The organism is Mycobacterium talmoniae, from assembly GCF_001854525.1.
Taxonomy (GTDB): domain Bacteria; phylum Actinomycetota; class Actinomycetes; order Mycobacteriales; family Mycobacteriaceae; genus Mycobacterium; species Mycobacterium talmoniae.
Genome location: NZ_MLQM01000026.1, coordinates 1 through 43,452, shown reverse-complemented (window position 1 = coordinate 43,452; position 43,452 = coordinate 1). Strand labels below are relative to the sequence as shown.

The following is a 43,452-nucleotide window of genomic DNA, read 5'->3' as shown; positions in this document are numbered from 1 at the left end:
CCTCCCGCTCGCTCAGCGCATAAGAGGCCATCGCCTCCCCCGACGCCAACGACGGCAACACCTGCGCCTTAAGCTCCTGCGACCCGGACAAGATCAGGCCCATCGTGCCCAACTTGTTGACCGCCGGAATCAACGACGCCGACGCGTCCACCCGCGCCACCTCTTCGATCACAATGCACGCGGCCACCGAATCCGCGCCCTGACCCCCGTACTCCTCGGGCACATGCACCGCATTAAACCCCGACGCATTCAGCGCCGCTAAAGCTTCCTCGGGGAACCGGGCCCGCTCATCAACCTCCTTGGCATACGGCGCGATCTCCTTCTCCGCCAACGCCCGAATCGCCGCACGCAACTCCACGTGCTCGTCGGGCAGTGCAAACACATCAAACGACGGATTCCCGGGGTGGCTGGTCATCGCGGCTCCTCTGCGAATCATCGATTGCCTGCTCCGGAGACGGGTTGGTCCGCCGTGGCGTACATGGCGTCGATCTGGGCGGCGTAGCCCGTGGCGATTGGTTTGCGTTTAAGCTTGGCCGTCGGCGTCAGGTATGCGCTTCCGGGTTCCCAGGTGTCGGGCAGCACGGTGAATCGCTTGATCTGCTCGACTCGGGACAGCTTGCGGTTGGCGGCGGCGATCCCGGCCTCGATTTCCGCACGCACCATTGGGTCGTTGACTAGCTCCGACGCCGATTCCGAAAGCCCGTGTTTCTGGGCGAATGTCGCGATGGCGTCGGGGTCGAGTGTGATCAGCGCGGTGTTGTAGGGCCGGGCGTCACCGATCACCGCGACCGGCCCGGCCAGCGGGCAATTGGCGGCGATGGCGTTCTCGATGTTGGTCGGCGACATGTTCTTGCCGGCGGCGTTGATGATGAGTTCTTTCTTACGGTCGACGATGCGCAGGTGGCCGTCGGCGTCGATTTCGCCGATATCGCCGGTGTGCAGCCAGCCGTCGGACTCGATGGCCTCGGCGGTCTTCTCCGGGGCTTTGCGGTAACCGCGCATGATGTTCTTGCCGCGCAGCAGGACCTCGCCATCGGGTGCGAGGGTGACCTCGGTTCCCGGGACCGGGGTGCCCACGGTCCCGATCTTGATCCGCTCCGGGCGGTTTACGGTTGCCGCGGCCGTGCATTCGGTCATCCCGTATCCCTCGCACAGCGGGATACCCAGACCGAGAACGAACTCGTGAACCTCCGGCGGGATCGGTGCTGCGCCGGTGACGACGATGCGTAAGTGATCCATGCCCAACCGGGCGCGCACACTCGACAGCACCAGCCGGTCGGCGACCGCGTATTGCAGTTTATCGGCTAGCCCGCGTCCACGCCCCTCCGAAGCCGCGCGGACCTTGGCTTGGCCCACGCTGAACGCCCAGGCGGCAAGGGCTTGCTTGGCGGGTGACTCCGCGGCGAGGGCGGCCTCCAGGCCGGCCTTGGCTTTGATCCAGATCCGCGGCACGCCGATAAACACCGTCGGCCGGACTTCGGTCAACGCACCGAGCACGGCCTTGACGTCGTCGACGGTGGTGATCTGCAAGCCGTAGAGCAGGTTCTGGTAGTGCGTGAACCAGCGGTTCGCGCCATGCGCGTCGGGCAGATACGACACGCTGCGGTCGGCGAACCCGACCCCGCCGAATTCCTCGGTGATCCGGGCGTTTTCGATGAAGTTGGTGTGGGTGAGCTCGACCCCCTTCGGCGGGCCGGTGGTCCCGGAGGTGTAGACGATGGTGAGGACGTCGTCGGGTTGCACCGACCGCCACGACCCCTCGAAGTCGAAGCCGGACGCCGGGGACGCCTCCAGGTGGCCCAGCCCGATGGTGCCGTCGGGTGCGTCGTCGACGCAGACGATGTGCTCGACGCGGCCGCCCTGTGCGATGGCTGCGGAGATCTGTGGCAGGAACTGGCTTTCGCAGATCACCACCCGGTTGTCGGCGTTGTCGAACTGGTAGGACAGCACTTCGGGCGGGTTGGTGTTGTACACCGAAAACGGGGTGGCGCCGGTGTGCAGCACCGCCGTGTCGCACAGGTGGAATTCGGGCCGGTTGGTCATCATCAGCGTCACGGTGTCGCCGCGCCCGACGCCGAGCCCGGCCAGCCCAGCCGCGATCGCCTGCACCCGATCGCGGTACTGCCGCCACGTGATGGTGGTGGTGTCGCCGATCGTGCGCAGCGCAACCAGGTCTGGGAACTTGGCCGCGGTGGCCTGAAACGCCTCACACAGCGTGGCCGGGCGACCGGTGGTCGAACTCCCCATCGCAGACCTCCTAATTAGTCACGCGTGTTGTCTACAATACAGGCGTATTGTAGATGGGGCAAGGCCTGGGCGAACGATGCCGACCCAATGCGCCCACGGTGAGCTTGTCTGGGGTGAATCGAGCTAGGTGATGGGGTCGGCGGAAAGGACCCTTCCTCCCGTGTGCCGACGAACTCGCCGACGGCTACGGGCAACGCGTCACCGTCTCCGACCGCACGAGGTGGGGATGGTGCGCGTCGATCAACCGTCGACGGTGATGTGCAGCCGCGGCTTTGGGTCGTCGACCGAGGCGGCGACGCGCTCCCACACCGCATCGACCATCGGTTGCAACAGCAGCTCACCCATCTGCCGCACCAACACGGCCAGGATCTGGGTGGATTCGGGGCGTTTGGTGGAGGCGAGTCCGGATCCGCGCAGGGTGGCGACTTCGCGGCGGGTCAGGTCGATCAGCACATCGAGGAGGTGCATCCGGTCCTCGGAGGGCTCCAAGAGTGCCCGCCGCACGTAGTTCACTACGGGTGGGTTGTCGCGGAGCATGGCCGCCACGGCCTCGTCGCGTGCCGCCGCGACGCGCCGGGTGCCCCGCTCGGCGGGGACCTCGGCGAGCGCGTGGGCGAAATAGTCCACCACCAACTGGTCCACCGCGTCCCGCAAGCCGGCCTTGGTCTTGAAGTGGTGTTGTACCAGGCCCAGCGTCACCCCGGCTGCAGAAGCAATGTCGCGCAACGAGACTCGATCCTCACCGTATTGCGCATACAGGTCCAGGGCGGCGTTGCGGATTCGTGCTTTGGCGGTCAGGTCCTCATTGGTCGCCCGCGGATTCACCATGTCGCCTCCTCGCCGGCATTCTACTGGACCATAAAGTACCCTGTACGTCTGACCGGGTTGCGATACGGCCCGCATCGTTAGTGAAGGTTGGTGTCGCCACCTCGTCAGGCATCGAGACTGGTAGACCAGGCCGGCGTCACGGTCAAGAACGCAAGCCCGGATGTCCCTTGGCCAGCAACGGGACCAGTAGCCGGTTCGGGGTGAGCCGTCCCAGGACTGCGGCAAGCCGGTTAGCCAAACCTGGTATCACGACGATATGGCCCTTCGCCAGCGCATCGACCGCGGTGCGGGCCACCGTTTGGGGGCTGATCCATAGGAACGCCGGCAGCGCGGACTGGGCGTCTTGCTTCGAAATGCCTGCGGCCTCACCGAAGCCGGTGTCCACCGGCCCGGGGCAAAGCACCGTTGCGGTCACACCGGTGCCGGACAGTTCGCCGCACAGGCCCTGGGTGTATGACAGCACGAAGGCTTTGCAGGCTCCATAGCCCGCCTGGCCAGGTAGCGGTTGGAAGGCGCCGGTGGAGGCGACGTTGAGGACGGCGCCGCGGCCTCGTTCGACCATGCCCGGCAGAAACCGGGTGCACAGGTCTGCCACCGCGATCACATCTACCTCGATCATGTGCATCTCGCCGGCGGGGTCGGCTGCGGCCACAGGCCCAAGCGTCGACAGGCCCGCGTTGTTGACCAGGATATCGGTGGTTAGGCCGAGTGCCGCCACCCGGTTGGGCAGGTCTGCCCGCGCGGCCCGGTTGGACAGGTCCATGGCGATCACGGCCGCTTGTCCCCCCGACCGGGAGATGTCGGCGGCCAACTCCTCCAGCCTGTCGGCGCGACGCGCGACCAGGGTGACGTGGTGCCCGCGGGCAGCGAATTCCCGAGCGAGTTCGTAGCCGATCCCCGACGAGGCGCCGGTGACAACCGCGGTGCGGCCCGGGCCTGGGGCAGGAAGACCCATCGGCGTGCCTTACCCGCAAACGATTCGCTCTATGCGAGCCAGTGTCGCGGCCATATTCCGTCGCGTCGCTGCACGCTGTGGCCGCACCATCCACTTGGTCAGCGCCGACTCCTTTGAGATGTCCCAGGTTTCCTGCACCAGTGTGCCCCCGTCGACGGGTTGGAGTTCATAACGCCAGATCCGACCGCCGACGTATCGGCCCAAGGCCGTTGGGCCGCGGGTCTGCCAGGCAAGGCGGCGGTTCTCTTGGTACTCGATCACGGTGCTGATCATCGCGTACGGCAAGCCCTTGCGCATCGACATCCCGAACCGGCTACCCAGAGTCAGGCGGGTGGTGGGCCCGCGCACCCCGCGAACCGCGCCCGAGCCGTCGAATTCACAGTGTCGGGCCGGATCTGTCAGGAGAGCAAATATTCTGTCCGCGGGTGCCGCGATGATGCGCTCCGCAGACTCCACGTCCGGTGTTCCAGGCACAACGCTATGGCCGCACTTGTGGACTAGCCGCTGCTTCGTCGATCAAGTCGACCACGGCCGTGGGTTGCGAGGCCAACGAGGCGTGGCTGGCGTCGAGTTCGATCACCTTTTGTGGGTTCATTCTCCTGGCCATCCGTCTTTCATTGTCCGGGTTGATCATCCGATCTTGGGTGGACACCTGATACCAGACCGGCTTGGTCTTCCAGGCCGGGGTTGTGATCGCATCACCGAAAGTCGATGCCAGGGGCGCCTTTTGGGTAATCGCCATCACCAAGGCCTCATCGGCGGGCAGATCCTGGCAAAAGCTTTCGTGGTATTTGTCCGCCTTGATCCACAGATAGCCGTCGGAGTCGGGAGCGAGGTTGTCGAACGCCGCTGGCGGCAGATCCTGGCTGATTCCGCCCGGGCTCTCCCCGGCGTCCGGGGCGAACGCGGCGACGTACACCAACCCGACCACGTTGGGCAGGTCGCCCGCCTCGGTGATGACCGCGCCGCCGTAGGAGTGGCCGACCAGCAGCACCGGGCCGTCGATCTGTTGGATCATCTTGCGGGTGCGTGCGGTGTCGTCGGCCAGCGACGTCAGTGGCATCTCCACCGCGTGGAGTTTGTCGTAGCCGCGCTGGTTCAATGCGACGATCACCTTCGCCCAATGCGCGGCACCGCCCCAGAATCCGTGAACCAGAACGATGGCTGGTTTGTCAGACACCGTGCTCTCCTCTCATCGGTTCGCCGGCAGCCGTGTTGTCGGCGTGGTCGGGCTCGTCCAAGCACGCGCGAATGAATCGGACGATGGTGGCGAATGCGGCCTTGCTTTCCGGGAGGAACGGCAACAACGCCGGGAAGGCGTGGAGTTGGTTCGGCCAGATCTTCAGGGTGGCCGGCCGTCCGATCGCCGTCAGGGCGGCGTACATGCGTTCGGCGTCGCAGCGCAGCAGTTCCGACTCGGCCGCGACGATGAGCACGGGCGGCAGCGTTTCGAGCGGGCCGTTGAGCGGCGACAGCTCATCGTTCAACGACGGCGGTGGTCCGACGCAGTCGATGATCGATGCCACCACCGCGGCCCCGACAAATGGATCGCGAGACGCGTTCGCGTGCGCCGTGCGGGCCGCGCCGTCCAGCTCGAGCAGGGGGGAGATGCCGACGACGCCGGCGGGCGCGGGAAGCCCCTCGGCTGCTGCCCTCAGCGCGGTTGCGAACGCCAGGAATCCGCCGGCGGAATCTCCTACGCACACCACCGGCCCGGCGCCCTGGGCGAGCAGCCACCGGTAGGCGGTGACGCAGTCGTCGATCGACTCGGCGATCGTGCAGTCGGGGTGCTGGCGGTAGTCGACATGCACGACCGGACGGTGTGCGCGACGAGCAAGGGTCGCGGCCACATGCAGGTGGGAGTCGAGGCTACCCATGAAGAAGCCGCCACCGTGGAAGTAGAGGATGGCGCCGTCGCGCAGCCGCGCGCTGCAGTCGGCGATCTGCAGGGTCTCGACCGTGACGCCGTCGGCGACGGCGTGGCGGGTGACGGACAATCCGGGAAACGGGCGCCGTCGTTGCAAGCGCGCGAGGGTATTGATCCGCCGCCCCACGGTGGCGCTGCGCACCGAGAATGGCACGTCTTTGTCGGCGGCGATGATGCGCCGCATGAGCGGGGGCAGCATGCAGGTCGCGGCGGCGTACGAGATCCGCGCCCGGATGCTGCTGCGGGTGGTTGGCCATGCCCCCGTCGGCAACGCCATGGCTGTGCCTCCCATCGACGGGCCTACCTGCCGGCCTCGTTGACCTGCCCGAGGGCTTGATCGCCCTGCCGGTATGATCGTATAGTACACGATATTAGCGTACAGCGCATGCATTGATCCAGCGCTCACCTGCACAGATCGTGCTCCGCCTGATGCCATCGCCGCTTTCTGGAGGTCGCGACACTTGACTGCGAACGCGCCCGTCGTGCTGGTGACCGGCGGCAACCGCGGATTGGGATTTGCTACGGTTCGTGCATTAAATGCAGCCGGCGCCCGGGTGATCATCGGTGCGCGCGAGCGGAAGTCGGGTCTGGACGCGGTAGCCCGGCTAGCTGACGACGGGTTGGTGGCAGAGTCGGTCGTTATCGATGTCAGCTCCGACGTCAGTGTTGCCGAGGCCGCGGCCGAGATCGGCAGGACACATGGGTCACTCGACATTCTCGTGAACAATGCGGGTGTTCTGCTCGATCCAGTGGACGACACTGTCGAAGCCATGCTGGATCCAGATGTTCTGCGGGAAACCTTGGAGATCAACACTGTTGGACCGGCGAGGGTGACCAGATACTTGCTTTCGCTGCTGGGCGCGGGTGCCCGCATCTTCAATCTATCGAGTGCGACCGCGTCGTTTGCCACTCTCGATCATTCCAGTGTTGCCGCCGATGAGGTGATGCTGGCCTATCGGATGTCGAAAAGCGCGCTCAACACCTTTACGGTTTTGCTGTCGAAGCTGTTGGCTGACCGCCAGATTGCCGTCAACGCGATCAACCCCGGCTGGTCGCGAACCGACATGAACCCCAGATCCCGCGTCCTGGCTCCACTTTCGCCGGAACAGGCAGGGCGTCACGTCGCGGCACTCATTCTCGCCGCCGAGGTACCCACTGGACAGTGGTTATCCGCTCATGGCATGACTCCGTGGTGACGGATGCAAGAGATTTCTCCGGCGTGTATCTCTGTTGCGCCGATGTAGTCCGTGGCACGCCCAACCAGCGTCAATTCGCCGTCGGCGCTGAGCATGCCGACGTCGGCGGTGTCAAACCATTCACCGAACCCTTGAGCTGGCCGTGCCTTCCAGTAGCCGTCGGGTAGCCGTACCGACAGCCGGAAGCTCGCGTCAAAGCACGGTGTCGGCGAGTCGCTCGAGTTGATCGAGCCGGGCGGTGCTGGGATGAAACAGCAGCCGGTCGAAGCCGAGATCGCCGAAGGCGCGGACGGTGTCGGCGGCGTCGGCGGGGGCGGTCAGCATGTCAGCGACGACGACGTCGGCGAACTGGGGGGTGTCGCCGTAGTAGCTGCGCAAATGTGCGTGTCCGGCCTGGATAGCGTCGGCGTCGCCGAAGGCGAAGTTCACGCACGCCTGTAGCACGGGCGTGCCGTCGCGACTGGCTTCGCGCCACACCGCCCGCACCCGCTCGGCGAAGTCGGACAGGCCCGGATAGTCGCGCACCGCACCCCCCGCCCAGCCGTCGCCCCACTGGGCCGTGCGCCGCAGGGTCGCCGTCGACATGCCACCGAACAGCATCGGGATCCGCACCGGGGTGGCGCACAACGCCCGCTTGCCGGCGGCCACCTCGCCGGACCACTCCCGGCGCAGCAGCGGCACGGTCTGGTCGAAAACCTGGCCTCGCCGACCGAAATCGACGCCGGACGCGGCGAAATCGTCGGCGCGCCCGCCCGCACCCAGACCCACCGTGAGCCGGCCACCGGAAATATCCGCGAGGCTGCCGAGCCGTTTGGCCAACAGTGCCGCCGGGTAGGCCGGCGCCAGCAGGATGTTCGTCACCAAGCCGATCCGTTGCGTGGCGCCCGCGGCGACCGACAGGCTCACGATCGGGTCCTGACAGGGATACACGATCCTGTCGATCGTGGCCAGGTCGGCGAAACCACGCTGCTCGGCGCGGCGCGCCCACTCACCGATGATCGACCCGGGCGCGTGAGCGATGTGGTTAGGCAGACCCACGCCGATTCGCATCACGTTGTCCTCTCGGTTCCTCGTGGATGGTCCTCTGACTCGCCGTTGCTCTCGCGTGAGCACTCAAACCTCTGGCGAGATTCGCGGCTGCGCCGAGCGGGATCCCAATACAATCGCAATATTACCATTGCATGTGTATTGTTTTCAGCCTGAAGTAGACACCTGCGGCATGCCAACGCTGCAGCGGGAACGCCAGACGTCCACGGCGGCCCGGCCCCAAGTGGCCAACGAGGAGAGACCGCGATGACGCGAGCAGTGATGCGGGCCATGCAGGCCCAGCGGGCTAACGCGGCGTTTGGATCCAGTACCGCCCAAGCCGACCTGCTTTCGGGCCTGGCGCCCAACGGCAAGCTGAGCATCCTGGCCAACGACCAAACCCCGTTGCCGGTCGCGACCGACCAACTGGTGTTCGCCCGCCGGCAGCTCGGCGGGTGGTACAGCGGACACGCTGCGGACAGCGAGGACGCCCTGAACTTCGCCGTGCTCAAGGGAATCAGCCCGCTGGTGCAGACCTTCCCGCTTCGCGACGCCGAACGTGCCTTCGCCGAGCGCGTCACGATGCGCGCGGTCCTAACAGCCGAACCGTGACTAGCTCGTGGGCTGCCTCGGGGCTGCTGCGGCTCCAGGGTAGAGGCGAAACCCGTAGTCCTTCGGATAAGGAGTGTGATTCGAGATGGCCGCCGGATCGTTGCCTCAAGGCGCGGCGGGGTTGTTTGCCGACCCCGTTATTGCGTCCGACGACATCACTGTCACCACCGATGACGGCGCGTCGTTGCATGTGCGCTGCTCCGGCTCGCCGGAGGCCCCGCACATTGTGCTGATACACGGTTTCGCGGCCCGCATCGAGTACTGGAATCCGCAGATCAACGCGCTTGCCGAAAAGTACCGGATCATCGCCTACGACCAGCGGCTCAGCGGCCGCAGCGTGCCGGGCAGGCGCGCCACGCGACCCGAGGTGCTGGGCGACGATTTGGCGGCGGTCCTGGCAGCGACGATCCCGACCGGTCGCACCGCCGTTATCGTCGGGCATAGTTTCGGTGGCATCACGGTGATGGCCTGGGCGATGCGGCACCCGGAGCAGGTGCGTCGTTACGCCCGTGCGGTTTTGCTGGCGAACACCGTTGCCGAGCGGTGCGAGTCCTACATCGCGGTCCTCCCGTTTCCGGGACGCTTCCTGGTGGTCCGCCGATTGCTGTGCGGGGCCGTCGTCCTGCTGCCGCCACTGGCCGTTTACCGTCGGCTGTTTCAAGCCGCTGTGTTGTCGCGCGCCGCATCGCGAGAAGCTGTCGCCTTCACCGAGGCGGTGGTGAAGGCCTGCCCGGCGCGGGCTCGCCTCGACTGGTGGCGGGCCCTGGTGCGTCTCGACGTGACCGCAGGGCTGGCGAACCTTTCCGTGCCGACGACGGTGCTCACCGCTGACCGCGATCGGCTGACACCACCCCCGGCATCCGAGCCGATCGTGGCCGCGCTTTGCGCCCGCGGCGCGCTCGATCGGCAGGTGATGCTCAGCGGGGTCGGGCACTGCTCGAACATCGAGGACCCGCGGCGGTTCAATGCCGAGATCGCCCGACTGGTGCAACTGTCGAACGACCGCACGAAGGCCAGCTGACTCCGAAACACCGTTCACGCGGTCCGTGGTGCGGCCGTCGCACGACGGAATGCGGTTGACTTTACATCTGACTCCTGTACGATACATTTGTATCGTCATCGGAATGGGAGATCGTCATGGCGCAGCCGCTCAACGGGGTTTTCGTTGTGTCGCTGGCGATCAATCTGCCGGGTCCGTTGGCTGCCGCGCGGCTCGCCGAACTCGGCGCGCTGGTGACCAAGGTGGAACCGCCCGGCGGCGACCCGCTGGCCGCGGCGGCCCCCGACTGGTACGAGCACCTGGCTGCGCGGCAGCGGATACTGACGCTGGACATCAAGGACGTCGGGGATCGGGCCAAGCTGGACGACTTGTTGTCGGCGGCAGATCTGCTGATCACGTCGATGCGGCCGTCGGCGCTGGCCCGGCTGGGACTGACTGCCCCGCACGAGACGTTCCCGCAGCTCTCGTTGATCGAGATCGTCGGGCACGACGGCGACCGGGCCGAGGTACCCGGTCACGACCTGAACTATCAGGCTGTGCACGGCACCCTGACGCCGCCGCACATGCCGAAGGTGCCGATCGCCGACATGCTGGGCGCCGAACGCGCGGTGTCGGTGGCGCTGGCCGCGCTCATTGCGCGCGAGCGGTTGGGCGGCGGGCAGGCGTACCGGGTGGTGTTGGAGGAGGCCGCCGCCCGCGCCGGCGACGCGGTGCGGTACCGGCTGATGGGGGAGGGCGCGGCGCTGGGGGGCGCCTTCCCGGGCTATGGCATCTATGAATGCGCCGACGGGTATGTCGCCCTGGGGGCGATCGAGCCGCACTTCTTCACGCGCACACTCACGGCGTTCGGTGCCGACGGGACGCACGAAAGCCTGCGCGCGGCGTTCGCCGTCAAGACCACCGCGGAGCTGGAAGACATTGCGCAGCACCTGGATATCCCCCTGAACAAAGTGAGGTAGACATGTCCGAACTATTCCCCGACTACCGCGCGACGTGGGAGACCGACGCCCACCGCGACCTGCGCAAGCACGCCGCGGAGTTCCTGCGTAAGGAGTCCACGCCCAACCAGGAGCGGTGGGCCGCCCAGCACGCCGTCGACCGCGAATTCTGGAACAAGCTCGGCGACGCCGGTCTGCTCGGCCTGGACCTTCCGGAGGAATACGGCGGCGCCGGCGGCGATTTCGGATTCTCCGCGGTGGTCGCCGAAGAACTCGCTTTGGCGCACGACACGTCCACCGGTTGGATCGTGCACTCACCGATCGTCGCGCACTACATCAACACCTACGCCAACGACGAACAGCGGCAACGCTGGCTGCCGGGCATCATCAACGGCGAGAAGGTGCTGGCGATCGCGATGACCGAACCGGGCACCGGGTCGGACCTGCAGGCGGTCAAGACGACCGCAATCCGCGACGGCGACCACTACGTGATCAACGGCTCCAAGACATTCATCTCCAACGGCACCCACTGTGACCTCTTGGTGATCGTGGCCAAGACCGACCCGAGCCAGGGCGCCGCCGGCGTATCGTTGATCGTGGCCGAAACCGACGAGAAACTAAAGGGTTTCGAACGCGGCCGGGTGCTGGAGAAGGTCGGCCAGCACGGCCAGGACACCCGCGAGCTGTTCTTCTCCGACATGCGCGTTCCGGTGGCGAATCTGCTCGGTGCGCAGGAGGGTCTCGGCTTCTATCAGCTGATGGAACAGCTCGCCCGCGAGCGGCTCATCATCGCGTCGCTGTGCGCCGGGCTGGCCGAGTCCGCGGTGCTGGAGGCGATCAAGTACACCAAGGAGCGTGAGGCGTTCGGTCGTCCCTTGATCAAGTTCCAGCACAACAAATTCGAGCTCGCCGAACTCAAGGCCGAGGCACTGTCGATCAAAACCACCGTCGACTACTGCATCCAGTCCTACATCGACGGGAACAACGACCCGGCCACCGCGTCGATGGCCAAGCTCATCGCGGCGGACAAAGCCGTCGACGTCGTGGACCGCTGCGTGCAGTTCTTCGGCGGCTACGGCTACATGATGGAATACCCGATCGCGCGTGCCTACGCCGCCGCCCGGGTGAACAAGATCTACGGCGGCACCAGCGAAATCATGAAAGAAATCATCAGCCGCTCGCTGTGAGGACACGAAAATGACCACTGAGGCATACATTTACGAGGCGATCCGCACACCGCGCGGCAAGGGCAAACCCAGCGGCGCACTGCACAGTGTCAAGCCGATCTTCCTTGTCGTCGGGCTGATCGACGAGCTACGCACCCGGTTTCCCGATCTGGACGAAGATCGGATCTCCGACGTCATCCTGGGCTGTGTCACGCCGGTGGGGGATCAGGGCATGGATATCGCCCGCACGGCGGTGAACCTGGCCGGTATGCCCGACACCGTCGGCGGGGTGCAGCTCAACCGGTTCTGCGGTTCGGGTCTGGAGGCGGTCAACCTGGCAGCCAAGTCGGTGCGCTCGGACTTCGACGATCTGGTCATCGCCGGTGGGGTGGAGTCGATGTCGCGGGTGGCGATGGGCAGCGACCGCGGCGCGATGGCCTACGACCCGGCCACCGCCTACGACAACTACTTCATCCCGCAGGGTGTCGCGTGCGATTTGCTTGCCACCATCGAGGGGTACACCCGCGAGGACGTCGATAGGTATGCCGTGCGGTCGCAGCAGCGGGCGGCCGCGGCGTGGTCGGGTGGCTACTTCGCGAAATCGGTGGTGCCGGTGCGCGACCTCAACGGTGTCACCATCCTCGACCGCGACGAGCACATGCGCCCTGGCGGCACGGTCGACGACCTGGCCAAACTGGCGCCGGCGTTCGCGGGCATCGGCGAATTCGGCGGCTTTGACGCGACCGCGATCCAGAAGTACCCGTTCGTCGAGAAGATCGACCATGTGCACACCGGCGGCAACAGCTCCGGCATCGTCGACGGCGCTGCTTTGGTGCTGGTCGGTAGCGAAGAGGCGGGCACGGCGTCCGGTCTGATCCCACGTGCCCGCGTCATATCGGCGGCCACCAGCGGTGCCAGCCCGGTGCTGATGTTCGAGGGCCCCATCCCCGCGGTGCACAAGGCGCTGGCGATCGCGGGTCTAAGCGTCGACGACATCGATGTGTTCGAGATGAACGAGGCATTCGCCGCGGTGGCGTTGCACGTCCAGCAGCAGTTCGGCATCCCGGATGAGAAGTACAACGTCAACGGCGGCGCGATCGCCATGGGCCACCCGCTCGGTGCCACCGGCGCGATGCTGCTGGGCACCGTGCTCGATGAGCTGGAACGCACCGGTGGCCGCTACGGCCTGATCACGCTGTGTGTCGCCGGCGGCATGGGCGTCGCGACGATCATCGAAAGGGTCTAACACCACATGACGGACAACACGATTCGTTGGGACCGCGACGGCGACGGCATCGTCACCCTGACGCTGGACGAGCCGGGCGTCAGCGCCAACACCATCACCGAGGCGTTCCGCAACTCGCTGGACGCCGCCCTCGACCGGATCGAGGCCGAGCGCGACGACATCACCGGGATCGTGCTCACCTCGGCGAAGAAGACCTTCTTCGCCGGCATGGACCTCGACGTGCTGGTCGATGAGGTGATGCCGCTGCAGCCCGCCGAGATCCTCGACCTCACCACGGAATTGAAGGCGCAGCTGCGTCGGCTGGAGACGATCGGTGTACCGGTCGTCGCCGCGATCAACGGCGCGGCGCTGGGCGGCGGCCTGGAGCTGGCGCTGGCCTGCCATCATCGGATCGCCGCCGACGTGCCCGGCACCCAGATCGGCCTGCCCGAGGTGCTGCTGGGCGTGCTGCCCGGCGCCGGCGGGGTGGCGCGCACCGTGCGGTTGATCGGCATCCAGCCCGCGCTGATGTCAGTGCTGCTCACCGGCGCGCGGATGAAGCCCGCGCAGGCCAAGGCGGTCGGGGTGATCGACGAGGTTGTCGCCTGCCTCGACGAGCTGGTGCCGGCGGCCAAGGCGTGGATCAAAGCCAACCCGGACAAGAACATCCAGCCGTGGGACGTCAAGGGCTACCAGATCCCCGGTGGCTCGCCGTCCACGCCGGCATTCGCCGAAAACCTGCCGGCGTTCCCGGCCAACCTGCACAAGCAGCTCAAGGGCGATCGGATGCCCGCGCCGCGGGCGATCATGGCCGCCGCGCTGGAGGGAGCGCAGGTCGACTTCGACGCCGCACTGCTGATCGAGTCGCGCTACTTCGTGTCGCTGATCAAAAGCCAAGTCGCCAAGAACATGATCCAGGCGTTTTTCTTCGACCTGCAGAAGGTGCAGGGTGGTGCGGCACGACCCGAGGGGATCGCGCAGCGGCCGATCACCAAGGTCGGGGTCCTGGGCGCGGGCATGATGGGCGCCGGCATCGCGTATGTGACCGCGAAAGCCGGCATCGAGGTGGTGCTCAAGGACGTGACGCTGGAAGCGGCCCGCAACGGCAAGGCGTACTCGGAGAACCTGGAGGCCAAGGCGCTGGCCAAGGGCCGCACCACCCAGGAGAAGGTCACGGCGCTGCTGGACCGGATCACCCCGACCGCCGACGCTTCCGACTTCGCCGGCGTCGACTTCGTCATCGAGGCGGTCTTCGAGAAGACCGAGCTGAAGAACCGGGTGTTCCAAGAGATCGAGGACATTGTCGAGCCGGGCGCGGTGTTGGGCTCCAACACGTCATCGCTGCCGATCACCGGCCTGGCGACCGCGGTGGGCCGGCCGGAGGACTTCATTGGTATCCATTTCTTTTCCCCGGTGGAGAAGATGGACCCGATCGAGATCATCGGTGGCGCAAAGACCTCCGATGAGACGCTGGCCCGGGTCATCGACTACGCGCTGGCGATCAAGAAGTACCCGATCGTCGTCAACGACGGCCGCGGCTTTTTCACCACCCGGGTGTTCAGCGCGCAGCTGCTGGAGGCCATCACCATGCTCGCCGAGGGTGTGGACCCGGCGATCATCGAGCAGGCCGCCCTGCAGGCCGGCTACGCGGCGGCGCCGCTGCAGGTGGCCGACGAACTGAGCTTCGGCACCATCCGCAAGATCATGGACGAGACGATCGAGGCCGCGCAGGCCGACGGCACACCACTGGGCGAGTCGGTTCCGGTGGCCGCCGAGGTGATCGCCACGCTGATGGACAAGTTCGAGCGCACCGGAAAGCAAGCCGGTGCGGGCTTTTACGACTATGCGGACGGCAAACGCACCGTCCTGTGGGATGGGCTGCGCGAGCAGTGGAAGACCAGCCGCCAGCCGAGCGTGTCGTTTCAGGATCTGCAGGATCGGCTGATGTTCATCCAGGCGATCGAAACCCAGAAGGCCTACGACGACGGCGTCATCGACGCCGACCCGGACGCCAACATCGGCTCGATCTTCGGCATCGGCTTCCCGCCGTGGACCGGCGGCGTGCGCCAATTCGTCGCGGGCTACCCGGGCGGCGTGGCGGCGTTTTGCCAGCGCGCCGAGGATCTTGCCGCGAAGTACGGGCCGCGGTTTCAGGTGCCCGCGAGCCTACGCCTCCCGCATCGTGAATCGGCGCCGCAATAGTTTGCGCGACCAGCGCCGCCGCCAGCTACTCGCTGCCGCCAGGGGTTTCGACGAAAGGTTGACTCATGGAACTAGAAAATAAGGTCGTCGCGATCACCGGCGCCGCCCGCGGCATCGGGCTGGCCACCGCGAAAGCATTCCTGGCCAACGGCGCGAAGGTCGCGATCGGTGACCTCGACGCCGAACTCGCCGAGAAAGTGGCCGCCGAGCTCGGCGCTGAGCCGGGTGCAACGGTCGTCGGATTGTCGCTCGATGTCACCGATCCCGACTCGTTTGCGGCCTTCCTGGATGAGGTCGAAGCGCAGCTCGGCCCGCTGGACGTGCTGGTCAACAACGCCGGCATCATGCCGACCGGGCTGTTCGTTGACGAGTCGCCGAGCATGACCCGCCGCATGATCGACATCAACGTGCATGGCGTGGTCAACGGATCCCGGCTGGCGGCCGCGCGCTTTATGCTCCGGCGCGCCGGTCACATCGTCAACATCGCCTCGCTGGCGGGTGTCACCGGTGAGCCCGGGTTGGCGACCTACTGCGGCACCAAGCATTTCGTGGTCGGTTTCACCGAATCGCTGCACCGCGAGCTACATCCGTACGGCGTCGGGGTGAGCACGATCTTGCCGGGCATCATCAACACCGAACTGTCGGCGGGGACCAGGGTGCCCGGTTGGGCGAAGCCGCTGGGTACCGCCGAGCCGGAGGAGGTCGCCGCCGGGATCGTCAGTGCCGTCACCAAGGACCGGCCGCTCAAGGTCGTTCCCGCGGCGCTCGGCGGGATCCTGACATCGATGTCGTTGCTGCCCGCCAAGGCGCGCTTTGCGGTTGCCCACGCCTTGAAGTTCGACCAGCTCGTCAGCGGCGCCGACCCCATGGCCCGCGCCGCCTACCACCGGCGGCTGGAAGAGCAGTGACCGCAACCCTGCCGGGTATCGAGGTACGCAATCCCGTCGACGGCACGGTGGTCGGCACCGTCGCCAACCAGGCGCCCGAGGTGGTCGCCGACACCGCGCGGGCGCTACGGCGGCATCAGCCCGCATGGGAGGCGCTGGGACCCGACGGGCGGGCGACATGGCTGCGGAGATACCGGGATTGGCTGCTCGACAACGCCGAACGCATCGCCGATGTGGTGGCCGCCGAGTCCGGCAAACCGCGGGCCGAGGCCGTCGTCGAGGTTCCCGCGATCTGCGAGGTGCTCAACTACTACGCCGACAACGCTGCGACGTTCCTCGCCGACGAACGGGTCAAGCCGTCGGGAGTGCTGTCGCTGGCCAAAAAGCTCACCCTGGTGCGCCAGCCCTATCAGCTGGTGGGTGTGATCACGCCGTGGAACTTCCCCGTCATCACCCCCGGCTTCGACGTGGTTCCGGCGCTGCTGGCCGGGGCCGCGGTGCTGCTCAAACCCTCGGAGGTCACCCCGCTGTCGGCGCTGGAAATGGCCCGCGGCTGGCGCGAAATCGGCGCGCCGGAGGTGTTCGCGGTCGTCACCGGCGCGGGGGACACCGGCCAGGCGCTGGTCGACAACGTCGACTATGTGCAGTTCACCGGATCAACGCGCACCGGGCAACGCGTCGCGCACCGCGCGGTCGACCGGATGATCCCCTACAGCCTCGAACTCGGCGGCAAGGATCCCGCGATCGTGCTCGCCGACGCCGACCTCGACCGTGCCGTGCCCGGTATCGCTTGGGGTGCGCTGTTCAACGCCGGCCAAGCCTGCGTGTCGGTCGAACGCGTCTACGTCGAGGCCCCGATCTACGACGAGTTCGTCGCTCGCCTGACCGAGGTGGTGGGCAAACTGCGCCAAGGCGCTGACGCGGGGGGCTTCACCGTCGACGTCGGCGCGATGACCACAGAAGCCCAGCGCGACATCGTGGTACGCCACGTCGACGACGCGCTCACTCGCGGCGCCAAGGCAACCGTGGGTGGCAAGCCGACCGGGCCGGGACTGTTCTTGGAACCGACCGTGCTCATCGACGTCGACCACTCGATGTCCTGCATGCGCGAAGAGACCTTCGGGCCCACCATTCCCGTCGTCAAGGTCGCCGACGCCGCCGAAGCGGTGCGACTGGCCAACGATTCGGCCTACGGGCTATCCGCCACCGTGTGGACCCGCGACATTGCCCGTGGCGTGCAGATCGCTCGTCGCCTGGAGGCCGGCGCGGTCAACATCAACGACGCCGCCGCCAACCTGTTCGCCACCACCTTGCCGCACGGAGGCTGGAAATCGTCGGGCACCGGCGCACGGCTCGGCGGCGCGCACGGGCTGCGCAAATACACTCGGGCCAAGGCGATCACCGTGCCACGAGTCTCGGCCCTAAAGAGAGAACCGCTCTGGTTCCCGTACACCGCCCGACGAATACGGTTCGTGCAAAAAGCATTCCAGTTCATCGCGGCACACGACGTGCGCCGCTGGGTCCGGCTCTGACCGTCCCGCGCGGCACCGGCCGCGAGCAGTCCCCCGCAAGCGGACGGTACCCCCAGCAAAAGCCCCGCCGGAATTGGGTGCTTTTACGTCTGCTCGCGGGGACTCAGTGTTCCCAGACGACGACCGGTTTGATCACCCTCCCGGCCGCCTGGTCGGCGATCGCCTGGTTGAATTCGTCGGGACGATAACGGGTTACCAGCCGGTCGATGGGAAACTTCCCCGCCGTGTAGAGGTCGATCAGGGCGGGGATGAACTCGTGGATTTGCGCATCGCCCTCGATGCAGCCGCGGATCGTCTTGCCTTTGAACAGCAGGTCCTGGATGTCGATCGCGACTTCGGGCTTCCCGAGGCCGACCACCGCCAGTTCCCCCATCGCGCGTAGCGCGCGGACCGCCTGCTTGATCACCTCGGGGATGCCGGTGGTGTCCAGGGCATGGGTGGCGCCGCCGTCCGTCGCCGCCGCGATCGCTTGCCCAGCACCGGAATCGGTGGGGTCGATGGCGACCGCGCCGAACTCGGCCGCCAGCTCCCGTCGCTGTTCGGCCGGGTCCACCGCGACGATCCGCTCGACCCCGGCGGCGCGGGCCGCCAGCAGCGCGGCGAAACCGACGCTGCCGCTCCCGTAGATCACCAGCCGCGACGACGAGCTGGGCCGCAGTACGTTGAGCACCGCACCGGCACCGGTCTGAAATCCGCAGCCGAGGGCCGCGATGACGGCCTTGTCGGCGGAACCGTCGACCACGACGACGTTGTCGGGGTGGGCCAGTGCGTATTCGGCGAAGCTGGATTGCCCGAAGAAACCGGTGAGCACCGGGGTACCGGCGTGGCTGACCCGCGGCGCACCGTCGGGGCGCACCCCCAGCGCGTTCAACTCGGTACTGCGGTCACAGTAGGCGGGCTGGCCCTGCCGGCATGGCCGGCAGCAGCCGCAGCTGCGATAGCTGAGCACGACGTGATCACCCGGCGTGATGCCGGTGACGGCTGAGCCAACGCTCGCGACGATCCCGGTGCCCTCATGACCGAAGAGGCATGGCCCCAACGCTGCCGGCACCTTCGACTTGAAGAATAGATCGGTATGGCAGATCCCGGTTGCGGCAAGCTTTACCAGGATTTCATCAGCGCCGGGTGCGCCGATGTCGACGGTCCGCAGGTCGAAAGGCGCGTCCGGCGCAGTAGAAATCGCCGCCAGTGCGCGCACTACACCCGTACTGGCACTTGGGTTTCCGCGTCGCGATCGGCCTTCGCTGCCGTGCGTTCGAGGATGCGGGCCCGGCGCTCTTCGAATTTGACGACGTCGGCGTGCAACTTGTCCAGGTATTCCCCCAACTCGTTGCGGTATCGGTCCCCGCGTGCGGTGAGGTCGTTGCGCTCGAATACCTTCCACGCCCGCATCAGCGGCGTCAGCACCTCATCGAGGTGCTGACGCAGGTCGTAGATGCCGTGCTTGACCATCAGCGCACCGTTGCGTCGCCAGTTGGGCATGCCGCGACTCGGCATGTCGAACTGCTTCACAACCTTGGTGACGGCCTCGATGGTCTGGTCCGGCGCCAGATCGAACCCGGCGGTGGTGACATTGCGGTAGAACACCGCGTGCAGGTTCTCGTCCTGGGCGATCCGTTTGAGCATGGCGTCGGCGATCGGGTCGTCGCAGACCCGGCCGGTCTGGCGGTGGCTGATCCGGGTGGCCACCTCTTGGACGGTGACGTAGGCGAGCTGGATCAACACCCCGCCGAACTCGTCGGGCGCGTGGATGCCGCGGTTCACGACCTGCATCCGGGCCGTCTCCAGCGCCACCGGGTCTACCCCGCGGGTGACCACCAGATAGTCGCGCATCGCGATGCTGTGTCGGTTCTCCTCGGCGGTCCACCGGCCCACCCAGGTGCCCCAGGCGCCGTCCACCGAAAAGTTCTCGCCGATGTAGCGGTGGTAGGACGGCAGGTTGTCCTCGGTGAGCAGGTTGGTGATCATGGCGATCTTCGCGACCTCGGACAGCTGTGACTGCTCCTCGGCCCAGTCGGTGCCCCCCAGGGCGGCGAAGTTGCGCCCCTGGTCCCACGGCACGTAGTCGTGCGGATTCCACGCTTTGGCGATGGCGAGGTGCTGGTTTGTGCAATCGGCTACTACCGGCTCCAACTCCGTCAGCAGCTCGATCTCAGTCAGATCCTTGGCCATTCCAATCCCATCTCGGCATTTCTCCTGGTCGTCCCCCCTCTGGATTGGACCAGTACCTGACCGTACCCCTGAGCCGGGCCAGGACGCGCACCGCAACGCTGGTGAGGACTGTACCGTGATCAGCCCGTGTGCTAGCAAGTCGCCCGCGGGCTGTTCGCCTGCGGGGGCGGCCCCCGCTTACTGGCGGCCGGCCGCCAGCAGCAGGTGGGTGACCGGCCAATCCAGCGGCGCGCCGTCCGCGGTGAGCAGCGTGGCGGCCGGATCGAACACATGCTCGACCAGCCAGTCGTTGCGCCACGCCCCGGAGCGCGGGTCGACCACCAGGCCCAGGTCGGTGGCCAGTGCCACCCAGTCTCGCCAGGACAGCGCGCAGAACTGTTCGTGGGTCTCGGAGAGCCAGTTGTCGATGTAGCTGTATTTGGTGAGGAACTCCATCGCATCGGCCAGCCGCAGCTGCACCGTGCGGTCATCGAGCACCCGGAAGTCGAAGGGGACCCCCGTGCCGCGGCGGAAGTCGGCGGCGAACTGACCGAAGCGAGCCGCGGGCGGCGCCGCGGCCAGATGGTCGCGTGCCGCCTCGGCCGGCATGGCGGTCAGATCGATCGCCGGCCGCCGCACACCCGGCTCGTGGAACACCAGCCGCACCGGCTGGTCGGGATGGTCGGGGCCGCACACGTCGGAGTTGATCCAGACTCCGCCCGCTGCGGTGTGCTCGGCGATGGTGTGCGCGAACCGGCGCAGCGACGCAAGCCCGTCGCCGTAGCTGTAGATCTCGTGGGTCAGCGCGAATGTCAGGGTGGTGTCGATGCTGCGGTCGGGGAAGACCGGGCCGGCCAGGATATTGCGTTGGTAGAAGAACGTGTTCGGGTTGGCGAAGACGCCCTGCGCCTTGCGGTGCTCGCACTCCTCGTACAGGTGGCGGGCCACCTCGATGCCGTAGAGGTCGGATTCGGCGAGCTCGGGGTCGGCGGCCAGCAGTTCCAGCATCGCGCCGGCCGCGCAGCCGATGTCGACGATGCGTCCCGGCCGCAGGTAGGGGCGGGCCTGCGCCCATTTCCGCTCGGCGGCCGCGTCGAACGCCGCGCTGTAGGTGCGATAGTCACGGGTGTCGGTCAGCGACCCCTCGCTGCTGACGATCGGGTCGGCGCTGATCGTGGCCACATGCTCGGCCAGCGCGTACCGGTCGAAGACGTCGACGGTGGCCGGATGGGCGTGCCGGCGCCAGGTCGGGTCACCGCCGGCGACCAGATCGAGCAGTTGCCACGGGTGCGCCGGGTGTTCGGGGTGGTCGCGCTCGACCGGCGCGATACGAAAACCCAGCCGCTGATACAGGGCGGCGACACCGGGCGTCGAACAGGCGACCACGGTGTTCTCCGGGCGCAGGGCCGCGCGGCCCGCGGTCGCGTGCTGGACGGCCTTGAGGGTGATCTCGGCGAACCGGTCGGTCGCCGGCACATCGGTGATCGGGACCACCAGCGAGCGGAGGCCCTCCCGCTGCGAAAACGCTTCGATCGCGGCCTCGCGCCGGTTGGCCGGCACCGGGTTGCGCCGGGTGTTCTGGTGGTTGGCGCTGGTCACCGCCCAGACGACGACGGCGTCGTCGGTGAAGGTCAGCGGCGCGCCGGTCGCGTCGGTCAGCCAACCGCCGAGCAGGTCGGCGAGATAGCGCGCCTGAAAGCGGGTCAGGAGGTGGTGGCGGCCCGGAAACAGGACATAGCGCAACGCATCGGTCACGACCGCTATCCTGCCGCACCGGGGTGGGGCAGAGGGCAATTGGTGTGCCGCGCACTGTCACCGGATCCATACGATGGGGTGAATCCCGACGAAAGTGGTTCAGCGATGCGCATCCCGTGGCGAAAGGGCCGTGCCGCGCCGGTGATCCGCGATGACCAGGATCGGCAGCGCTTGGTGCGCCAGCTGGCCGTTGAGGCGCTGCGCCGCCGGGGTGTGCAGGTGCGTCCGGCGCCCGAGGACGTGCTGGGCGACGACTGGTTGGTGGGCCAGGACGGCTATCAGTACCGCCTCTACAACCTGCAGCTGGTGTGCAGCCAGCTTCCCCAGGCCGACTGGGCGGCCCGGGTCGAGTTCCATTTCGACCAAATGCTGGCAGGTCGCTCCGCGCCCGACATCGGCGAGCTGTCCGAGCCCGAACTGCTCGCGCAGATCCGGACGCGGCTGCAACCGAAAGACGGCTCCGGGCTCCAGTCGTTGGGCTACGTCAGGCCGGCGTTCGACGGTCTGGTCGTCGAACTCAACCGCGATCTGCCCACCACCGTGGTCACCCTGGGGGACAGCTCGGTCGACGGCCGTGACCTGGACTTCCTGTACCAGGTGGGGCAGCGCAACACCAACGCCGAACCGACCACCTCCGAGACCGTCGGCCCCGGCGTGCTCGCCCTCACCGGCGACTCGTTCTTCATCGCGTCGAAGGCACTCGACATGCCGCACCTGGTCGCATCGCTGTTCGGCGCTGCGCCGCTGGGGGTGGTGTTCAGCGTCCCGCACCGGAGTCTGCTGTTTCTGCACCCGGTCGGACCACACACGCTGGAGGCGGTGCAGTGGCTGGCGCCGGTGACGCTCGGCCAGACCCAAGAACCGCCTGGCGGTGCCGTCAGCCGCGACACCTACTACTGGCACGGCGGTGTGGTGCAGCCGATCACCCGTCTGGACAACGAATCCGCGGCCATCGAGATCCGCGTGGAAGGGATGTTCGGCGAGGCCCTCAGCCAGCTTTAGCCCCGAGTCAGCGATCGACGGGCAGCGATTCGCAGTACGGCGGCGGTGTGGTGGACCGCTCGCGGCGGCCGGCCGCGATGCCGGCGCAGCCGACGACGACGCCGGTGCCGATCTCGGCGACCGCGCTGAACCAGGAAAACCAGGTCACGTTGGTGTGCGGCAGCGAGACGAAGCTGTCCTGGTAGCCGGGCCAGATGGTGGGCAGCAGGTGTGCGTAGCTGAACAGCAGCGCGCTGCCGAACCCCACCAGCGCCGCCGTGCGCGGCGCACGAGGGTGATTCCTGAACGCCAGGGCCACCGCGACTACAACGAACACCGCCTGCACGGTGCCGCCGACCATGACGGCGGGGGGTGAGGCCGACATGCCGCGGCGCAGATGGTCCAGGCCGTGGATCGCGAAGCCGATCGCGAAAGCCACTGCGGCCCAGCGCAGGAACCGATCCGAGTCGTTGTGATCGCTCATCACGGATCACCGTCCCTTGACGTGTGTGCGGGTGATAGAGCCGGCCGGTACCCACCTTCTTACTACTACGCTCGGTAGTAGTCAAGGGTCAACGCGCCAACCCCCACCCGAACTTCTAGAACACGTTCTAATCTGTCGGCCATGGGATTTCTCAAACAGGACACCCCGCAGATCGACTTCGAGGAATGGAGCAAGGGCACCCGCGCCGAGAAGATCATCCCGATGGCCCGGCACTGGGCCGAGGTCGGGTTCGGCACCCCGGTGCTGCTGCACCTGTTCTACGTCGTCAAGATCGGCCTCTACATCCTCGGCGGCTTGCTGATCGCACTGACCACCGCCGGCATCGACGGCTTTACCAATGTCGCGCACTGGTACGCCGAGCCGATCGTGTTCGAGAAGGTCGTGCTCTACACCATGTTGTTCGAGGTGGTCGGCCTGGGCTGCGGCTTCGGGCCGCTGAACAACCGGTTCTTCCCGCCGATGGGCTCGATCCTGTACTGGCTGCGGCCCGGCACCATCCGGCTGCCGCCGTGGCCGAACCGGATACCGCTGACCGCCGGTGACCGGCGCACCCCGGTCGACGCGCTGCTGTACGGCGCGCTGCTGGTGCTGCTGGTGATCGCGCTGTTCTCCGACGGCACCGGACCGGTCCCGGCGCTGGGCACCACGGTCGGGGTGCTGCCGGCCTGGCAGATCTGGGCGGTGCTGGGTGTGCTGGCGGTGCTGGGGGTGCGCGACAAGGTGATCTTCCTGGCCGCCCGCGGCGAGGTGTACGCCTCGTTCACCGTCGCCTTCCTGTTCACCGGCTACGGGGTGGACATGATCCTGGGCGCCAAACTGGTGTGTCTGGTGATCTGGCTGGGTGCGGCGACGTCCAAACTCAACAAGCACTTCCCGTTCGTCATCTCGACGATGATGAGCAACAACCCACTGTTTCGGGCGCGGTCGATCAAACGCAAGTTCTTCGAACACTTCCCGGACGACCTGCGGCCGGGGCGCCGGTCACGCTGGCTCGCGCACTTTTCCACGGTCATCGAGGGACTGGTGCCGCTGGTGCTGTTCTTCGGCCACGGCGGCTGGCCCACCGCGATCGCCGCGTTCATCATGCTGTGCTTCCACTTCGGCATCCTGTCGGCGATTCCGATGGGGGTGCCGCTGGAGTGGAACGTTTTCATGATGTTTTCCGTGCTGGCGCTGTTCGTCGGCCACCCGGAGGCCGGGCTCGGTGACCTGACCACGCCGCTGCCGATACTGCTGTTCGCCGTCGTCGCGGGAACCGTTGCACTCGGAAACCTGTTCCCGCGCAAGGTGTCGTTCCTGCCGGGCATGCGCTACTACGCGGGCAACTGGGACACCACGCTGTGGTGCATCAAGCCGTCGGCCGACGAGAAGATCGCGCGCGGCATCGTGGCGATCGCCAGCATGCCCGCCGCCCAACTGGAGAGGTTCTACGGCAGCAAGGAAGCCGCCCAGATCCCGATGTACATGGGGTATGCGTTCCGCGCCTTCAACACTCACGGCCGGGCACTGTTCACCCTGGCACACCGCGCCATGGCCGGCCAGAACGAGGACGACTACGTCCTGACCGACGGTGAGCGGATCACCAGCACCGCCATCGGCTGGAATTTCGGCGACGGACACTTCAGCAACGAGCAGCTGGTGGCGGCGCTGCACAAGCGCTGCCGGTTCGAGCCCGGCGAGGTGCGCATCGTGATGCTCGATGCGCAACCCATCCACCGGCAAACCCAGCAGTACCGGCTCGTCGATGCGGCCACCGGGGAATTCGAGCGGGGCTACGTCCGGGTGGCCGACATGGTGACCCGCCAGCCCTGGGACGACGATATCCCGGTGCACGTGGACTCGGCTGCGGACGTCCCCGACCGCCGCGGGTGAAGTTAGGTTCACCGTCGCGGCGTGAGCGTGAACCCAACTTCACGTTCGGCCGGGGACGGGCGGCTACCCGCCCCGCAGCCACTCGTCGTAGAACGGGGGCAACTCGGAGGCGCGCCCGGTGAACCGCGGGTCGCGCTTTTCCAGGAAGGCGCGCACCCCGTCGTCGCCGTCGCCGATGCTGGTGTAGAACATCGCCAGCGAGTCCACCCGGTGCGCCTCGATCGGGTGGGGTTGGGCCGAGTTGCGGTAGAGCATCTGACGCATCAACGCCACCGACACCGGCGACCGGTTGCGTGTCCAGGCGTCGGCCAGCGCCCGAGCCTGAGTGAGCAATTCGTCCGGCTCGTACACGGCCTGGGCCAACCCGACGCCGTGCGCGGTGGCGGCATCGAGGATGTCGGCGCGATACACCAGATCCAAAGCCGTTGGCATGCCCACGATCCGGGGCAGAAACCAGCTCGAACAGGCCTCCGGGACAATACCCAGCTTGCCGAACACCAATCCGAACCGTGCCGTGGTCGACATCAGGCGGGCGTCCATCGCCAGCGTCATCGTCGCGCCGATCCCGACCGCGGCGCCGTTGATCGCGGCGATCACCGGTTTCCGGCAGGCGTAGATCGCCAGCGTCACCTGGCCGCCGGTGTCGCGGACCCGACGCAGCTCGGGATCGTCGGGGTCGGCCATATCGGCCAGTGACGGGGACTTCGACCCGTCGAGCCCGAACACGTTGCCCTCACTGGACAGGTCCATTCCGGCGCAAAAGGCGCGGCCCTCGCCGGTGACGATCACCGCGCGGATCGAGTCGTCGTCGTTGACCGACACGAAGGTGCGCTCCAGCTCCGCGGCCATCTCGACGGTGAACGCGTTGAGGTTGGCCGGGCGGTTGAGGACGACGGTCAGGATGCCGTCGTCGACGTCGTGGCGGATCGTGGTGAAGTCCATGGCTGCTCCTCTGACGGGTTCGGTCACCCGAGATTAGTGGCCGGTCCGCCGGAGCGGGCCCGGCGGCACCGAACGTGCAGCTACGGCGAAGTTTTCGCGACTTTTCCGCCGTGGACGCACGTTCGGCGAAAAATCGGGTGTTGACCCTGCCCCTAGGGGAGACTCCACACTCAACCCCGTGCCGACACTGTTACCCATCGGGGACTTCTCCCGAATGACCTATCTGACCGTCAAAGCGCTGCGGCTCTACCACGACCGGGGCCTGCTGACCCCGGTCCACATCGATCCGTCCTCCGGCTACCGCTACTACAGCCCCGATCAGCTGCCGATCGCCCAGGTCATCCGCCGGCTGCGGGACCTGGGCATGCCGCTGGACGAACTCACCGAGGTGGTGCACGCCGACGACGTCACCGACCGCAACCGCGCCATCGTCGCGCATCTGCAGCGGCTGCAGGACAGCCTGGCGCAGACCCAGGCCAGCGTGGCGTCGCTGCAGGCGCTGCTGGAAAACCCAGGTGGCCCAGGCGAGGTCGGCTACCGATCGGTGCCGGCGACGCTCGCGGCCGCCGTCGTCGACCAGGTCGAGATGGCCGACCTGGACGACTGGTGGTCACAGGCGTTCGCCGAACTCGACACCGCGGTCGGGGGCGCCACCGGGATTCGCGGCGCGCTGTATTCCACCGAGTTCTTCGAGGCCGGCCGCGGTGAGGTGACCGCCTTCCGGCCGGCTCGGGCGTTGCCGGCGGGCCGCGGCCGGGTGCAGTCACTGGAGGTGCCGGCGGCCGAGCTGGCGGTGGCGCTGCACCGCGGGTCGTTCAACGAACTCGACCGCACCTACGCCACGCTCGGCACCCACGTCGCCGAACGCGAACTGGGGGTCGACGGGCCGATCCGCGAGTACTACCTGGTGTCCGGGTACGACACCGACGACGAGGCGGCGCACCGCACCGAGGTGTGCTGGCCGATCTTCCGTACCAAATCCTGACTCACAAAGGAGTTTTCGATGCACATCACGCTGTATGCCGTCACATTCGACTGCGCCGACGCGGACAAGCTGGCGCGGTTCTGGTCCGAGCTGCTGCGCCGTCCCCTGGACGACGGCGCCACCGCCGAATTCGCGTCGATCGGCATGTCCGGCGAGCAGGACGCTCCGCACCTGGTGTTCGTGCAGGTGCCCGAAGCCAAACAGGTCAAGAACCGGGTGCACGTCGACCTCGTCGCTCACGACTTCGGCGCCGCCGTGGAGCGGGCCGTGGGGCTCGGGGCGACCCGGCTGGCCGACCGCTACCGCTGGACCACGTTGACCGACCCCGAGGGCAACGAGTTCGACATCGTGGCGGCCTGACATGTCGCCGCTGGCAGACGCGCTGATCAGCGCCGGGCCGATCGCCGAGCATGCCGAGGCGATGGCCCTGTACGGCTGGCTGGTCGGCCGCTGGGACCTGGACATCACGGTGTACGACCAGGACATTCGTCGCCTCACCGGCTGGATGGCGGCGGACTGGGTGCTCGATGGCCGGGCCGTCCAGGACGTGTGGCACGCGGAGGGGTTTTTCCACGGGACCACGCTGCGGGTCTACGACCCGGCGATCGACGCCTGGCACATCCAGTGGACCGCGCCGCAGCTGGGCATCCGGCTCACCCAGCTGGGGACAGCCGACCCGGAGGGGATCGTGCAGGACGGCACGCTGCCCGACGGCTCCGCCATCCGGTGGAGTTTCCGCGACATCGGCCCGGACGCGTTCCGGTGGCGTGACGAACGCAGCCGCGACGGGAGCACCTGGCAGGTGTACCAGGAGTACCGGGCCGCCCGCGTGTCGTGACGCCCCCGTTTCGCCGAACGTGCACTCAGGGCGGGATTTTGGCGATTTTTCCGCCCTGAGCGCACGTTCGGCGAGCGAGGGGAGGCGAGGGGAACGGGTTAAGCCCCCGGCCGGACCTCGCTGGCCGCCGCGACCATGTTGCGCAGCGACGCGGTCACCTCGTCGACACTGCGGGTCTTCAGGCCGCAGTCCGGGTTGACCCACAGCCGCTGCGCGGGCACCGCCCGCAACGCGGCCTGCAGCGAGTCGGCCATCTCGGCGGTGCTCGGCACCCGCGGAGAATGGATGTCATACACCCCGGGCCCGACGCTGTTGGAGAACCCGACCGCGTTCAGGTCGTCGAGCACCTCCATGTGCGAGCGGGCCGCCTCGATCGAGGTGACGTCGGCGTCCAGGTCGGCGATCGCCCCGATCACCTCACCGAACTCCGAGTAGCACAGGTGGGTGTGGATCTGGGTGGAGTCGGCGACCCCGGAGGTAGCCAACCGGAACGCGCCGACCGCCCAGTTCAGGTAGGCCTCCTTGTCGGCGTTGCGCAGCGGCAGCAACTCGCGCAGCGCCGGCTCGTCGACCTGGATCACCGCGATGCCCGCGTTCTGCAGGTCCACCGTCTCGTCGCGGATGGCCAACGCGACCTGGTTGGCGGTGTCGGCCAGCGGCTGGTCGTCGCGGACGAACGACCAGGCCAAGATCGTCACCGGCCCGGTCAGCATGCCCTTGACCGGTTTGTCGGTCAGCGACTGCGCGTAGGTGATCCAGTCCACCGTCATCGGGTGCGGGCGCGCGACGTCGCCGTAGAGGATGGGCGGGCGCACGCACCGGCTGCCGTAGGACTGCACCCAGCCGTTTTGCGGGGCGAAGAAGCCGTCCAGCTGCTCGGCGAAGTACTGCACCATGTCGTTGCGTTCCGGCTCGCCGTGCACCAGCACGTCGAGGCCGAGCTGTTCCTGCAGCTTGATGACGTCGGCGATCTCGGCCTTCATCCGGCGGTCGTACTCGGCCTGGTCGATCTCGCCGGACCGCAGCGCGGCGCGGGCCTTGCGGATCGCCGTGGTCTGCGGGTAGGAGCCGATCGTCGTGGTCGGCAGCGGCGGCAGGTGCAACCGGGCGTCTTGGGCCTCGCGCCGGGCCGCGGCCGGGCCGCGCTGGGCACCCGAGGCGGTGATGGTGTCGATGCGGGCGCGGACCTGCTCGTTGCGCAGCCGCGGATCGCTGCGGCGCGACGCCACCGCCGCGGCCGAGGCCGCGATCTCATCGGCGACCGCGTCCCGCCCGTCGCGCAGCGCCCGCGCCAACACCACCACTTCGCTGACCTTCTCGGCGCCGAACGCCAGCCAGCTGCGCAGGTTGTCGTCCAGGCCGGTTTCGGCGGCCAGGGTGTAGGGCACGTGCAGCGTCGAGCACGACGTCGACACGGCCACCGCCGCCGCACTCCCGCGCAGGGTGGCCAGCCGGCTCAGCGCCGACTCCAGGTCGGTGCGCCAAATGTTGCGCCCGTCGACGACACCGGCCACCAGCGTCTTGCCGGCCAGTTCCGGCACCGCGGCCACCGCGGTATCCGGTCCGTAGACCAGGTCGACGCCGATCGCCTCGACCGGGGTCCGGGCCAGCGCGGGCAGCGCGGCACCGGGGTCCCCGAAGTAGGTGGCGACAAAGATCGCGGGCCGCTTGGTCACCGACCCCAGCGCCGTGTAGACCCGCTCCGCCAGCGCGAGCGCGTCGGCGGAAATGTCGGTCACCAGCACCGGCTCGTCGAACTGGACCCAGTTCGCCCCGGCCGCGGCCAGCAGGCCCAGCAGTTCGGTGTAGAGCGGGATCAGCTCGTCGAGGCGGTCGATCGGTGCGCCCGCACCGCCCACCGCCTTGCTCAGCAGCAGGAAGGTGACCGGGCCGATGACCGCCGGGCGGGCGGGAACACCCAGTTCCAGGGCTTCTTTGAGCTCACCGACCACCTTGGCCGGGTTCAGGCCGAACCGGGTGTTCGGCCCGATCTCGGGAACGATGTAGTGGTAGTTGGTGTCGAACCACTTGGTCATCTCCAGCGGGGCGATCTCATCGGTGCCCCGCGCGGCGGCGAAGTAGCGGTCCAGCTCGTCGGCGACACCGGCTACCCGGTCCGGCAGCGCGCCGAGCAGCACCGCGGTGTCCAGCATCTGGTCGTAGTAGGAGAACGTATTGACCGGCACCGAGTCCAAGCCGGCGTCGGCCAGCGCCGACCAGGTGTCGCGGCGCAGCGTGGCGGCCACGTCCTGCAGGTCGCCCTGGGTGATCCGGCCGGCCCAGTAGCGTTCGGTGGCACGTTTGAGTTCGCGATTGGGGCCGATACGCGGCGAGCCGGTAATGGTGGCAGTAAACGGTTGAGCGGTCACAAGGTCGTCCTTCACTCGCGGGTGTGGTCACCGCCGGCGGACGCGCAGCCGAGCCGGTCGCGGTGCGCCTGCCGACACAACACCTGCAACCGGGACGGCCATACGCCCATTCCACGAGGCGATGAGCCGCCGGGCGCGGCGCGCCCGGCGCAGCTGGCAGGTCTTCGGACTCACAGGCGCGTATCCGGATGGATACCCCTACTGGCCGTCGCTTCCCAGTCTTTTGACCAGTGCTGTTGACGGCGGTCGTTCCTGCATACCGCTGCGGGACAGTCCCGGATTCCCACCGGGTTCCCTCTCGCGACGCATACGCTTCGCTCGATGCTCACCCCGCCGTTGCGACGGCGTGAGCAGACCAGCTGTGCCGTCGAGATTACTCGGTCGGTCAGCCCGCCCGCACACCCCGCCGAGTGGGAATTTCGCGACCGACACGCCGTCGGGAGCGTCGCCGGATTCCCGCTCGCCGAGCGGTGTGGGCCGTTAGTCGCTCAGCGCCTCGGCGATGGGAACGTCACCGTCGTTGAACTCGATGGTGCGGTGAATGGTCGTGTTGTCGGCCAGGGTGGCCGCGACCACCAGCGCAACGTTCTCCCGCGACACCTCACCCTTACCGGCCTCGGGGCCCAGCGCGATGCGGCCGGTGCCGGGCTCCAGGGTGAGCCGGCTGGGCCCGAGCACCGTCCAGTTCAGGTCGCTGGCACGCAGGTGGGCGTCGGCGGCGGCTTTGGCCTCGGCGTACGGGAAGAACGAATCGCCCTCGGGCACACCGTGGTCGGGTCCGGCACCGAAGTAGGACACCATGACGAACCGGCGCACCCCGGCCTGGGCGGCGGCGTCGACGGTCCGGATGGCGGCGTCGCGGTCGACGGCGTAGGTGCGCGCCGGGTTACCGCCGCCGGCGCCGGCGGAGAACACCACGGCATCGTGGCCGGTGATCAGCTCCGCCAGCGCGTCGGTGTCCAACGTCTCGATATCGGCCACCACCGGGGTGGCGCCGGTCGCGGCGACGTCTTGGGCGTGGTCGGGGTTGCGGAACACCGCGCTGACCTGGTCGCCGCGCTCGGTCAGGATGCGGGACAACAGCAGGGCGACCTTGCCGTGGCCGCCGATAACGACGATGCGTGCCATGTGTCCCGACGCTACCTGTCGCCGGCGATTCAGCTGATATTGCGCTGGATGGCGTGCGCGAGTCCGGTGCCGTAGCCGCCGGCGTTTTGGCCATCGGAGCCGTCTTTGCACACCACGACGTCGACCACCACGTCGGATTTGATCGTCATTGCGCGGTCGCACGACGGGGCACCTGGTGCGCTGGATTCGAGTCCGGTCAAGACCAGGGTGTCCCCGTCCTTACCGGGCGATTTGCCGGGTGCGGTGAACTTGCGATGCGCCGTGGTGCCGTCGCCGTAGTCGGCGGTCACCTGGGTGAACTTGCAGCCGCCCCAGGCGGTGAACTGCTGATCGAGGAAGGCTTGGGCCGCCGCGGCATCCGGGAATTTCGCCGCCGCCTGGATGACGCTCGTCGCGACGGTGTTCCCAGGACCGCGGAACCCCTGCACGGCGATCCCGGTGAACCCGGAGCCGTCATACGCCGTGGTCGTTGCCGGCGCGTAGGCGCTGGCACAGTTCGACGGCGTGACTGTCAGGTTCGCGAGGGGTGCGCTGCCCGACTCGTTGTTCGAGACGGTCATCGTGGTTTTCATCCGCGAATTGATCTCGTCGGGGGTCAGCAGCAAGCCGCTGAGACTGGTGCCGGCGGCCTTCGACGACGACGTCGGGGCACTGCTCGTCGACTGCCGACTGCTGGGGGCCGCCGAGGCGTTGACGGAGGTTGACGGACCGGCGGGGGTGGTGTCGTCGTCGGATCCGACCGCGACGGCCACGACGATTCCCGCTACCACGATGACGGTCGCCGTAATCCCAGCGATCAGCAACTTGAGCCGCTGGTTGGGCCGGCGCGGCCCGCCGGGAGATGGGTATCCCGGCTGTTGTGGACCGCCGGGCGGGGGACCGTACTGCCACCCCTGTTGGACGCCGAAACCACCGGGTTGCTGACCGCCAAAGCCACCGGGTTGCGGACCACCGAAGCCAGCATTTGACCAGGGATCATGAGGGCCACCTGGATAGCCTTGCGGCGGAATACTCATCGGTGATCGACCCCCTATCGGACCGCGCCGCTGATCCATCAGCCGCAGGACACGGTGAGCATAACGAACATCGGATTCGCGGCGGCGGTGATTGGTGCCGGGCCGGGCTGGCCCCGGTGGGCGGTGGAACCTACGCGCGGACACCACCAGGTGGGAACAAAAATTAGGTATTGTCTAGGTGTCGGCTTGGGTTCAATCCCCGAAGGAGCTTTTGTGGTGCGTGACCCGCTCGATCCACGGCACTGATGTTTACCCTGCGCTTCGACATGCGGGCGCCTGAGTCGGGGGCCCCGACCACCGAGCTCTACGCCGCCGCTATCGAGATGTGCGCGTGGGCGGAGAAGCGGGGCGCTATCGCCGCCGTGCTTTCCGAGCACCACGGTACCGAGGATGGCCACCTGCCGGCCCCGCTGCTGCTCGCGGCGGCGATCGCCGCCCGAACCGAGCGGTTGGCGATCATGCTGGCCGCCGTCGTCCTGCCGTTCTGGGATCCGGTGCGGCTGGCCGAGGAGATGAGCGTGCTGGACATCATCAGCAACGGACGGGTCTCCTACGCTTTGGGGATCGGCCACCGCGCAGCGGAATACGAGCATTTCGGCGTCGACCTGCGCCGGCGCGGACAGCTGGCCGACGCCAAGCTGGCGTTGCTGCTGCGGTTGCTGCGCGGTGAGCCGGTCAGCCACCAGGGCCGCCGTATCCACGTGACGCCGCGGTGCGTGACACCCGGCGGCCCGCCCATCATGCTCGCCGGTGGCAGTCCGGCGGCAGCCAAGCGGGCGGCCCGACACGGGCTGGGGTTGCTCGCCCAGGCCAATCCACCTGGGCTCCGGCAACTCTACGAGTCGCAATGCCGTGCCCACGGACACGAACCGGGGCCGGCGCGGTTTCCCGACGGCGACGCGCCGACCACCGTGTTCGTCGCCGACGATGTGGACAAGGCCTGGCACGAACTCGGGCCGTACCTGCTTCATGACGCGATGACCGCGGCGGCCTACCGCCACGGCGACGAATCGGTGGCCAGCATTTCCCGTGCCACCAGCGTGAACGCATTGCGGACAACGCCAGGGCCTTACCGCATTTGGACGACTGAGCAGGCGATCACCCAACTGCGCGGCGACGCTAGCTTGCCGCTGCTGCCGTTGTGCGGGGGACTACCGCCGGGACTGGCCTGGCCCTACCTGGAGAACGCGGCATCGGCCGTCGCACACGCGGACCCAATGACCCAGAACTGAGGAGCAGACGTGCTCGAGAATCCAACTCGAATCGTCGTATGGTCGACCGGCGGTGTCGGGACTATCGCGATTGACGCGATCCAGGGTCGCCCGGATTTGGAACTCGTCGGGGTTTGGGTGCATTCGGAAGACAAGGTTGGCCGTGACATCGGCGAACTAGCCGGCGTTGCCCCACTCGGGATTACGGCGACCAACGACGCCGCGGAGCTCATCGGCCTGCAGCCGGACTGCGTGGTGTACGCCGCGAGCGGGCCCGGCCGCGACGCCGCCGCGGTGCCCGACTATCTGCGGCTGCTGGAGGCCGGCATCAACGTCGTCTCCACGAGTTCGACCAGCCTGGTGTACCCGCCGAGCTACTTTCACCCGCAGTGGCGCGAACAGCTCGAGGCGGCGGCCACCGCCGGTGCCGCGTCGTTCTACGTATCCGGTATCTTCCCCGGGTTCGGCTCCGATCAGCTGGCGCTGCTGCTGGCCACCCAGTCCAAGACGATCCGGACCGTGACGGTGCGCGAGATCGCGCTCAATGACCACTACCCGGTCGCCGACGTCATGATGGACGGCATGGGATTCGGCCGACCGTTGGAGTTCAAGCCGATGCTGAGCACCCCGGGATTCATCGAGATGGCGTGGAGCGCACCGATTCACCTGATGGCCCGGGGCTTCGGGGTCCAGGTGCAGGAGATCCGCGGCTCGCTGGGCCGGCGGGTCACCGACCGCGATATCGAGGTCGCCTTCGGGACGATTCCGGCCGGAACGTGCGGCGCGGTGTGCACCCGTGCGGCCGGCGTCATCGACGGCCGGGAGGCCATCGTGGTCGAGCACATCATCCGGATGGCACGGGACGTGGCCCCCGACTGGCCGACCTCAGACTGCGACGCCACCTACCGGGTAGACATCGACGGTGAACCGGACATCCACTGCGCGATGACGCTCGGTGATCCTGAAGGCCATGGCGCCGGCCGCGGCGCGATGGCGGCGACCGCGATGCGCGTCGTTAACGCCGTGCCCTACGTGGTGGAGGCGGCGCCGGGACTGCTGAGTTCGCTGGACCTGCCGATGACGCTGCCCCGGCACGTGTTTGGTGGCGTGCAAGCCGGCTGATGAGTGAGGTTTCCGACTCATCGGTGCTCGTCGGGCACCTGCTTGCGCTTGCCATGGCCGATCAGATACTGGAAGACCTTGCACCGTGAACTAGTCTGCACCTAGTCGGTGGCGCAGCAGGGGCAATCCGGGTCCTTCGAGTTCATCAACGAGCACGGCGCGGCCGGCGATGGTCATCATTAGCGCGGCCGTGGAACCGCGGACCTCGACTCCGGTCCGCCAGGTTCGATCAACGTCGGTGGCGTGCAGCGAAATGCCCCGCAGGAGCCCCAGCGGTACGAAGCCGAAGGGCCACGGTCCGGTCAAGAAGTCCAGTGCGAGCGAGGCGCGAGCAGGATCGGGCTCAAATGGCAGGTCGAGGGGAATCGTGATGTCGCCGCGGTGGACCAAGACATCGGCCAGCGGGTCGAGGGGACCGAATAGTGGTGGACTCAGATGATGATCGGCGTTCTGCCGCAAACTGGTAACAATCTCGTCGGCTGGCAACCGTGCGCGGCAGCGGGCGAGGCCATCGACGGCGCGCGCCATGCTTGCCCGGCGCAGGGCCGTGCCCATGAACACCCAAAAGCTGTCGGCGAAGACGCTGACCAGGTGCGCGGCTACGGTCTTGATGTCCCAGCCGGCGCATAGGCTGGGTGTGGCCAGCTGCGCATCGTCAAGGGTGTCGAGCAAATCGGCGATCTGCCGCCGCTCGTCGGCGACGGCGGCGAAGATCACGTCGCGGTCCAGCCGCATGGCGCTGCCACCTCCTCTGCGGTCCATCCAGCTGTCGCCCTAACGCGACCTTCACCACGATCCATACAACCCGACACAGTCCAGCGACCGTTCGCGGAGAAAGCAGCAGAGCCGTCGTCTGGGGACCGGGATACCCATTGGGTTCTCCGGCAAATCGGTCCGCAATCCAACGCAGCGCCAACGGAGTTGAGAGGGGATACAACAGCGCGTGTTCACTGAGCCGGTCGCGCAGATACGTCACCCGCGCACCCTGATCTTGATAACTCTCGACCAGGGTATCGATATGTCGGACGTTGATGAATTGATCGTGGATCGCCTGTACCACTAACAACGGCATCGCCGGCGCGGCCTGGCCGAGTCGCAGCTCGCCAAACATCTCGAGCACCTCCGGCATGGCGAGGATCTCATCGAGCGGGCAGTCCAGGTAACGCGCAGTCTCTCGCAGACCGCACCGGAACAAGGCGCCGACCATCGTCGTGCCTTCCAGCCTGGTCAGCAATGCCTGCCCCGACGCGTTGGCGTGTGTATGCACGATCCGCTGCAAACCCGGATATTCACGAACCAACGCTGCCAACGCCAAGGCTGGCAGACCCGCATACAGTGATCCGTCCAGGTCCCGGAAGATTTCGCCAGGATCGCCGACCGGCGCACCGAGCACCGCCCCGACGATATTCAATTCAGGCGCATAGCTGGCCCACAACTCCGCCACCCAACTTGACGCTAGCCCACCGCCGGAATACCCGCACAGCGCGACCGGTGCCGATCGCGCGACGCCGGCCGGCTCGAAACCCTGGGCTGCCCGAATTCCGTCCAAGACGCAATATCCCGGCTCCCGTGGTGCCGTCCAGCTGCCCCGCGCGCCGCCGTGGTCAGGGACGAGCACCCGCCACCCCTGGGCTAGGGCGCACGCCATCGGCACGTACTCCCACGCCGGCGCACCGCCGAAAACCTTGGCTAGCTTGGCGTGACGGCGCAAGAGATACGATGGGAAACCGGTCGACGCTAGGGCATCAATCGCACATTGATACGACACAACGGGAGCCGCCGGGTCAGGCTCACCGTGCGCGGATCGGATGACCGTGGTCACCGTCGCCTGGGGTGCGCCACGCATATCGGCGGTGCGGTACAGCAGTTGGTACGCGACGACCCGCTGCGCAACGATACCCAGGAAGCCCAGCCGAACCTCGCGGGACCGCAGCACCGTGCCAGGTGCCGATGTTTCGAAGCCGTCGGGTGGTTGGCAGAAAGGATCCTGGCCCGGCGGAAGCGGGCGCCCGAAGTCGACCTCGTGTGCAGCCGGAAATTCGACTGGGGTCCAACGAGACTCAGTCATCGGCTAGTGCGCAGGATGCGCTATCGGCCCGGACCGTTGGGCCACTTCAGCAGTGAGCCCGCATCGACCCGGATCTGCTGTCCGGTGATGTAGCGGGCATCGTCGCTGGCCAAAAAGACCCCGAGGTTGGCCATGTCCTCTGGCTCGACATACGGGATGGGCATGGCTTGGAAGATGGTGAACAGCGGTTCGGCGTCCTCCCGTGTGGCCTTCTTGCCCTCGGCGGTCAGATCCGGGCGGAACATGGAGTACATGCCGTCGTTCTGCAACAGGTGGGTGTTGCAGTTGGTCGGATGGATGGCGTTGATCCGGATCATCCGGGGAGCCAGGTGCAGGCACATTTCCTCGACGTACTCCATCACGATGCGTTTGCTCCACCCGTAGCCGGCGCCGCCGGGCCCCATGTTGGGGTTGTCGGTGGTGCCGCGGATCATGCCCGCGGTCGACCCCGTGACGATGATCGAGGCTCCGTTGGGCAGGTGCGGAATCGTGACGGCGACGGTGTTCATCACACCGAGCAGGTCGACATCGGAGGCGTCGACGAACTGCATCGGGTCCGGTTTGCCCATCGCCATCGGCAGGATGCCGGCGTTGGCGACGACTATGTCGATGTGGCCCAGGTCGGCCAGTCCGGCTTCGACGGCCTCGCGCAGCTCGTGCCGCTCCCGCACGTCGGCGATCCGGGCGACCACCCGGCGTCCGAGTTCCTTGACCGCTCTTTCCGTCTCGGCGAGATCCTCGGGTGTCGCCAGGGGATAGGGATTCGACTCGATCTCGCGGCAGATGTCGACCGCGATGATGTCGGCGCCTTCCTTGGCCATCGTGAGCGCGTGGGCGCGTCCCTGCCCGCGGGCCGCGCCGGTGATGAATGCGACTTTGCCGCTGAGCTTTCCGGACATGCATCCTCCATGATTGCTGGGCATGTGGTATGAACCCGCGCTTGCGCGCAAACCGAACCTATGTGATGCCGCCGGCTTAATCAATAGGTGGTGGAACAAAACTTTGGTAGGCGCATTGCGTTGCGCGAGCAGACGCAAAAGCCCCCAAACGCGAGGCGATTAGGGACTTTTGCTGGGGGCACCGCCCGCTTGCGGGGGACTGCTCGGCGATCGGCACGACACCTCTGACGGCGGCGCCGGGAGCCGGAGCGTTCGTGACTGTGCGATTTCATGCGCCCGGGCGGCGTATCGCGTATGAAAATGCACAGTCGGCGCAATTAGCGCCCTCGCGCTATGCGTCGACGCCGCGATCGGTGACTCCGCGCACCACCGTGTCGCGGGAAAGCACCAGCGCCGCCCGCGTTCCCTCGGCCGCCACGATGTTCTCCGGCATCCACAGCACGTCCATCACACACCGCGACAGCATTTCCAGGGAGGGGGTGTCGATACGGATCTCGCCCGACCGGGTCCCTTCCGACAACAGCGATTTGAGTTGTCGGAGCCGTGTGGTGAAGGCCAGGCCGGGGTTGGGGGTGTCCGGCGGCGAGTGGCGCATCCACGCCAGCTGGATCTTCCACTCGTCCGGGAACTGGTCCAAGGCGTTGATGTGGACCCAGCTCAGCGCGTCGAGTTTCTCGATGGGGGTCGCGTCGCTGCGCAGCACGGCGGCAAAGCCGCCGCCGACCTTCGTGCCGAACGACTCCATGATCGACGCCAGGAGTTCGTCCTTGGACCCGATCAGCCGGTAGACGGTACCGGTGCCCATCCCGGCCGCCGAGGCGATATCCCGGATGGTGGTGACCTCGTAACCCTTGCGGCCGAACTCGGCGCGCGCCACCGCGCGGACGTGCTCGGCTTTATCCTCGGACCCGGATGCGCGTTCTTCGGCCCAGGTCTTGATGGCGTTCTCGGCGGCCGCGAACGCGGGGGAGCGGTCCAATTCCGCATCGCCATACGGCCGACTAGCCAAGCCCTGCAACATGATGCGGCACAGGACCGCCGCGGTTTGGTCGGCGGCGGCCTTATGCCGGATGACGTCGAGCCCCACGTGCATCATCGACTGGCACATCCGGTCGGCCAGCGTCGGTAGATCGATATCCGGCCGGATATACCCACTCCATCTACCGGCGCGCAGGGTCTGCAGCATCGCCTGTTGCACCGCGGTGGGCGGCTCCCGCAGCAATTTGACCAGCTCCGGGTTGGCGCTGGGCGCCGCATAAAACGACATCTGCAGCGCGGCGCGGTGCGCCACCGCGCACCGCGCGATCGCCGTTCCCAACTCGATAATCGCCTCGGACACCGGTTGAGAACCCGCGTCGTCCAACCTGTCATGCGCGGCCTCGCCGACTCGCTCCAGGTCGGCGTGATAGCGCCGGACCAGTTCGACCAGGATTGCCTCTTTGGACTCGAAATGGTGGTACAGGCTGCCCGGGAGGATCCCGGCGGCGTCGGCGATCTCCTGCAGGGAAGTGCGCAACCCCGAGGACGCGATCAGCGCGGCGGCGGTCTGTAAGATCTCGGTGCGGCGTGTCCCATCGTCGTAGGCGCTGGCGCGGCTCGCGGAGGTTGCCGACCCGGCTGGCTTTTGCCGCCCCACGTCACCTCCCTGCTCCCGCTATCAGCCGGGATCACCCGCGCATCTACAGACCGAACATTTGGTTAAACGCTACCAGAAGGTAGCTGCGGGACTGGGTAGTTGGGCGGCGAGGGGGCGCGTACATCAGGTGCCGGTGGGCAGCTTGGCGGCGAGGTCGAGAACGGTCACGGTGTCGACGCCGGTCTTCTTGAGCCGCTCCGAGGAACGGTAGCCCAGGTCCACGTCCTGGGCCTGCGCCCGTAGCGCCCCGACCGTCGCCCGCTCGCGGGGCAGATGCCGGAACATGTCGAAGGAAAACAGCCGCAGCGCATTCTCGTGGGTGATCTTGTTGATCTCCGCGTCGGGGACCCCGTCGAGATAGCCCGCCAGCGACTCGGGCGCCAGGGGCCAGGTCGAGTCGGAATGCGGGTAGTCGCACTCCCAGGTGATCATGTCCAGGTTGAGCTTGTGCCGGCTCTCGACGCCGAACACGTCGTCGATGAAGCAAGTGACGATGCGCTCCAGGAACACCTCGCTGGGCAGCTTGTCGCCGAAGTTCTGGTGCGTCCACCCGCGGTGCATCTTGTAGACCCGGTCGATGCGCTCCAGAAAGTACGGGATCCAGCCGATGCCGCCCTCGGACAACGCGAAGGTCAGGTCGGGAAACCTGCGCAGCGTCGGCGACCAGACCAGGTCGGCCGCCGCGTTGACGATGCTCATCGGCTGCAGGGTGATCATCGTGTCGACCGGCGCGTCGACCGAGGTGATCACCACCGAGGACGACGAGCCGATATGCAGGCACACCACGGTGTTTTCGTCGCTACATGCTTGCCAGAACGGGTCCCAATGCGGATCGTGCAACGACGGATACTCCAGCTTGGTGGGGTTTTCCGAGAATGTGACGGCATGGCAGCCCTTCTTGGCCACCCGGCGGACCTCGTCGGCCATCAGGTTCGGGTCCCAGATCGGTGGCAGTGCCAGCGGGATCATCCGACCCGGGTAGGCGGCGCACCACTCGTCGATGTGCCAGTCGTTGTAGGCGCGCAGCACCGCGAGCCCAAGTTCCTTGTCCTTGGCGCGCGCGAAGTACTGTCCGCAGAACTGCGGGTAGGACGGAAAGTTCATCGCGGCGGCAACGCCGTTGGCGTTCATATCGCGGATCCGCTCGTGGATGTTGTAGCAGCCGTCGCGGATCTCGCTGAGCTTGGTGGGTTCGGCGCCGTACTCATCCGGCGGGCGGCCGGCAACCGCGTTGAGTCCGACGTTGGTCGCTTCTTGCCCCTCGAAAACCCAGGCGTCGGTGCCGTCGGTCCGCTGGATCAGCTTGGGTACGTCGTCCTTGTATTTGTCGGGGATGTGACCGTCGAACATGCCGGGCGGCTCGACGAGGTGATCGTCCACGGAGACGAGGATGTAATCGTCCATCTTCATGGCGGGCTCCTTGTGCTGTCGGTGCATTCCACGGGCAGCGACTGACGATGATGGCCGACCCGTTAGGGCAGGGTCGTGTCGACCTCATTGGACCGAACGCGTCGCATCTGTGACTCTACGGCGGAACAGATATTTGGTCAACGCCCCGCGGCGCCGCCGCTGCGGTCATCATCCTGCGATGGAACGGAATTCGGGCGCGATCTGGTCGCTTAGCTGGGCCCACGGGACCGTGACGACTTTGAGCCCGCGGCCGAATTGCACGTCGGGGAAGTGCAACTGAACACCCTCATGGGTGGGGATCCAATACCTGAAGTTGACGTCAACCGGTGCGAACTGGCCGGCGCGTCGCCAGTCACGGACGTCCTGCGCGGACGCCACGGCGGTGATATTCGCTTCGACCTGGTCTGCGAGCCGGGCCAGCCCTGCGGTCTTATCGCGAAACAGGTTGTCCCACGTGATAACGATGCCGCTGCGGGTGTCGCAGACGACACTGCCCACCGTTTGCATCGGCATGTGCGGCTCGTCGGTGTTGTATGCCCCGACGAACAGTTCGGACACCGTCGTCGCCCGCGCATCCATCGTGCCGGTCGCGTCGAACGTCCAGGGACGTTTCGTTGAGCCATCCCACGTCGCCTGTGCGACTTCACGGTTCGCCTCGGTATCAATGTGCTGGTTGATGACCGCCGCCGTTGGCGACTCATCGGCGTTGACGCGCTGATAGTGCACGGTCCAGGTCCCCAGCCCGTCGGGACTGGCGCCCGACATCGCCGCGGGCACGACCGTCGTCCCGGGATCTCCGGCGGCGGGTTCGGCCCAGGCCAAGCTCGTCAGGACGGTGCTCGTTAGTGCGAGCGCCACCAGCATCGGCGCGCCGCGCCACGTTAGGTTCATCGCAGCTCCTCTCTGGCGCCCGGCAGGATCCCGCGCGCGGGACCGCAGTGGTCGTCAACCGGGTGGGTCCGCGGGCAGCTGCACCTGCATCGGCGAGCCGCCGAACGGGGTCGGCAGCGTGGGGGCGTCGGTCGGAGCCGGGTCGGTCTGCGCCTTGGGGTCATACCCGGGCGGCGGGCCGGCCGTGTCGTCGCCGGGCGGGCGCGGTGCGTTGCGGGCGCCGCGGACCAGGACCGCGGGGTCGGGGTTCTTGCAGTAGGTGTACAGGTACGGCTCGGGATAGTTCGGCAACGCCGGCGGCAGCGCCGGAAGCCCGTAGTCGCAGCTGTAGCGGGGATACAGGTCCACGAGCACCCAGACCGCGCCGTCGCGTACCACACCGGCGAGCGCTTCCACCGCGGAGCCGCCGCGATCCGAGTTGACGAGTTCGTTCAGGGCGGGCAGCCGCACCGACGACAGCTGCGCGGTAGTGGCGAGATTGCCCAGCAGCTGCACCATCGTGTCGGAGTTGTCCTCGATGATTTTGTCCAGCGCGGTCAGTGGTCGCTGGCCGCGGTCGACCAGGCTGCGGAATCCCCCGTCCATCGAACGGGTGCCGCGCAGGATGTCGTGCAGGTTCTGCGAGGTGTGCATCAACCCCGAGTTGGTCTCGACGAGGGTGGTCAACACCGTCCGGCTGGTGCGCAACACACTGACCGTTTGGGGAAGTACGGAATCGAGGGCCGATATCAGGAACACCCCGCCGTCGAGCAAGGCCGCCAGTTTCGCGGGCCCCTGATTCGACACCCGAAGTTCGGTGGTGATGGCGGCCAGCTTGTCCGGGTCCACCTGCGCCAGCATCCCGTTGGCGTCGGCGAGCAGTTGCGCCAGTGACACCGGTACGGCGGTGCGGTGCTCGTCGAGGACGGTGCCGTCGGTCAGGGCCGGCCCGCCGGGTTGTTGGGGCTGGAAATCCAGGTATTGCTCGCCGGCCGCCGACAGCGCGGAAACCCGGGCCAGGCTATCGCGCGGCACCCTTATTCGGCTGTCGATCTCGATGGAGGCCACCACGCCGGTGTCGGTGAATCGGACCGAATCGACCCTGCCGATCCGGACGCCCCGCAGCGTCACGTCCTGATTGGCCAGCAGGCCCCCCGATTCGCGGAGTCGTACCTGAACGGCGATGGTGGACCGGACAGGGCTAATCCCCAGCGTGCCACCGACGATGTACACCGTGACGGCGATCAGGGTCACCACGATGCCGGTCACCGAGGCCGCGACGCGATGCCGGGTCAACGCCCGTACGGCGTAGACCAGCAGTCGGGCTGGGCCTTCCAGAAGTGGCCGGGTGGTCTTCATCGGGGCTGGTGCTCGGGTCCGTATATCCGGCCCAACAGCACGTTCCACTCGTAGCGGAGGCTGCCGATCATGGCGTGCCAGTCGGTGCCGTCGGGGCCGTGGATTCCGGGATCCCCGGGATAGTTTTTGTCGGGCAGCGCACCGAGCGCCAGCTGGGTGACGATTCCGACGGCGTGGACGTTGGGCCCGCTGGTGATGTGTGTGATCCCGGAGATCATCCGATTCCAACTGTTGAGGTTGAGCTCGGGGTCGGTGGAGATTTGGTTGAAGACATCCGAAAGCCGGTTGAGATCGGCGACGGTGCCGCGGCTGTCCGTCCCCTGCATCGAGGGGAAGCGGTTGATTTGGCGCGTGATCCGGCCGGTCGCTGAAACCAGGTCGGCCAGGCTCGTCGCATTGTCGGCGAGTGTTTCGGTGGCCGGTGCGGCCGCGGTGAGCACCGCGTCGAGGGTGTCACGGCGAGCCGACAGGGTGGCGGCCAGCTCGGAGGTGTCGCGCAGCGCGCCGTCGATCTGCGCCGAACGCTGGTTGAGCCGCGACAGCAGCATGTTGGAGTTATGCATCAGTGCGGCGACTTTCTCCCCGCGCCCGCCC

General features: G+C 67.3%; 40 protein-coding genes and 1 riboswitch. Of the genes, 16 read left to right on the top strand and 24 right to left on the bottom strand.

Going from position 1 to position 43,452, the window contains the following annotated elements; genetic code table 11:
- The 7 genes from BKN37_RS07660 to BKN37_RS07630 all read right to left on the bottom strand — a co-directional run.
- Positions 1–415 (bottom strand): acyl-CoA dehydrogenase family protein (locus tag BKN37_RS07660; RefSeq protein ID WP_194074136.1); only part of this gene is annotated, 415 nt, incomplete at its 3' end.
- Positions 416–432: 17 nt separating this feature from the next.
- Positions 433–2,247 carry an AMP-dependent synthetase/ligase gene (locus BKN37_RS07655; protein ID WP_071024038.1) on the bottom strand — a complete coding sequence of 605 codons (1,815 nt, stop codon included), beginning with the start codon at positions 2,245–2,247 and terminating at the stop codon, positions 433–435.
- Between the two features lie 240 nt (positions 2,248–2,487).
- Positions 2,488–3,075, bottom strand: a complete 588-nt coding sequence (locus tag BKN37_RS07650; protein ID WP_071024036.1) for a TetR/AcrR family transcriptional regulator — start codon at positions 3,073–3,075, stop codon at positions 2,488–2,490.
- 142 nt (positions 3,076–3,217) lie between these two features.
- Positions 3,218–4,030 carry an SDR family NAD(P)-dependent oxidoreductase gene (locus BKN37_RS07645; RefSeq protein WP_071024034.1) on the bottom strand — a complete coding sequence of 271 codons (813 nt, stop codon included), beginning with the start codon at positions 4,028–4,030 and terminating at the stop codon, positions 3,218–3,220.
- Between the two features lie 9 nt (positions 4,031–4,039).
- Positions 4,040–4,486, bottom strand: a complete 447-nt coding sequence (locus BKN37_RS07640) for an SRPBCC family protein (protein ID WP_071024032.1) — start codon at positions 4,484–4,486, stop codon at positions 4,040–4,042.
- A gap of 22 nt (positions 4,487–4,508) precedes the next feature.
- Complete coding sequence (locus BKN37_RS07635) at positions 4,509–5,210, bottom strand: alpha/beta hydrolase (RefSeq protein ID WP_071024029.1); 702 nt, start codon at positions 5,208–5,210, stop codon at positions 4,509–4,511.
- Complete coding sequence (locus BKN37_RS07630) at positions 5,203–6,234, bottom strand: alpha/beta hydrolase (protein ID WP_095407020.1); 1,032 nt, start codon at positions 6,232–6,234, stop codon at positions 5,203–5,205. The genes BKN37_RS07635 and BKN37_RS07630 overlap by 8 nt, the downstream gene beginning before the upstream one ends.
- A 184-nt stretch (positions 6,235–6,418) precedes the next feature.
- Between BKN37_RS07630 and BKN37_RS07625 the strand changes: the two genes are divergently transcribed.
- Positions 6,419–7,153 carry an SDR family NAD(P)-dependent oxidoreductase gene (locus BKN37_RS07625; protein ID WP_071024025.1) on the top strand — a complete coding sequence of 245 codons (735 nt, stop codon included), beginning with the start codon at positions 6,419–6,421 and terminating at the stop codon, positions 7,151–7,153.
- Between the two features lie 192 nt (positions 7,154–7,345).
- On the opposite strand, the gene BKN37_RS07620 is transcribed toward BKN37_RS07625, so the two are convergent.
- Positions 7,346–8,203: an LLM class flavin-dependent oxidoreductase gene (locus BKN37_RS07620; protein WP_071024023.1), complete on the bottom strand. Its 858-nt coding sequence runs from the start codon at positions 8,201–8,203 to the stop codon at positions 7,346–7,348.
- A 243-nt stretch (positions 8,204–8,446) separates the two neighbouring features.
- On the opposite strand from BKN37_RS07620, the gene BKN37_RS07615 reads away from it, so the two are divergent.
- The 8 genes from BKN37_RS07615 (at position 8,447) to BKN37_RS07580 (ending at position 17,741) form a co-directional block, all read left to right on the top strand.
- Entirely contained in the window at positions 8,447–8,791 is a 345-nt protein-coding gene (locus tag BKN37_RS07615) for an MDR/zinc-dependent alcohol dehydrogenase-like family protein (RefSeq protein WP_131823542.1), read from the top strand.
- A gap of 85 nt (positions 8,792–8,876) precedes the next feature.
- On the top strand, positions 8,877–9,812 hold the full coding sequence (locus BKN37_RS07610; protein WP_242657137.1) for an alpha/beta fold hydrolase: 936 nt from the start codon (positions 8,877–8,879) through the stop codon (positions 9,810–9,812).
- Positions 9,813–9,928: 116 nt separating this feature from the next.
- Positions 9,929–10,750, top strand: a complete 822-nt coding sequence (locus BKN37_RS07605) for a CoA transferase (protein ID WP_071024015.1) — start codon at positions 9,929–9,931, stop codon at positions 10,748–10,750.
- A gap of 2 nt (positions 10,751–10,752) precedes the next feature.
- On the top strand, positions 10,753–11,916 hold the full coding sequence (locus BKN37_RS07600; RefSeq protein WP_071024012.1) for an acyl-CoA dehydrogenase family protein: 1,164 nt from the start codon (positions 10,753–10,755) through the stop codon (positions 11,914–11,916).
- Positions 11,917–11,926: 10 nt separating this feature from the next.
- Positions 11,927–13,141 carry an acetyl-CoA C-acetyltransferase gene (locus BKN37_RS07595; protein WP_071024010.1) on the top strand — a complete coding sequence of 405 codons (1,215 nt, stop codon included), beginning with the start codon at positions 11,927–11,929 and terminating at the stop codon, positions 13,139–13,141.
- A 6-nt stretch (positions 13,142–13,147) separates the two neighbouring features.
- Positions 13,148–15,322, top strand: a complete 2,175-nt coding sequence (locus tag BKN37_RS07590) for a 3-hydroxyacyl-CoA dehydrogenase NAD-binding domain-containing protein (protein WP_071024008.1) — start codon at positions 13,148–13,150, stop codon at positions 15,320–15,322.
- 65 nt (positions 15,323–15,387) lie between these two features.
- Entirely contained in the window at positions 15,388–16,230 is an 843-nt protein-coding gene (locus tag BKN37_RS07585; protein WP_071024005.1) for an SDR family oxidoreductase, read from the top strand.
- Complete coding sequence (locus tag BKN37_RS07580) at positions 16,227–17,741, top strand: aldehyde dehydrogenase family protein (protein ID WP_071024003.1); 1,515 nt, start codon at positions 16,227–16,229, stop codon at positions 17,739–17,741. The genes BKN37_RS07585 and BKN37_RS07580 overlap by 4 nt, the downstream gene beginning before the upstream one ends.
- Before the next feature lie 103 nt (positions 17,742–17,844).
- Here BKN37_RS07580 and BKN37_RS07575 read toward each other — a convergent pair whose 3' ends face one another.
- From BKN37_RS07575 to BKN37_RS07565, 3 genes are all read right to left on the bottom strand, one after another.
- Entirely contained in the window at positions 17,845–18,939 is a 1,095-nt protein-coding gene (locus BKN37_RS07575; RefSeq protein ID WP_071024002.1) for an NAD(P)-dependent alcohol dehydrogenase, read from the bottom strand.
- On the bottom strand, positions 18,939–19,913 hold the full coding sequence (locus tag BKN37_RS07570; RefSeq protein WP_071023999.1) for an acyl-ACP desaturase: 975 nt from the start codon (positions 19,911–19,913) through the stop codon (positions 18,939–18,941). The genes BKN37_RS07575 and BKN37_RS07570 overlap by 1 nt, the downstream gene beginning before the upstream one ends.
- A gap of 177 nt (positions 19,914–20,090) precedes the next feature.
- Positions 20,091–21,647, bottom strand: a complete 1,557-nt coding sequence (locus tag BKN37_RS07565) for a class I SAM-dependent methyltransferase (RefSeq protein ID WP_071023997.1) — start codon at positions 21,645–21,647, stop codon at positions 20,091–20,093.
- 105 nt (positions 21,648–21,752) lie between these two features.
- Here BKN37_RS07565 and BKN37_RS07560 point away from each other — a divergent pair, with 105 nt between their 5' ends.
- Entirely contained in the window at positions 21,753–22,649 is an 897-nt protein-coding gene (locus BKN37_RS07560; protein WP_071023994.1) for a hypothetical protein, read from the top strand.
- A 7-nt stretch (positions 22,650–22,656) separates the two neighbouring features.
- Here the strand turns inward: BKN37_RS07560 and BKN37_RS28265 are convergent, their stop codons facing one another.
- Positions 22,657–23,112 carry a hypothetical protein gene (locus BKN37_RS28265; protein ID WP_095407019.1) on the bottom strand — a complete coding sequence of 152 codons (456 nt, stop codon included), beginning with the start codon at positions 23,110–23,112 and terminating at the stop codon, positions 22,657–22,659.
- Positions 23,113–23,253: 141 nt separating this feature from the next.
- Here BKN37_RS28265 and BKN37_RS07550 point away from each other — a divergent pair, with 141 nt between their 5' ends.
- On the top strand, positions 23,254–25,005 hold the full coding sequence (locus BKN37_RS07550) for a DUF3556 domain-containing protein (protein ID WP_071023992.1): 1,752 nt from the start codon (positions 23,254–23,256) through the stop codon (positions 25,003–25,005).
- Positions 25,006–25,068: 63 nt separating this feature from the next.
- Here the strand turns inward: BKN37_RS07550 and BKN37_RS07545 are convergent, their stop codons facing one another.
- On the bottom strand, positions 25,069–25,947 hold the full coding sequence (locus BKN37_RS07545; protein WP_071023990.1) for a crotonase/enoyl-CoA hydratase family protein: 879 nt from the start codon (positions 25,945–25,947) through the stop codon (positions 25,069–25,071).
- Positions 25,948–26,125: 178 nt separating this feature from the next.
- Here BKN37_RS07545 and BKN37_RS07540 point away from each other — a divergent pair, with 178 nt between their 5' ends.
- From BKN37_RS07540 to BKN37_RS07530, 3 genes are read left to right on the top strand one after another with little or no spacing between them, the layout of a single operon-like run.
- Positions 26,126–26,932: a MerR family transcriptional regulator gene (locus BKN37_RS07540; protein WP_083341650.1), complete on the top strand. Its 807-nt coding sequence runs from the start codon at positions 26,126–26,128 to the stop codon at positions 26,930–26,932.
- Between the two features lie 18 nt (positions 26,933–26,950).
- Positions 26,951–27,292 carry a VOC family protein gene (locus tag BKN37_RS07535; protein ID WP_071023980.1) on the top strand — a complete coding sequence of 114 codons (342 nt, stop codon included), beginning with the start codon at positions 26,951–26,953 and terminating at the stop codon, positions 27,290–27,292.
- A gap of 1 nt (position 27,293) precedes the next feature.
- A complete protein-coding gene (locus BKN37_RS07530; protein ID WP_071023978.1) occupies positions 27,294–27,770 on the top strand; it encodes a hypothetical protein in 477 nt (158 codons plus the stop codon).
- A gap of 98 nt (positions 27,771–27,868) precedes the next feature.
- On the opposite strand, the gene metE is transcribed toward BKN37_RS07530, so the two are convergent.
- The 3 genes from metE to BKN37_RS07515 all read right to left on the bottom strand — a co-directional run bounded on the left by metE (position 27,869) and on the right by BKN37_RS07515 (position 32,019).
- Positions 27,869–30,139 carry a 5-methyltetrahydropteroyltriglutamate--homocysteine S-methyltransferase gene (gene metE, locus BKN37_RS07525; protein WP_071024044.1) on the bottom strand — a complete coding sequence of 757 codons (2,271 nt, stop codon included), beginning with the start codon at positions 30,137–30,139 and terminating at the stop codon, positions 27,869–27,871.
- Positions 30,140–30,277: 138 nt separating this feature from the next.
- A riboswitch (cobalamin riboswitch) is annotated at positions 30,278–30,514 on the bottom strand.
- A 105-nt stretch (positions 30,515–30,619) separates the two neighbouring features.
- Entirely contained in the window at positions 30,620–31,267 is a 648-nt protein-coding gene (locus BKN37_RS07520) for an SDR family oxidoreductase (RefSeq protein WP_071023976.1), read from the bottom strand.
- Positions 31,268–31,296: 29 nt separating this feature from the next.
- Positions 31,297–32,019, bottom strand: coding sequence for a sensor domain-containing protein (locus BKN37_RS07515; protein WP_071023973.1), 723 nt, complete (start codon positions 32,017–32,019; stop codon positions 31,297–31,299).
- A gap of 509 nt (positions 32,020–32,528) precedes the next feature.
- Here BKN37_RS07515 and BKN37_RS07510 point away from each other — a divergent pair.
- Together BKN37_RS07510 and BKN37_RS07505 are read left to right on the top strand one after the other, a co-directional pair.
- Positions 32,529–33,515, top strand: coding sequence for an LLM class flavin-dependent oxidoreductase (locus BKN37_RS07510; RefSeq protein WP_071023971.1), 987 nt, complete (start codon positions 32,529–32,531; stop codon positions 33,513–33,515).
- Positions 33,516–33,524: 9 nt separating this feature from the next.
- Complete coding sequence (locus BKN37_RS07505; RefSeq protein WP_071023969.1) at positions 33,525–34,616, top strand: NAD(P)H-dependent amine dehydrogenase family protein; 1,092 nt, start codon at positions 33,525–33,527, stop codon at positions 34,614–34,616.
- Between the two features lie 90 nt (positions 34,617–34,706).
- On the opposite strand, the gene BKN37_RS07500 is transcribed toward BKN37_RS07505, so the two are convergent.
- From BKN37_RS07500 to BKN37_RS07470, 8 genes are all read right to left on the bottom strand, one after another.
- Positions 34,707–35,345, bottom strand: coding sequence for a maleylpyruvate isomerase family mycothiol-dependent enzyme (locus tag BKN37_RS07500; RefSeq protein ID WP_083341653.1), 639 nt, complete (start codon positions 35,343–35,345; stop codon positions 34,707–34,709).
- Entirely contained in the window at positions 35,272–36,264 is a 993-nt protein-coding gene (locus BKN37_RS27660) for a lipase family protein (protein WP_242657141.1), read from the bottom strand. The genes BKN37_RS07500 and BKN37_RS27660 overlap by 74 nt, the downstream gene beginning before the upstream one ends.
- 440 nt (positions 36,265–36,704) lie before the next feature.
- A complete protein-coding gene (locus tag BKN37_RS07495; protein ID WP_071023964.1) occupies positions 36,705–37,583 on the bottom strand; it encodes a mycofactocin-coupled SDR family oxidoreductase in 879 nt (292 codons plus the stop codon).
- A 331-nt stretch (positions 37,584–37,914) separates the two neighbouring features.
- A complete protein-coding gene (locus tag BKN37_RS07490) occupies positions 37,915–39,219 on the bottom strand; it encodes a TetR/AcrR family transcriptional regulator (RefSeq protein WP_071023962.1) in 1,305 nt (434 codons plus the stop codon).
- Positions 39,220–39,342: 123 nt separating this feature from the next.
- Positions 39,343–40,629: an amidohydrolase family protein gene (locus tag BKN37_RS07485; RefSeq protein ID WP_071024042.1), complete on the bottom strand. Its 1,287-nt coding sequence runs from the start codon at positions 40,627–40,629 to the stop codon at positions 39,343–39,345.
- 168 nt (positions 40,630–40,797) lie between these two features.
- Positions 40,798–41,493 carry a DUF3298 domain-containing protein gene (locus BKN37_RS07480; protein WP_083341648.1) on the bottom strand — a complete coding sequence of 232 codons (696 nt, stop codon included), beginning with the start codon at positions 41,491–41,493 and terminating at the stop codon, positions 40,798–40,800.
- Between the two features lie 81 nt (positions 41,494–41,574).
- On the bottom strand, positions 41,575–42,858 hold the full coding sequence (locus BKN37_RS07475) for an MlaD family protein (protein ID WP_071023960.1): 1,284 nt from the start codon (positions 42,856–42,858) through the stop codon (positions 41,575–41,577).
- Positions 42,855–43,452, bottom strand: a 598-nt coding sequence (locus tag BKN37_RS07470) for an MCE family protein (protein WP_207547216.1), incomplete at its 5' end; no start/stop codon positions are given. The genes BKN37_RS07470 and BKN37_RS07475, both read right to left, overlap by 4 nt.

Coding starts and splice junctions, on each gene's coding strand:
- BKN37_RS07510 (WP_071023971.1), top strand. CDS start 32,529: ATGTTTACCCTGCGCTTCGACATGCGGGCGCCTGAGTCGGGGGCCCCG.
- BKN37_RS07495 (WP_071023964.1), bottom strand. CDS start 37,583: ATGTCCGGAAAGCTCAGCGGCAAAGTCGCATTCATCACCGGCGCGGCC.
- BKN37_RS07585 (WP_071024005.1), top strand. CDS start 15,388: ATGGAACTAGAAAATAAGGTCGTCGCGATCACCGGCGCCGCCCGCGGC.
- BKN37_RS07485 (WP_071024042.1), bottom strand. CDS start 40,629: ATGAAGATGGACGATTACATCCTCGTCTCCGTGGACGATCACCTCGTC.
- BKN37_RS27660 (WP_242657141.1), bottom strand. CDS start 36,264: ATGGCGTGCGCCCTAGCCCAGGGGTGGCGGGTGCTCGTCCCTGACCAC.
- BKN37_RS07615 (WP_131823542.1), top strand. CDS start 8,447: ATGACGCGAGCAGTGATGCGGGCCATGCAGGCCCAGCGGGCTAACGCG.
- BKN37_RS07600 (WP_071024012.1), top strand. CDS start 10,753: ATGTCCGAACTATTCCCCGACTACCGCGCGACGTGGGAGACCGACGCC.
- BKN37_RS07545 (WP_071023990.1), bottom strand. CDS start 25,947: ATGGACTTCACCACGATCCGCCACGACGTCGACGACGGCATCCTGACC.
- BKN37_RS07480 (WP_083341648.1), bottom strand. CDS start 41,493: ATGCTGGTGGCGCTCGCACTAACGAGCACCGTCCTGACGAGCTTGGCC.
- BKN37_RS07610 (WP_242657137.1), top strand. CDS start 8,877: ATGGCCGCCGGATCGTTGCCTCAAGGCGCGGCGGGGTTGTTTGCCGAC.
- BKN37_RS07590 (WP_071024008.1), top strand. CDS start 13,148: ATGACGGACAACACGATTCGTTGGGACCGCGACGGCGACGGCATCGTC.
- BKN37_RS28265 (WP_095407019.1), bottom strand. CDS start 23,112: ATGAGCGATCACAACGACTCGGATCGGTTCCTGCGCTGGGCCGCAGTG.
- BKN37_RS07630 (WP_095407020.1), bottom strand. CDS start 6,234: ATGGCGTTGCCGACGGGGGCATGGCCAACCACCCGCAGCAGCATCCGG.
- BKN37_RS07550 (WP_071023992.1), top strand. CDS start 23,254: ATGGGATTTCTCAAACAGGACACCCCGCAGATCGACTTCGAGGAATGG.
- BKN37_RS07595 (WP_071024010.1), top strand. CDS start 11,927: ATGACCACTGAGGCATACATTTACGAGGCGATCCGCACACCGCGCGGC.
- BKN37_RS07535 (WP_071023980.1), top strand. CDS start 26,951: ATGCACATCACGCTGTATGCCGTCACATTCGACTGCGCCGACGCGGAC.
- BKN37_RS07645 (WP_071024034.1), bottom strand. CDS start 4,030: ATGGGTCTTCCTGCCCCAGGCCCGGGCCGCACCGCGGTTGTCACCGGC.
- BKN37_RS07570 (WP_071023999.1), bottom strand. CDS start 19,913: ATGGCCAAGGATCTGACTGAGATCGAGCTGCTGACGGAGTTGGAGCCG.
- BKN37_RS07605 (WP_071024015.1), top strand. CDS start 9,929: ATGGCGCAGCCGCTCAACGGGGTTTTCGTTGTGTCGCTGGCGATCAAT.
- BKN37_RS07560 (WP_071023994.1), top strand. CDS start 21,753: ATGCGCATCCCGTGGCGAAAGGGCCGTGCCGCGCCGGTGATCCGCGAT.
- BKN37_RS07650 (WP_071024036.1), bottom strand. CDS start 3,075: ATGGTGAATCCGCGGGCGACCAATGAGGACCTGACCGCCAAAGCACGA.
- BKN37_RS07520 (WP_071023976.1), bottom strand. CDS start 31,267: ATGGCACGCATCGTCGTTATCGGCGGCCACGGCAAGGTCGCCCTGCTG.
- BKN37_RS07530 (WP_071023978.1), top strand. CDS start 27,294: ATGTCGCCGCTGGCAGACGCGCTGATCAGCGCCGGGCCGATCGCCGAG.
- BKN37_RS07655 (WP_071024038.1), bottom strand. CDS start 2,247: ATGGGGAGTTCGACCACCGGTCGCCCGGCCACGCTGTGTGAGGCGTTT.
- BKN37_RS07475 (WP_071023960.1), bottom strand. CDS start 42,858: ATGAAGACCACCCGGCCACTTCTGGAAGGCCCAGCCCGACTGCTGGTC.
- BKN37_RS07620 (WP_071024023.1), bottom strand. CDS start 8,203: ATGCGAATCGGCGTGGGTCTGCCTAACCACATCGCTCACGCGCCCGGG.